Below are 41,660 nucleotides of genomic sequence, written 5' to 3' on the forward strand. Positions count from 1 at the left end.
TCGTCGTGTGGTGGCGCTTCGCTGGATGTGATCAAGGCTTACATACAGAATCAGCAGGGCTGATGCCCTGCGCCGCATTCACCCCACACCTCCTTCGGTGTGGGTGCCCTGCGGGAGAGCACGATGGCAGAGGAACGACTGCGAGTCATCCTTAATCAGTCCGGCGATAATGGCATCCAGCCTGCCACCCCGAAGATCGATGCCACCAGTCTTTCGGAATGGGCAGTTTGCGCACGGGCGCTTCAAGCGATAGAAGCTGCGGAATGGGTCAATGTCATTGCACATACGCGTGCCTCGAAAAATCAGCGGCTGCGTTTTTCCGCGCATGCGCGGAAAAACCAACAAGTGAGCCAGATGGTCGTCAGCTTACCTCAGTGAATGGTCACAAGCCCAAGAGGGCTTCCAGTAGCGCGCTCGACAACCTCAATGCCAATCCCATACGCCGAGGAATCAACCTCGACCAGGAAGACCTCGAACTCATGCAGGTGATCGGCAGCATACAGAGCAATGCCTTTCTTTAGCTCGCACTCATAGGACACTGTGGGCGCCAGAGGGTGGGTAAACGTGATCATTTGTCAGTCCAAAAATACCAGTGCAATAAGTGCAAATTTAACCCAGCGAGGGGGAGTGCCATTTTCCCAGCGAGAGAGAGTCGGTCTGGATATGCAAAGCTTCTCAGCCAGATCGTCTTGGTGAAAGCCGAGGCGGTTACGTGCATCGGCCAAGCATGGCCCGGTCATGTCAATGAATAGGTGCGGAAACACTTTAAAGGCCCTCAGCCCACGGCACATCAGAGGGCAAAATGAGGGGCCAGCTCCTGTCTCCCAGCTGCGAATCGTGTTTCGCGAAACGCTCAGCAGCTCACCCAGTTGCTCCTGCGAAAGGCCTAGCGATTTCCGAACCACTCGCAACTCACCGCCAGATGGGGCGCTCCTGCGAGCCATTAGCGCAGCCCATGAACTACGCGCATAAAGTGCGCTGCCAAAGACGTACACCCCTTTTCGAGCCGTGTATCGGCAGGGGCGCCGGCAGACTCCAGCACACGGCAAAGCTGGATTGCGATATGACCAGGGTCTGATTTGGCTTGGTCAGGAAAATTCAGCTGATCGACCATGACCGAGCCCCTGACAACCTCACCGCCAAGCTTGATCATTAGATCGCAGAGCCCGTTCTCCACAACGCACTTGTGCAGGAACTCGGGTCCCGCTTGAACCATACGCTCGTTCCGGCCAAATGCTGCTCCGCGCTGGGCTGCTATTACCAAGAGGCGTTGCTGTACGTATGTGCCCCCCCCTGCCGGTAGCCTTGGAATAGGCGCGTAGCGGTAGCCGTGCTTCTTTAGCCCAGACACACCGTCCTCAGCAGAGAAAAGCTCGTAATGGCCAGTCTGAATGGCGTGATCGATGACGTTCTTCCAGTTGGTAAAGCCAAGACCAAACACCCAGTCATCAACCGGGCGCTGAGACAGCGACAGCGCTGCCGAACCTTGGATTGCCATGCCAGCTGCTACCACGCCGTCATCAACCGCGTTCACATCAAACTCGGCAGGGGCGGTATCGAGAAAGGAAAGTTGAAGGTCGCTCATAGTCGCGGCTCCTGTAGTGATGGGAGCCATAGTCAACTATGAGCGAGCGTGTCAGCGCATAAGGCGGGGGAGGGTAGAAAAATCGTGGCCCCCCAAGCTGGGCGCCGAGGACAGCAGCGGGTCAGCCCTCCTTGTCAGTCAAGTAGTCCAGGAAATCGAAAGCCTTGAGCGAATCTTCGTGGGCGGAGCGGTTGGAGTAGGCCAACATGAAATTGATGATGAGCTTGTACAGCAGCTCAGCGGTCGGGTGGTTGTGCTCGACGGAAGCCAAGCAGAATGCAGCCAAAACTTCTCTGGGAAATTTGGCCAGAAAGTCATTTCCTAACTGGGCAGCGATTTCCTGGCTGCAAAACGAGAAAACCGCATCTGCATCACGGTCACATGAATCATTGGCGGACGAGTCTATCTCCAACTTCTTTTCATGCAGTTGGACGGGTTGAAGGATAGGTGTCTGAGGGGGATTGCCCATGTTGGGAACTCTTTAATCGAAAAATCTCGACAGCCGAGCCCAACATGAATACTGAAAGGTCAGTCAGGTAGTTGGGCTCGGTGCCAAGCGGAAATTGCCCGAAGCTGGTGGTCGTCCAAGCACTGTAGCGCATTGCGCGCTGACTTTCCCTGTAGAAGTTCGGGGCGGCACAGCGCCATACCAATCATACAGTCCAGTCGCTCATCGCCGGACCTGTAGCCTGCCGCCATTTCAGCGTCCTGGATTAGCTGCAAGCAGCCAACATAAGTCTTGGCGGAGCGCGCAGCTTCTGCGTCAACAGCCAGCGCTTCGAGCGTCCATAACCACTCGCCTGATGAAAGATTTGCTGGCGTCCTGATCGCAACACGGTGCATGTGAGTGATCACGCCACACACGATGAACATCAGGTACATGTGGGGTTCTTGCGAATACTTCGGAACGTTTGTGATCGTGAAACTGCCCGTGTAGTCGGGGGAAATCCACCTTGTACCTACAACTCGGTCCTTCTTGATCAGCAGTCCTCGGGCATCCACCTCGAAGGTGCAATTCGTATCTGCGATGACTTCGTAGGGTTCGAGTGGGGCACCAGCGGGCAAAAATGGCGGGGCCTGCACGAAGATGAGCGAGGTTGGCCTTGTGCTCATAGACCTCACCCAAGGTGCTTGGTGATCACAGCCGCAATGGCGTCCTTCACCGGGGGTTTGACGATGTAGTCGTTGGCGCCGGCTGCACTCGCCAAGGCCATATCGAACATCCCATCCTTGGAAGACAGCATGACGATAGGCGTAGACTTGAACTGCACATTTGCCCGGATCAAGCGTGCGGTTTCCAGGCCATTCATGCGAGGCATTTCAACGTCGATGAACAGAATCTCTGGCTGGAAGCTGATCATGTGGCTAATGCCATTGAAGCCGTCTGTGCAGCACATAACCTCATGACCAAGCTCTCGAAGGTAGCCCTCGGTAGTAGTTCGAATTGTCTTCGAGTCATCAATCACCATGACTCGATGCTGTTTTGAATCCATGACTATCTCCTGAATCTGCTTGAGAGCCTACTGAGTCGCACCAGAAAGCCCAGTGGAATCCTGCCCTGATACCTGATAGTGCAGGTCGGAGATGCACTGATCGAGGCGTCCAGGTGCCTTGGTATCGCTAATGGTCCGCACACCCCGGATGAGCGCTATCTCCTTCCTGGCCTCGTCGCTGCCAAGCATTTGAGCCACAGACAGCCAGCAGTAAGCAGTGAATTCAGGTTCCGGGCTTTGAATCGCACCGATCAGGACCTTCTGTGCGTACTGATACATCGCCGAGGCATCCCCGCGCATCGCGCTTGCTTTCAGTTGATCGTTACGGAGGGCGGGAGCGGGGCCTGTGGCCTGTATCGAATGAACGCTTGCTTCCAGGCCGACTTCATTCCCAAAGATTTTGCCGAGTGCGACGGTAGCCTCGCTGTCCCCTCGAACTGACGCATCCCTTAGATACTCCATTCCAAGTGAGGGATCGTTCAGATGAGGCCTCTGGAGGTTCATCAGCAAGAGCCCGTATTCGCGGGCTGCTCGGGGGCTGCTCTTGCTGGCCAACTCCAGCAGCTTTCGACCATAAGACTCATCTGCCGGGACGCCTTGGCCGCGCAAATAGAGCATGCCTAACACTCTGGTTGCTTCCGCGTACCCCGCGCTGTGCGAGAGATTGATGTAGTGAAGCGCCTGATCCATATCGTGCGGTAGGGTGCCATCGAGGTACATCCTCGCGAGGACATAGAAAGCTTCCGAACTCCCTGAGTATCCCGCCTGACTCAAAAGCTCTGCTTTACCCTGATAGTCACCCATGGTCCCGAGACGATTTGCCTCCGCGATCATGTCCTGTATGTGGGGGTTGGCCTGTACAGAGCCGCCCTGCGTCTCAATGGCTCGATCTTGGCCGGCAGGTATGGCAATAGCTACTGCTCCAACCATTTCGCCCTCTGACGAAGCGCTGGAGGGCTTCTGGATGGGGGGGGCGGTGGTGACTGCGGATGATCTGGGCGGAATGGCGATGCCGGCAGAAATGGGCTGCCGCTGCTCAGGTTCGTCGAAGGGGTTGGAGGCGTTATCGTAGTTGTTTGTCGCTGCGCAGCCACCGAGCAAAAATGACAGCGGCACAGCGAGCATTAAGGTGGGGGAGCGGGAAACCATTACAGAGCCCTTTGACAATTCATCCCCCAGAATTGCCGTCTCCCGCTCTCAGTTCAACCGAACTCCCATCACTTCCTACGGCGACTGCGCAGGAACTCGGAAACCTCCTTCTCAAGAGCATCCTCAAGCGTTGGTTCTGCGGTTGCCGGTGCTATTGAAGTAGAAGGTACTGGCGTAGTTATCTGACCTATTTTCAATCGCTCCAGCTCCAGGTCAAACGCATCCGGCTTACGCTTACGAGGCCTGGCCCTGCCTTTAGAAGGTAGCGGTTGACTCGCATAGAGGGTGTGTATCGAGTTATCCAGGAGTAATGCGTGCTCGCATTTCTCAGCGAGCAGTTTGCTCAATTCTTCTTTGGTCGGGTGTTTCGAAAACAAAGATCGGGCCTCCGATTGCAAATTTCGCAATATCCCCTAACGATGGGGCGTGGTCGTGAGCGCTCTCTAGCGCTCACTCACAAGCATCACCATTGTCTGATGCCAGCCTTCGAGCATTTCTACATACAGATCGACGCCGCCGAGCGTGTAGCGGGAGAGCATATAGCCCTTACTGTGGATCGATTGAAGATTGCGCAGCTTGTCGGCCCAGCAGACAGAGCCGTATTCGCCAGTGGAGTGACGATACAGTAGGTCTTGGAGCTGTTGCAGGCTGTATCGTCCCTCCTGCATCAGGGCGTTCGTTGCGCCGCTCATGACCGTGCGCCCCAGCTCGATGGGGAATACCCCTGCATGGGTCATCTTGCCATGCAGATTCGTGAAATCGTTCTTTGCTTTCAGTTCTTCCGCTTGCTCAGCGGCCTCATCGATCATGGCTTGCCTACTTTCCTTGAACTCCTGGATTGCCGCATCGCTAAGCTCACTCCGGGGCACAAGACACGCCTGCATGTGCTCATAGTTGAAAGTGACGAAGACCTGTTCGGTTTCCAGCTGACGAAGTAACTGCGCCTTGCGCTGCGTCACAGGCGTTGGATCATCGTCGGTTCCAACGCGAGTAACGAAGTCTGTGAGCAGTTCATCAAGCGTATCTGCTTCTAGAAGCGTATGGGGAATTAGCATGCTGCACCTCCTGTAAATGCTTCCCCAATCATCCGTCGAGCAGGGATGTGTCACAGCTTCGAGCAGTGGCTTGCGAACGAAAATACCAAGTCCCTATGTTGGGATGTGGGAATGTCGTAGCCGTAAAACACTGAGGAACCAACCGGCAGCCATGCAAAACCAATCGAGGTGGCGCTGCCGATAGCTCCAGCAGTACCGGCTGTCGCACTGAACCGCGTGGTCAAAAAACCATCCTCAATAGCTGTAGCGCCAACTAGGGTCTTGGGGTCTATGCCCACAAAGCCGGCGTCAAGCCGGAGAGCGATGTGCTTCGTCTCGGCCAGAATCTTGCTGGTATTCAGGTCCGCATCGTACTGAGCTGTAACTTGAAGACCACCCCCCCTGGAGCAGGCGATCAGCATTCGGCCAGTGCCGTTCCAGGTCTTTTGCTCACCCTGGAGGAACACTTCTCCGCCGCGTCCGACTATCACCCAGGTGGCAGGATGCGAGCCATTGTTTACGAGATTTAATGCGACCGCTTCCTCCACAGGAAGCTTCTGGAGTACAGCCCCAGCGCCGACCATGCGCTGAAACAGCTTGGGTGACACATCCATCTTGATCAGGTAGCCGGTAATCGCAGCTGAAAGAACCTGCCCGAGGGCAAGGTCTTGTGGCCCGGATTGCCGAGAGAAGAAACGGTGGATACCGAAATAAGCTGTGCTGTCGGCGAAGCGATACACGCCGCCAGCGAAAACCAAAAGACAAGCACTCTGGCAGGAGCCAGGGACTGGCTTGCCCTGAGCGTGACCTCGCTTGCCAATAGCTGTGTTAAAGCCCAGCTTGCGAATGAACTCGCCCAGCTCCAGGCCGGCTTGAAGATCGCCACCAACGCTGTTGATGTAGATCGTGGCTCGCTCTATCTGGTTGGCGCCCAATGCTGTGGCAAGTTGGCGCGGGAGCGCAGGGGTGATCTCTCCGTCGATGTAGATTTCGGCGGGAGCCGACCGACCATCTGGATGCTTGAAGGTCACGGCCTGGATCGAAGGCTCCGCCGCAGAAACGAATGACGTAAACGCCGTTGCGAATATGAAAGGAGAGAGAACGCGCTTTAGATTCAAGTCTTGGCCCCATGAATGTCATTGGCCAAGGGTATGAGTTGATGCTGCCGCTCTGCCACTCAACTCTGAGCAGTCTTACATTGGAGGGGAATATCCGAGCTATCGTGGCTTGGCTCGACGCTCAGGCAATTCGCTAATACCTCCTGACTGTAATCGGAGGTACTGCACATGGTTGGGCATGGGCACTGGGGGGGCTTGGGGGGCAGGGCAATCGAGAATTTCGCATATGCGGAGAACGAGAGCCCTGTAGGCTGAGGCATATCCAAGCTTCTTGCCGATGTACTTAGTCACGGTGGGGCGACCGGGAGAAGACCACCTCCAGCTTGCTCTGCAAGGACCAGAGCTTGAGACAACGAGACTGATACCCGGAACGAAGCGCGAAGCCGACTTCGAGCTTACTCGGCCTGAGAGTATTCCAAGCTCCGCCTCTTTCTTATCTCTCCAGCGCTGGGCCATAGCCATTGCCATCGCCTCATTCACCAATGGAGTGATTCTGAAAACCTCGGAGTGGGTCTGTCGGTTTACACCACGCCCCTGCTGGATCATCGCCCGGTAGCCAACCAGGCTCCCGTCATCCTTGATGGGGAAAATCCTTCGCTTGGCATAGGTGTCAGCGGTCTTCCAGCGACCAACCCCGAGAAAGGGGAGGTCAGGCGCAACGTCCACCTCCAGCTCTATGGTTGAAGAATCTGGATCAGGCACCGCCTGAACATCGCCTTGTGGGCCGAATTGGCGCGCCTTGAGTGGGTTGGACGCCATTTCATTCCGGCGTATCTGGGAGGTCATTCAGCGATAGTCCTTCAAAGCTTGGCCAGTCATCGTCCGGGGCGGGCAATTCAGACGGCCCGCTTGAACTCTGTTGGCGGGCCGAGGCCAGAACACTCCCTGAGTGGTGAGCCTCTGGGCTCAAAGCCGAATCTGGGGTAGGGCGCGTGCTAGATGACTGCTCCTGACCCGAGGGAGAGACGTTATCGTACACCGCGAAGACCCCATCAGGCCCAACAAAGACCTCTGTTCTGCGAAGGTTGCCAGATTTCCCAACCTGCTCGCGTGTTCGGAGTTTCCCTTCCACATAGCAGACAGCCCCCCTACGGACGACATTTTCGCGGGCCTCTGCCTTGGGGCCGGTCACAACAACGCTGTGCCAATCAGGAGCTTGTTGGCCGGGGCCACGCTTCACGCCAGTCTCTGTCGCAATACGAATTCGCAACACTGGAGTGCCGCTTGGGGTATAGCGCAGGTCCCCATCCGCACCGGCCCAGCCAATCAAAATTACCTTGCAAACACCGCGACTCATTTACCTTCCAAATACCTAGACGGCAAGCAGGTCATTCAACTGCTTCGCCGATTGAACCATAGCTGCCGGCTCTGAGAACGTTCCCAGGTCGATGGGCGCGGCGCACCGAGTTAGGCTGAGTCGGTAGCTGACCCCATGCACCTCGGCCAGAGCCGCAGCCTGAGAGGTTGAGACTGGAGCGATGACCAGCTCCCCATCAGGCGATTGGCACACCGGAATGGTCGCACCTCGCATCTGCTCCGCATCAGCCAAGTCACCACAGAAATCAATGCTCTCACTCAGCCCCGAAGCCATAGTCACGTTGAGATTGATTTTGCACTGGAAACGCTCGGGAAGTGCCAGCCCATGTTGCTCTCCCTTAGCGTCAGCTTTCAGCATCGCTTTGGCAGCATCGAGTAGAGCCATGGCCTCACCGTAGGGCAGGTGCTGAATGTCTCCGAAATGAGGCAGCAGCATTTCGAGTTGTTCCTCGAACCCATACTCTCGATAGTCATCGGCATGCGGGTTGCCTATCAGGAGCATTTCAACCGCTTCTGCATCGGTGATCGCCACGACAACACGGGCATCCAAGGCATTATTCTTTTCGATGAACGCGGCGGCATGAGGACTGAAAAGATCGATTTCAGAGTAGAAGCGGCCATGACACCAGTCGGTGCAAGAGTGCTTTGCGCCGAGAAGCGGCCTGGGGGCATTAAAAACTGCGCAGCCCTCAGATGCGTAGAGGCCTTGAATGCTACGGGCAAAAACTACTTTGCAGTCGCTTAGGATTAGATGCAGATCGTGTTGCATGACATGGCCTCAAGTTGGTGTGCTGTCATCATCAATCCCACTAGGCTGTGTCATCGAGCGGCTTGGAACATCGCCAGCCCCTAGTCCTGGCCGTGAGGCTTCGCCGCTGAGTCTTTCGCCCCAAAAACATGTATCACCACGGCACCGGCAAATAGGGGGATCAAGCTGAACAACAACCCATAGATGAGTCCCGTTTCTCGGATCGTCTCATGCAGCGAGAATGCGACAAGCACCCCTACGAGCAGTCGCAGGATTGCCTGCTGACAAACACGCGGAGAGCCTGGAAAACAAAGGATTGGCTTGGTGAAAGATAGTGCTAGCAGGGCGCACAGGATCACCGCAGCGCTGGTGAGTAGTTCGGTCATCGGTCACTCCGTAGTCTGGAAGCGAACCTACAGATCGGCAGATCGCCGAGCAACCGAACCTGGAGCACTTGCATGCCCTATAGCACAGGCAAAAAAAACCCCCCACGTTTCCGTGGAGGGCTTCTTCATTTCAGACCATCAAGCTGCCCAGAGGTCAGGGTCGTACTTGAGCTGGAGGTCGGCGTATAGACGGTCGGCTTCCTCCCAAGTGTACTTCCCTTCCTGTACAGCAGTCCGAAGCGCAAGCGCCTCGGTTGAGAACTTCCACTCTCGGGTAGCCGAGAGCTTGTCCAGGGTGTCCGGGCTCACCATTTCGGTGTACCCGTTATCGCACAGCTCCAGCAGGGCTTCTTCGGCGCTCGAAAATGTCGAGTGTCCAAAGAACCCCTTCCGGTCAAACATCTGGTAGCGATAAGCCCCTTGCTCGCTAGCATCATGCAGGACGAATCCGTACTGATTGAGCGAATTTTTGTAGATCGCCCCAAAGCCATGCTCATCAAACTGCTTGAACATGCCATCGAGGACAATCTGCTTTGCATCCAGCTCCTTGGCGGCATCCTCAACGAATGAACCAAGGCGCTCAGCGAGCGGTGTAGCGTCTGCAAAGTTTTGGCGCAGGTCAGCAGCACGAATGGCGAACTCCTGGCGCAGATTTTTCGTTTTCATGACTACCTCCTTATTCATTCGCGCCGAGAGCAGTGGGGGCATCGCCACCACGGAACTCCTGGCCATTGAAGAAATAACGCACGCCCTTAGCCGCAATCTGGCGCTCCTTGCAAACATCCAGCTCTTGCTGGGATTTGCAGGTGGCGCTGATGTGGGCTTCTTCTTTCAGGCTGTGCAGGTAGGTATCCACGGCACCCAAGCTGATCCCGGACAGGGCTACAGCCGTGCAGAGTACGATTTGATAACGCTTTTTCATGATGCATCTCCGACCTGTAGAGCGCAGGCGATTGAGGTGTGACGCCAAGTGCTCTAAGGCTTGGCGGGTGCTACAGGCGTCAGCCTGACCAGCTCAAGCCCTATGGGCCTGAATTGATCAGGCCTAGGCCGGGGGGGGTTAGAAGCGGAAGTGTTGCGGTTTGAAGCGGTACATGTGCCCCTCGAAAGCAGCACAGCGACCTTTGAAGTCCACCGAGTAGGCGATACGACCTCGAACCCAGGAGCGATGTAGGGAAGTCCCAGCCAGCAGCCTGCGAACGAATCGCGGAACCCCATTACCGATGAAGCCTCGCTCGAATACGAACTCATGCGCAGAAGCGAACATGAGCCAAACCGCACGGTATCGAACTGCAAGACCGAATAGCCGATCAGCCCAGCGCTTCTTCCAGAAGACCGCCTTCGCTTGAAGGTAAGTCTTCGGTTTATCGCTCGGGTTGAGGCGGCCCCATACCCACGCTCTGTGGTGACGGGTTCCAGCAAACAGACGCCGGAGGATTCTGGGGGTGTAACGCTTGTTTGCCCCATGATCCTGGGCGGCGATTTCCGAGTAGAACGACCAGAAGCTGATCGTGTTCTTCCACTTCGCAATGATTGATTTCATGTTGATGCTCCGACCTGTTGGGCGCAGGCGATTTGAGGCGGCGCCAAGTGCCCAAGGGCTTGGCGTGGAAAGCAGGAACAGGCCTGACCAGCACAAACCCTAGGGCCTGACACAAGTCAGGCCCGAGCCGAAAATGAAGCGTTAAGCGGGTAGCGAAAGCTTCATGAGCGCCTGATGGCACTCGCAATGGATTTTGTTGCGAGCATAGCTTGCAAGCCTCTCGATACGAGCGTTGAAGAACTGGTCGAAACTCAGTTCGATCAATGCCCCCTCCTGGATGGTCCATTGAGAGGGGCCGATTTCGGAGAAGCCGGCGCCGTCGCCATAGCGGACAATGTTGCATCCGCCAATTTCGTCGAACCATTCAAAGAACAGATCGGCAGGCCCATCGATCACATCGATCTGGAAATCGGTGCGGTCGGGGTTGCTGTCCATGTGCCCTCGATAGTCCTCATCGTAGGAAACCCCACGATCAACAGCTTGCTTGACGATGCCGCGAAGCACCGTTTGCCGGGAAAGCCCGTTCGCTTTTTGCATTTCATTCTTCCGACCTGTGGGCACAGGCAGTGATTGTGGCCGCCAAGTGCCCAAGGCTTGGTGGAGGTAGCAGGTGTTAGCCTGACCAGCCAAGCCTCTCGGCCTGGGTGAGCAGGCCTTCGCCGGGGTGAACCTAGACGCTACAGCGCCCCAACTAAGCAGTTGCCCGGATGGCAACCACAGGAGTGCTGGGAAGCAGTCCGAAGTGCTCCTTAGCCCCATAGCCGCTTTCAGTTTCCTGAGAGCTGCATTCGAGGATGGTGAGAGCCTGATTCGGTGCTTTGCCGTGGCGATCAAACAGGTTCGCTTCGACTGCATAGACGCTGCCGGCGAGGTAAACCTGCATGCCGGCTCGAACTGCGTGTGCAGCGAGGATTTGAGTTTTCATGGTGCTATCCGACCTGTCGGTACAGGCATGTAATGGATAACGCCAAGTCCCGAAGCTTGGCGTTGTGACCGCACTGGGTCTGCACGCCGAGCCTTTAGGCTGGAATGCAGCCCAAAGCGGGGTAGGGGAGGGGATTAAGCGGTCAGCGCAAACAGCGGCAGGGTTGCAGGGCATTCCTTGAGCTGTTTGTTATTCGCCGGCACCGGCTTTCTTGCAGATGCAGCCTTTTCCTCTCGATTCACAGGTTGAGGTTTCGTGAGCGATGACACCAAGCCAGTAACTGTCTTGGCCATCAGAACGCCCACCGCAACGAATGCGCAGTAGATAACCGACTGCCCGAGAACTTCATGGGCTCTGGTAGAGCCAAGTCCCTCGATCAGCTTCTCTGGAATCGTTTTTACGCGTGCATGCTCAGCTGGTGTCATCAGCCGGGAAAGCCGAGGATCATGCGGAGCAACAATGAACGGTTCGGTGCTGCGGGCCTTGGCGTAACCGCGACCTATCACACCACAACCATCTTCCCCACCTATAAGCAGCTGACGCGCAAAGCCCTTACCAGCAGCCTTGTCACGCAGCTCCTTGTCCGCCAAATAGTCGTAGGTTTTCCACATGCCAGAATCGGCAGGGATGACTTCGAGCACATCAGCGATTTTTTCTTCACGCTGGCGCACAGGCACCAACTGGTTGAAGTCCACTGGTTCGCAAACCCCTGGCGTGGTCGCAACCAAGCACAGACGCTTACGCTTCTCCAGAGAACCCAGGCTATGCCCGTCCAGGACCGTCTCACTCAGCTGGTAGCCAAGATGGCTGAGCACTGAGCGGATTACGATCATGGCTGCCGTCGAGGCGTACTCGACAACGTTCTCAAGAATTACCAGAGCTGGATTCAGGACTTTCACCCACTCCAGATAGTCGAAGAACAGCGCTCCAGCAGTAGAGTGTTCCTCTGCGCAACTGAGGTTATTTTTCGCGGCCCCAGACCGTGACGCTCCTGTGCAAGGAACTCCTCCCACCAAAATATCGGTTTGAGGTACGCCATTACCCAGGATGTTCACGTCACGAATGTCGCCGTTGATCACGATGCTGTCGTCACGCCACAACTCAGGGTTGTTCCGCAGAGAGGCATCGATGTAGTCGCCCTCAAGCTCCACTGCGATCTTCACGTAGCTTGCCAGTCCGGTTCGTTGAAAACCTTCATGGAGAGCCGAATCGAGAACACCGCCGCCATGGAACAGAGAAGCGACACTGAGCGGTTCGCCAGTTTTTAGCTTGTTCAGAAAGCGATTTACTCGCTCTTGAACTCGCATGGCGATGTGAGACATGGAAATCACGATGCGACCATTGTTAATGGCCACCCGCAGCTTCGTCCCAACCTCGAATAGAGCAGCGATGATCGAATCGCGAACCTCGATGAGCGGGTATACCCGTTCATTCCTGGTGCGCTTGCTCACGCTGACTGTTTTGCCCGAAAAACCTTGTGGCGCAGGACGCAACTCGATTCGACGGAGCTTTTCACAGACGTTCAGCATGTACTGAACGCCAATCTCTACACCAGCATGCGCCAAGTGCTGTCCTTCCAGCCAAATACGGGGGACAGAGCGGGACTCGGATACAAGGGTGTTGATTACGGTAGTAGACATTTTGAGTGCTCCCTACCCGCAGCGAAACGAAGTTCCTGTCAGGTATGTGGTGGTTGTGCGCGCATAGCGGGGACAAACACCAAGCCCAGGGCAAGATGTTGTCTTGCCACAGGCGAGCGATAGGGATGGTCTGACGATTTCTACCCGCGCCTTCACGATGACGTGAGGGTTGGGTCTGCAAAAAGGCTTGCGATGACGCAAGGCTAGATGCAGTGCAGGCACATTAGAGAGCTGCATAGAACAACGCATTTGTAACACCGGCTTATGGGCAAGTAAACCGCTCAGCCGTAGGGGCAGGGCTGGAACTACATCGAGTTCGGTTGAGTTGGGGCCTTCAATCCCGAGAATGTCCTCTAGATCAAACCGTTAGAGCCCGTCGCTTGTCAGAACCAAGAATTCCCTCTCGCCGCCGCTTCCTAGCCTTGGGGCTGGCAATCGCCGCTGCTGGCATTACCGGGTGCTACCTCCCGGACGCAGCGGCGACAGCACGGCAGAAAGATTGGCGACAGGTATTGCTCGACAGAGATAGATGGCTCAGCCTGGAACGAGCAGCCACTGGAGAAAAGGCTCAGTTCAGGTACTACCGATTAGGCTACGGGTTCGAACGTGAAGGCTACAACATAGCCTGCCATCTACTGCGTGACGTTGAGAGTGGCGTCACCCACCGCATGAATCCGAAGCTCATCGACCTACTGTTCTTGATCCAGGGATGGCTGCGGATCAATGGCCTGCCTTACCACATAGTCATTCTCAGCGGTTACAGAACACCAGAACATAATGCTCGCTTGGCCAAGGCAGCTAAGGACTCTGAGCATGTGAAGGGAAATGCAGCCGACATTCGGATACCCGGCCTGAAAGTCGATGCGCTAACCCGTCTGGCCAAAGCGGTCGGGGTGGGTGGCGTCGGTATCTATACCAGCGACGAGTTCGTCCACGTCGATGTTGGCCGGGTCAGAGAGTGGAAAGGCTAACCACGTTTCTTGCGCGGCGCCGGTCGTTCGGCGCCGAAGCTGTCCGCAAAGGCATCCAAACGCTCCTGAATAGCGTCGTCGTCGCCCCTGGCAATATCTTCTGGGGTGTCAAGTAAGACAGGAATTTCGAGTGCGGAGCGAATTCTCACCGCTTCCCCTGCCTTCAACCCGCTGACCACTTCCTCGCCCTCATTGTTTCGCTCGATCTTCCATCCGGGGACGATCCAACCCTTGCACTCCCAATCCTCAAAACGCTTCTTCTGCTCAGATTTGAAGCGGCGCTTCACGATCTTGTAGTCAGATTTCGACCCACTGAACTCATGGTATTTTTCAAGCTTGGTGGGGTACACCCCATCACGATGGGATGCGATTAAGGGCAATAGCTTTTTGCCGAAGCGGTCGAGAGTGTCCCAAATCTCGAAGGGGAGCAGGGTAGTGTTCACCCCGTCGAAGAAGATCGCGGAAATGGGGTCAAGATTCACAATCATCCGCTTTGTGATGTGGTTATGCGTCTGGTTCGTAATGAACTTCATGCTCACATCAACTGGCTGATCATTTTCAAGACCATCAGCGATCATCTTCAAATGCGAGCTGAACCTGTTCTTCACGTACTCTTGGAAGAACTTGCCGTCAGCCATTTCCGAAAGAGCAGGCGAGGTCAAAATGCTGAGAAGCCGGCGCAGCGCTGGCTTGCTGCTGATGCGCAGCTCAGCAGCAGCCAAGTCATCCAGGATGCGCCGGGCTTTCTTGTAATTCGCACCTGAGTTGAGGTCGAGGTTCAGCCAGCGAAGAATGTCAGCTTGGTTGCAGTAGATCGGCTGCGTAAGAGAGCGGCCCCGAGCGAGAACAAGAAGGCGAACTAGAACGACTTCATGGTCAACAGTGAGTAAGGGGCCTCGATAGTGGATGCTGCCACTGCCGAGACTGAAAATCTCAGTCCAGTCCAGATATTGGGATTTCGCCCGAACGTTCATCTTGCCGGCTGTGAAAAGTGCCGATCTGACAATCGGGTTGCTCTGCTCGAAGAAACGTTCGTTGGTGAAGGGGAGAATGCCTTGGGCGGACGCCAAGTCGAATTTCTCACGGAGCTTCGAGCGGCGCTCGTCGATGACGCCTTGGACGGATTCCTCCTGCGTCAGCACCAAGTCGTCACTCATGAGCCCCCCCTTTTTCTCCGAAACCACACCAAAACTATAAAGCACAGCATATATGTCTATTCGCCCAAATAAACCCCTCCTTAATATCATTTCAACATAAGCAGGGAGATTCTTGGCAGGAGTAGGCAGGAACACAGGAATCCTGTGTACGCCCGATTAGAGCGCTCAGGATAACGGCAGATGCCTGAAACTCCCCCCAGAGTGTAATCGCAACACCTGGAAGGCCAGGAAAGACGGAGCCGCACACCAAATTCCAGTCGAGGCTCTGCCCGCTCAGCTGATTCCAGTGCCAATACGCCAGCCAGTGGGCCTTGCTTGAGGTCGATTGGCTTCCTCGCCAAGCGTACACAGGATTCCTGTCCACAACACGAACCCCAAAACTGACGAGGCAGCGGGCGAGCCAGAAGCCCCGAATAGCAAGGCGCACACGAAAATCCTGTCACTTCGGTTGAAGCGAGCCTCGCAATACTGGTAAGCGCCCGCCAGATTCCAGTGCTCATCCTCCGAAAACGCTCGATTTCGTGAGAGCCGGAAAGGCCAACCCCCATGCACAACGCCGCCAAGCAATCTCAAGCCTGAATGAAGCCCACGCCGCACTAGGCGTACAGGAAATTCCTGTCAGTTCAGTTGCAACGACAGAGCAGACGCGATCTAGCCGCTCGGCAAATTCCAGTCCTTAGATCACCGAGCAGCCGTCAGGCGTTAGCTCGGAGCCTGTTAGGGCCAACAAGCCCGAGTGGTGGCCTCTACGGCACCAAACGTTGGCAGCCGTACATAGGATTCCGGTAGGTTGTGATTCCTGGCCAGAACACAATTTGCCCGACCAGCGCCTGATTCAAGACGGATGAGCCAGCACAACTCGGGCGAGCTGGGGCTCCAGCAAACATTACGTCCTGGCCGAACGCAAAACGCTTGGACCGCCGCCCTGCAAGATGACTGAGGGCAGGGCGCACGCCTGTTTCCTGTATGAGCTAGGGCTATCCCTGACCCAACAGGAAACAGGCGTGCGCCATAACCCGATAACCCCATGCTTCCGCACACAAGATTCCTGTACCAGGATTACCTCGATGCCACGGCGCTCAGCTGATTCCAGTCGGCATCGGGGCCGCGCAGACGGGATTCCAGTAGGGCAGGGGTTCCAAGGGTGATTGGTGAGCCTCGGCGCTCGGCTATTTCCGGTCGATACCAGGGGGGCCGCACACAGGATTCCGGTAGACGTGGGCTCCCGTGGGTGACTGGGTGAGCCTCGGCGCTCGGCTGTTTCCGGTCGGTGCCGAGGCATGCGTACACAGGATTCCGGTAGAAGTGGATTCCCAAGGGTCGCCGGGTGAAGCACGGCGCTCGGCTGATTCCGGTCGGTGCCGGGGCATGCGTACACAGGATTCCGGTAGAAGTGGATTCCCAAGGGTCGCCGGGTGAAGCACGGCGCTCGGCTGATTCCGGTCGGTGCCGGGGCATGCGCACACAGGATTCCGGTAGAAGTGGGCTCCCGTGGGTGGCCGGGTGAAACGCGGCGCTCGGCTGATTCCGGTCGGTGCCGGGGCATGCGTACACAGGGTTCCGGTAGAAGTGGATTCCCAATGGTCGCCGGGTGAAGCACGGCGCTCGGCTGATTCCGGTCGGTGCCGGGGCATGCGTACACAGGACTCCGGTAGAAGACGGGGCTCAACAGACCACAAGGAGGCTCCGTTACTCGACTCTCAGCCGGTCTTGAACCTGCCAAGAGACAGCTATGACGGGGCTTTCAGCCATGCGCACGCCTTTCCAGGGTGCGAAGGTGGCTACCTATAAAGGGTGAGGTAGAGGTTAAGTGCGGCGAGTTCAGTTGATTTTGTCGTTTGAGTTGTGGTCAAGCGCTCGGGAGATTCCAGTCAAGATAGGCCAAGACAAGCCGCGAGCGACCCTATGCAGAATTAAACCGATAAGCCAGCTGCCATGCGGCATTCAAGGCTTTGCGCCCGATTCCATAAACAGGTTGTGAACAGGCTATCTACAGGAAACGCACAGAAAACATGGTATTTATCCACAGAATCCGTTGCTTGGAGAGCCGTGACAGGAAGTTCATGTGCGCGAGCCGGAATCCTGTGTGCGCGACCCGGAATCCTGTGTGCGTAGACAGGAATCATGAGTACGCGACCCGGAAAGCTATGTACGTCAACCGTTCTTTCGTGTGCAGCCCTATAGAGCAGCAGGCAAAGCGGAGCGGGCCTTGCAGCGATGTATCAACACCCTATAACCCCAATCTTTATAACCCGCTTTAATAACCCCTTGCTATTACCCCTCTTGGTTCCAACCCAAGTTGGAACCCTAAAAAGATTGGGCGCTCTCGAAATCAGAAGCTCATGCGTTGAGCATTTGCGCTGATCAGTCGCTCAGAGGTTTCGCGATTAAGGACCGCCCCGGCGTATTCGCGGTGTGGGTTCCCGTAGACGTGATCCACTACATCCGCAGCTCGCATCGACGACAGCCATTCAGAAACCAAATCTGGCTCAGCACCGTACAAGCCGATCTTGATATGGCCAGTTGAAGTCTTGCGGGTTGTGAGGATTGGAATCTGTACCAGTGCAGCTGCGTCCCGAAGCTCTGGAGTTGAGTCAAAGCTTCCATCGACTACCTGAATCCCACCCAAATTCAACCTTGGAAGCTCAAGAACGCGCTCAGTCGCACGCTCGATACGCCGCCTCAGAACCCAAGGCTGGATTTTGGCCATTGCTGATCGCGCTGTGATTCTCCAGGCCATAAGCTCTTTCGGATCAACTCCAGGACACTCACCCCTCATCGCCGCAGAGAGACAATGGTCGCTGGCAGCTACAAGCTTGAAGTCAGAATGCTTCCCCCCTATGAGCTTCGCCACTTGGCCGATAGAAGAACCTTCCCAGTAGCTCACAGGAGGGGCAGCAAAACCGGGATCGCCCTCATTGTGGTGGTCAACAATAAGATCGCTCTCCGGGTCGTAATCAGGGCTTCGACACTCAACCCAGACAACCTGTTGTCCAGCGTCAACATGGCGCAAAAGCGCGTCCGCCTGATAGGCGTTGCTGCTGACGCAACGCTTTCCGTTACGGTATGCAAGCGCACACGAAAAGCCGGCCTTTCGTAGCATGTACTGAATCGAAACAAGCTCCGGGTCACTGGCGCCAAGGGCGAACACCGTGCTGGCTGGGTTAAGTAAGCCGGCCATCACTCGGAACGCTCAGCAGTCAGGATTGCGACGCGAACAGCTGTGCCCTCAAACTGATCCTCGAACACCTCAGACCAATTGTGACTGAACCCCTCAAGCGGGCTCGTATTGATCATGGACGCTGGGAGGATAGCTACCAGACGACCATCAGTTGCAAGCAGCGATGCAGCTGCCTCCAGGTGTGCAGCAGCACGCCCATGGCTGAACGGTGGGTTCATCAGAATCCGGTCGAATCGAGTCGAGCAGTTCTTCGAAGCCCACTCCAAAAAATCGGCTTTTACAACCCGATAGCCTTTCGACTCCAGAACCTTCACTCGCACCTGCGCCAGCTCAATGCAAGTGGTCGATTCCATTGGAAGATACTGAGCCAGATCGCCAGTTCCGGCCTGCGGTTCGCAGCAGTTATGGCCTGGGCGCACATCCAGCCGTGCAGCAGCTACCAAGCCAATCTCGCTCCGGGTTGGATACCACTGGTATGCGGCTTTCTCCGGCACGGCACCGCTGTAGATCAACTGATCAATGACAGCATCAGCATCAAAATCGAACTGCGCATACAGGTAGTTCTTATCGGCGCTCAATCTGACGACCGCGCCAATGTCACGAAGTACCTGGGCTGTTTGGTCAACTGCGTCCTGAGCCTTTGAATAGACGTATGCCGAGTAGCTATCTCCACGCCGGTCAAGAGCACTCAAAAGGTCAATTACAGCCATCGGGAGGCGCTGCATCTTGAGGTCGAATGAGGCGGGTTTTTTCCCGGCTTTCTGCGGGGTGCGGAATTTCGATGGAATGGCTGTGGGGTAGAGAGTCGCCAGGATGCTGTTCAGCTCTATTGCAACTTCTTCGGCTACCTCGAAGTGGACTGTTCCCTTCCGATATACGACCAGGGAAAAAGCTCCCCCATCGATCTGGATTTTCTTACCAAGCGCTTTCCGATAGATGTTGGCCAGCAGCTTTCGGGTGGCGTACTCGCTGGGCTCACCACGGCCTGTCAGCCGACCTACAACCCCGCGAAGATCGCTGATGATGCCGGCTTTGTGGGTGTTCACATAGCCATCGGCGTCGTACACGTTGGCAAGTATCATCTTCTTGGAGAATCCAGCTGGTGAATTGCTCACATGCTCTCGGCTCAAGCCAAAGAAGATTCCATCTACCCGCTCAGCAAAGTAGGTTTTGCGAGCAGCCAGCAAGTTTTCGAGGGTAGGCCTTACGGTGCTTTCATCGAACGGTGGACACTCTAGCCCGCTAAATTGTGCCCGTGCTTGCTCCCTTTTCGCGGTCGGCATCACCTCAAAAACCTGCGCATCATTCAGGAGCCGCGTCCAGAATTCGGCACGGAGTGAAGCTTTCGCGGCCTCGGTATCGCTCGGAATGGAGTAACGGTATTCCGGGCCGTATACAAGACGAGCGCCCTCAATGAAGTAGTTCATCACCCCTTGATTGAATGCCGAGTCGATGAACTGCTTTGTGTCCTCGATGGCTTGTTCACGCTGCCGATATTGACCAAGCAGCTGATCAATCATGTCGAAGTTGGTAAGGCCTGTTGGTGCGTCAGTAGAGCCCGCCACCAGGAACTCTGGGTTCGAATGTGGCAAGTGATCGGCTGCGAAAAGATTGGTTTGGAATGCGGTCATGGCTCTCGCCTCCTGAAATGATGAGGTCATAATCAGTTCAGAGCCGCTGTGTCACCGGAGCCCGAGAGGGTGTGGACGATTTTTGTCGGCGCCGATGTTGGGAATTCGGCTCCCGGCGAATTTCCGCGCATGCGCGGAAATTCGGGTCAACTGGTCAGGTAACGGAAGCCTGTCGTCAAGCGATATACCAAGTCGTTTGATGGTGCTTGACCAACTCGTAAGCGGCGCTGCTTGAGAGCACAACCCCCACTAACGCAGATGGGATTTGGCCCCTGATGCGTAAGGATTGCCGCCTATCAAAGGTGCATGCCTCGCAGAGGTAGGCTTGGGGCTCACTGCCGGTGTGCTTTTTCTGGGTTCGATCAATCGCCTCGGCGATCAGTGCTGAAACGCACCGCCCCAGTCTCGCCTTGCTTAGATTAAGTCCTGGCGCAGTTGGAGCCCCTTCCGGCAGGAACGTTGCCCGCTTAACTTCATGAACCAGTGCGCCACAATGCAGACATGGCGACCTCATGCTCTCGACATGAACGGCGATTCTCTGGCCAGCAGTAAATGTTTGAACACGAAGCCTCTGCTCTGCGGCAGCTTGAGCCAAATGGGCCAGGCTAACGCTTCTAGTGAGACTGGAATTTTGTGAGCGGGCGTTGACTATTCGAGCCTTCCACTCACCCTCATCCTTGGCAGCCGATACGCAAACCATATGCCGGGTTGAGGGTATGCAGCATTCCGAGAAAATCCAGACAACCTCTAGCCCCCTATCTCGCAGCTGCGAATTGAACGCTAATAGTGGTGCGGCACTACGAACGATCTGATCAACCAAGCAAAACACTAACGTTCTTTGACCATCCGTGGCGCACAGCAAAATCCGGGTCGTTTCAGGTGCTGTGAAGTGGGGGGCGAGTCGAGCCCAGCCATCAGGTAGGCCTAGCTCCAGCTGCTGTACAAGATCATCCATGGTGGAGGTCGCTCCATGCCTCGAATCAGTACCGTCTAACGTGACGATGACGCTCAGCACGATCAACCAATGTCGATGCAGTTGCTGACCATTGCCTTCGGCCCAGTTGAATTAGCGCTCTGGGCCGGATTTCAAGTCCATATACTATCGCCATGCAGATCGAACGTAGGTGGCAGCATGTACGGAAAGCTGTCTGCGATTGTTTCAGCCCGAGTCTTAGGTCGCCCAAGGACGATGGCCCTATCGCCACTCTCCTTGTAGATCAAACCTCCGGCGACAATGCAGTCGGGGGCAAGCTCTGAGGTATCCATCGGTTTGAGTGAGTCCGTATCAATGATGCTAGGACAATGCTCATGAATAACATCCAGCCCTACGCTTACCGGCTTGCGCTCGCTGTAGCAGTCGATGCCGAACCACTGGCCTTCATCTTTTTGGAGGATGAAGAAGGGCTCTCCGTACTCCCGTGTCTCGTATTTGATCGCCAGGAATAAGGTGACGTTGCCGGCCAGCCGCTCACTTGTCAGTTCCTTCGTGGCGGCAGCATATTTCGCAACGCAATCTCGCCAGAATGGGTTTGCAGGCTCCGATTTCAAGATCAGAGACGCTGGGCACTTGAGGTAGGTCCGACTAGCCGTGCTCAGTTGTTGTTCTGGAGTGACTACAAGCCGACTACCATCGAATTCGTAGTGGCACAGATACGTATTGAACAACGACTCCAGCACTATGAAACCACGCTGGAAATCAGCTGCAAGCGCCTCTGTCCGCTTGATCGCCTTGACCTCGACTCTCAGTCCGCATTCTTTTTCCCAAACATCCGCAATGCGTTGGCCTTGAGCTTTGATGGTTTTCAAGTCGGAGGGTTGAGCAGAGGCGAAAATGCGCATTTAGGAAGCTCCCGTTGTTGATATGTACATCATCAACCTAGAGCAGCGGTGTCATCGCACTGCGGAGTCGAATGCCCAATTCCCAACGTGCCAAGCCGGGGCCGCATCTTAACTGGCGGTTGAATAAGCTGAGAGGGGGAGGGCACAGGTGAAAGCAGAAGCCGCCCGAAGGCGGCTCTGTCGGACAATGCGGGGGAGTCTGTCCAGAATCTGAGCTACTGTCTGCAAGTCTCTCAGTCCCTAAACCATATCGCTTTGGCCGGGGTCGAGTTGAGCGTTTGGTTCAGTTTGAAAAAACCAGCTGCCTGCTCACTGGTCAGCTTACAAAACTAGGGACTGTAGGCGCGGATCACTCGCCAACTCTTTGTACCAGGGGGCTATGGTCTTGTTGGTCATCGGGCGATGTTTTGCTATCTCAACCAGTACGGCAAAGAAAAGCATTTCAAGGAAGGTTGGGCGACCTTCAAGCACCCTCCAAGAATCTCGGTTGCGCACAACGTCAGCAACCAGTTCCTCGATTTCATCGTAGTAGGCCAGCAGTGGCTTGGGGTCCGAGGTTTCTTGATACGCCGGCCACAAAGCGCTGAGGTTTCTGAGCACACGATGGATCAGCGTTCTTGCAAAGAGCCTTGTGGGTAGATCGGCTGGATACATGCCGTCCGGGCTGCGCTCGTTCAGGTACTCGATCATCGGGTACAGCTCATGGCTGTAGGCCTCGGTGGTGTAGATTGCCGGTATGATCGGAGTTGTTCCCGCGCCAGCACTCGACTTCAACTGGATCAGTTCTGACTGATATCTGGGGTCGGCAGCATCAGCTTCTCTGAGTTCCCAATCCATCATTCGAAGTGCAGATCGTAAGAAACGACTCTTAATGCAGCCTTTGTGGTAAAAAATCGTAAGCAGCATTGCAGCCTCTTTGCGTGAACCAAGCCAAAGCAGAATTATGACCTTGGCGGCAAGGAAAATCATGGGGCAAGTGCAAACTTGTCAAACCCCATGCCGGGAAACGAGAGACCCACCCTTCGTTCCGTTGATCAAGGCGTCGTGCAGCTTGATACAATTTCGTAGAGCTGTGCGTTGCTCTCTGGTAATTCGAGGACTCGACTGTATTCACCGGGACTACGCTCGAAACTCCAGCTGTATCCGACCTGCTTTGCTCCATGTAATGCAGAAACTGCCAGACTGCTTGGCACAGACCTGAACGAAAGATAGCCTGTCAGTTCGTCCTGACTTACCTGAACCTCATCTATGGAGAATTTCGTCCCATCGACCGAAAGGCTGTGCTGGTCGTAGTTGAGAAGGGCTATTCCGGGAAACCAGGGATTGGCCTGCACCTCCATGTTGAGCAGGCCCTGCTCGCACGAAAAGCTGATAGACAGCGTGCCAGTAGAGCTTTCTGTCCTGCCTAAAAGCGTGCCTTTGCTAACCGTTTTCCAGGTTGTTTTTGAGGTCCCAGAAGCCAGTGCCCAGTCATAGATTGCGGGCTTTCCTATTTGGATCAACCTGTCTGCTGGGGTTCTCATAATCAGATCAAAGAACTCTCTACTGATCCCCATTTCATCAATGTATCTGCTCAAGTCTCGCTCGGCTGTGAACAGGAGCTTGCTGTCAGAAGCCCATTTACCTTGATTGGCTAGATAAAAGCGGTGTACCGCTAACTTGCCTGTACCTGAGTCAAGTAACCTGAATTTGCCGCCAACAAAGGCGATGGGACATGCACTTTCACAAACACCAGTTCGTATGGTTTGGCCGTCAGAACTAAGCCGGCCAATTTGCGTCGCATATCCCTTAGCTCGAATTGCACGACCGAGTGCTTGCGCTGCTACAAGGTCGCCGCCAGCAGAGTTCAAGTAAACGATCCCGAACTCCTGGCCTCTGGGTATTACAGAGCGCCGGAACGTATCAACGGTTGGATTGTGGATGTATCCGTCGATGAAGACCTGGGTGAATCCGCCGTTATCAACGGCCAACACATTCGCTGGTTTCAGACGAGGGTCATCAGGAAGGATGCTGGCTGCAAAGGCGGCATGACTGAAAATGGCGTAGTAGAGCGTTGTGGTGGCGAGCCCTATGAGCCCCCTTTGAAGGCCGCGTTTCTGGCCCTGCCTTGCGCTATTGAGCATGGCGGCAATGTCCGAAGGTAGCGGCGGAAACCCCACCTCCCAGAATGGGAAGTGAGGATGCCGACTAATGGTTGTGGAGGGTCTGAGGCGGGACAAGCCGATCCGCGATCATCCGAGCGCCGCTCACCAGTCCTGCCGGAGGCAAGCCCAAGGCGGCGACCTTTTCGTTATCCAGGATAACGGCGACGATACCCTTGTCTTGCTCGGGCTTGAGTACCTGGATCGTGCCAATGAGGGCAGGCTGGTACTGAGGCTGTTCAGCAAGCTCTACGGCAAGAGCGCATCCAATACGCCCGTCCGCCCAGTTCAGCGCACTGTGCTCATAAGGGTTGTCTGGACTGCTATCGAAGTAGCGATCCCCGTGGAACAGGTGAATGCGGCCAGCAGGTTGGGCCTCATAAGGAAGCGGCTCGGGGTCAGAGGTCAGAGACTTCGCCCCGCTGTAAGCCATGTATAAAAGGGTGCCTAGCAAAGGCGTAATGACCCAAAAGATGAACAAAAAAACGAGGATGCCTACCATATCTTCCTCCAAACCCAGAACTCGAACTGGGAAAGCTAAATACCCTGTCAAAAGCTTCTTCTGCACGGATTATAACGACCGACACAAGCGGCTCCACAGACGGCTAATGCAGCTCTGTTACTGGCCGATACTGAGTTTGGAAGGAACTACTCCCTGTTGGAGTGAGCTGGAGCCGGCAATTCTGTAGGTTGAATCGCTGCGGAGGCAGAGCAGTTGATCTAGAGGTACAGATGCAGCTCCAAAAATATCCTGATGAACCACATGCAGTGAGCCCTCATGACGCTTACTCATCACTGGCATGCCTGTCACCAATGGGTGGCATAGAGTCTTCACTCGCAGTGGTGGCGGCAACCTTCTTCACCGCTGTATATGTCCTCGCCGGCACGCTACAGCCATTAGTCGGCGAGGCCGGCTCTCTCATCGTGATCCTGGTGGCTTCATGGCTTGTAGAGCGGGCGCTCAGACCGCTAGTGCTCTGGATGCTGGGGCGGCACGTTTACCGATCCATCTTGCTTATGGGCGGTAAGGAGGCTGCTGACGAGGTTGTTCGAATCTATTCCAATGGCGGCACTCTGAATCGCAGCCAGTTCGATACGCTACTTATTCGGGCAGGCAAGCCCAATTGTGGAGATTTTGACGGGTGAAGTTCGTGTGCTTGCAGCGGGGCATTCTGGTGCTCGCTTCGGCTCTGCTTAGTGGGTGTTTCGACAGTCCAGAACCGCTGGCCAAGCCTGCCATGGCAGTAGCGCCTGGATACATCAGGCTTGATTCTGGAAAGCAGATTCAGGTCATTGGCTACGAACGATGCCCTGGAAGCGGTTATTCGATGGTAGGGCGGGTGGAGGCAGACAACATGCGGAAGCACTGCACTCTCATCGGTGAGGGTGCGAGCCATTTCGATATTTCTGTTGGGACGAGCATCGGGGTCGTCGTCGAACGGTGGTCCGTGGTTGCTGATAGTCGCTCTGTTCGTCTTGTCAGACCTGACGGTGACGGCGCGACCGTATTTCGGATAGCGGATTGACGGCTCCCAGCTCTGCGGCTTGGTGGGGAGCCATCACGCTCACTGATCGGCTTTGCGTTTCAGTTGGTCTTTCAACTGGGTTGGGAGCTGCCTGATAGTCAGTGTGTCGCTCGCTTCGTTGTACTCGATTTTCGAGCCAAGCAAATGCGAATCGAAGCTGATGGAAAACCCCTCCGCTCGGCCAGTGAATCGCCGGAATTGGTTGAGGGTTTTCTTGTCCGCTGGGATTTCTTGTGACAGCCCGTAGTCCTTGTTGCGGATGTGCTCGTAGAACGCTTTCGGGCGATCTTCATCGATGATCTGCGACAGTTCTTCCAGGCTAACTGGAGCCCCGAGCTTGCACTGTGCCGAGGCATAACCGACTAGCGCCTCTGTCTTCTCACGGGCGCTTGGCTCTGGCATGTCTTCCAGCTCCACAAAGTCAGAGAATGCCTTGAGAAGGGTGCGCGTCTCGCTAGGCCCATCGACCCCTTCCATACAGCCGAGGAAATCACGGAAGTAGTGGCTTACTCGCTTCCCGCCTTTGCCTTTGATAAACGAAATGTACTGCTTGGAGTTGGGATTGTTCTGCCACTCGCTGAGATTGATGCGTGCGGCTAGGTGGAGCTGGGAGAGGTCGAGGTGGGCTGACGGGTTCAGAGATAGCTGCCCATCGACAGCAAAACCTTCGGAATGATGAAGTATGGCGATCATCAAATAATCAGTCATGCCCTGGACATAATGAGCCATGAAGACGTGACCGCCGACACTCAGATTCGACTCGTCCATCAGCTTGGCCAAATGCTCGCAGGCCATTCGGGACCACTCAATGAAGTCGAGCGTTGTGTCCAGATAGGACTTGAGCCAGCCGCAAAGAGGGTATGCTCCCGATTCTTCGTGAAACAGGCCCCAGGCTTTGCCTTGGCGTGCGTTGTAGCTCTCGTTCAAGTCCCCGAGCAGATTCTCAACGGCTTCGGATGGGGTCAGCAGCACATCGCTGGTTTGTAGTGCCAATGGACTTCCATCAGGCTTCTTTTCGATCAGATGAAGGATGGCGTTGCGTATCGGCATGGATTGCTCCTGTGTTTTTGGTCGCCAGCGCCTGACATGGAGTCAAGCATGACAGGTGATTGATCGCGCCCTCACAAGAAAGGGGCGCAGTGCGCCCCTTTCACGTTCTCAGCTTGCGTTCGCGAGTGGTACAACGGTCCCGCCTGTGCCCTCGTCGGACTTGATGAGGTCGAGAATTGCTGCCGGGTCTTTCTTGATTGCCGCTACCAGCTCGGTGCGTCGCTTGGAAAGGAAGATGCCGAGGGTTTCGGCATTTTCCTCACTCATCGAGGGAAGGACATGTCTGAAGACAGTGGCAAGGTTCTCGCCGACTTCCAGCATGCGGTCATGAGCCTCTGCGTCGGCTTTGTTAGTCATCAAACACTCCGGGTCGCGGCTACTGCGGTAAAGGACTTCTACAGCCATTCTGATGTTCTCCAGATTCGGACATGGCGGACTATAACGCCCGGTTCGTTGGGCTCTATCGTGGGAGTCTGTGCTTAGGCCTCCTTGATCGTGTTGCAATGCGGGCAATGCCAGTAGATGCGATTTTTTGCGTGTACCTTGGTGCTGTACTTCTGCTGGCAATCAGGGCATTGGCGAAGAACAGAGCAGCGCCCCCCAGTCAGGAACTGGGTGAACCCACGGCAAGCGATGGCAATCGCTGCCGGCGTGATAACCGGATCGGTTACAGCTCGACGGCCTGGATCGCGCTCGACGCGGCGTGCCAGTTCTTCCCTCGCCGATTCAATTTCACCGGGGCTGAGCTGGAGGGTGGTACGGCTATAGCTGGGTGGGTTCAATGCCGCATCAACCAACTGGCGCAGTTGATCATCGTTGTCGGCATAGAATTTGAGCGTGTCTTGGTTCTGCTCGACGTACTGCTCATTGTCAGAGTCGTCCTCGAAGCTGGTCAGAGCTTCCTTGACCAAAAGGACGGCCAAGCTGGCAGGCGCATGCTGGGCGATATACGCCAGCTGCAACTCCAGCTCTCGCATTTCATGCGCCAGCTCCAGCATTTCATCGCTTTCGCGATGTTCGCCTTTGATTGCCAGGGCGAAGGCGGCGTTAAAAAGCTTGTCGCTGCGGGTGGTCATGGTGTGTTGAAGGCTCATTGAATCGCTCCAGTCAGTTGATGAAGCAATGCTGAGCGATGAAGTCCTGTGTCACCGCGTCGTGAGCAGGGGAGTCCTCAAGTCTCCAACTCCTAGGCTTGGGAGTGGCGCTGGGAAGTAACTGTTCCGGGTTCGAATGAACCCTTGATAGCCCCCGTGATTGAATGTCCTCATTCGCAGTGAGGAACACACATAAATGGCCCTGCCACGGTCGAAAGCACAGGTTGAGCGTCAAATCGCAGAGAACGAGAGCTACCGGGATGACCTTGAGTACATCCAGGAAACGCTCGAACAGAACAAGGTGTTCATTGGCCAGTTGACCTCTGAGCAGTCAGGAAATACGGAAGCTACCTTCTGGGTGACAGTGGGTATGTTTCAGCGAGGGTTGCCCGAACTCGTTTTGTCAGGTGTCCCTGCGCCACTGATCAAGGGGATCGTCGAGGAACTTTTCGAGGGGCACGACTTTGATCGCGAGTTCTTGGCCGGGGGGCGGACCAAGGTCATTCACGACCTGACCGTCATCGCGCTTCCTGTCAGCCAGCCTGACTCGCACGATGTTCTTTCGATCTGTCATGACATGTACGCGCTGATCGAGCAGCCCCACCTACAAGTCGTGCAGTTGGTCTTCGCAGATGAGCAGGGGGCATTCCCCTGGAACTCGAATTACTCGGCGAGTGAGCGTCAGTTCCAGCCCGTGCTAGGGGCTCCAGTGGGCGCGATGACAGCAAATTGATCGGACAAAGAAAAAGGGGGCATAGCCCCCTTTTTATTGGTTCGCACTCAGCTAGATAAGGTCGCGAAAGGCTTCCTGCTGGCTTGGGCTGGCGGGAGCAAAGCCAGTGAAGATTCCATTCTCATGGCGAAGCTCATCGAAACGGTTCACTGAGTCCCGATAGAAGACGCGACGGCGACCCAGCCCACCAAGCTTGCCGTTGAGGTCTTCGATCACTCCGGCAGCACTGTTGGTTACGCTCGGCATGTCTTCATCCAAGTCGTCGGTAATGATGACATGGAGGTCGTTGACTGCATGGATGGTATATCGAGCAATGCGCATGTTCGCTTCTCACCTTTTGCGCTAGTCAGACAAGCGCAAGGTTGCCATAAACAGGGGGCCGGATGGCTGCCGTGGAACGGCTTGGCGGCATCATGCTGTTGTTAAAGTCACGGTGCAGAGCCTTTGCGCACTCCCTCATCTGGTAGCTGTACATGAGCCACCATGACACGACCAGCTTGAGGAATGAGTTGAGAGATACATGGCCGATTTGGCGCTTGTGGACTTCCCAAGCGGCCCGTAGGTCAGCCTCTACAGACTCCTTGAACCGCACGGTCGTCTTGCAGGTGTCACCTTCTTCATCAGCGACAGTCAGGTAGGAAGGCGTAGCCTTACGGATCACGTTGATTGACTCGACGCTAGCCGATGCCATCAGTCGATCCTTCATGAAAACCATCGTGTCGCGCTCGTAGAGCCAGGAATCTACGGCTGTACAGATTTCACCATTCACGCTCCTGTTTGCTTCATTCGCCTGCTGCGTAATGGCTGCGTAGAAGCTGGGACTAACGCGGAAAACGACGCGATCTTTTTTGGCGTCTTGAACTGACATTTGCGAATCCTTGATGCCTGGGTGTGCATGTGAGCACACTCTATTGAGCGCGGAGCAGGTGAGTCCACCTAACCTTGTGCAGTTGCCTATCCGCAGCTTCAAACAGGCTTTCCACCTACCCAGAATTGGACCCGAGAAAAGCGCCCAGCCTTGATAACTGTCTGACCCTGGATCGTCACCAGCTTCATCTTGTTTGTAATCCCGAGGCCAAAACGGTCTGGGCGTGCGTTTGAGACAAGCGGGTTTACAGCCATTTCGGTGTTCAACGCCGACTGGTAGGAAAACTTCGGGGCAGCAATAAAGGGGCAGGCCTGCATCGCGTACACGGCACAGCTTTCGTGCATTGGCAGATCGGCAAAAAGACGATTCTTGATAGAGATTGGGCCGCCGACAAAAGCCATCGCTTTTCCGAGTTTTTGCCCACACATACCGCAAAGCCCCTCGCGCAGGGCCAGATTGCATTTCACTGAGTCCTGAGCGCGGTAATTTGGCTTACCGCCCGGCTCCACCAGTGCAGTAAAAAATATCGGGTAGCCGCGCTCATCCTTCGGAAGTGCTGCAATGCGCGGCGGCGTCTGAATGACGGATAAATCAGTCCAAGCTTTCATAGGCATTCCAGGAATGGCCTGCCCTGTGTGAGGTACAGGGCAGTCAAAAAGTCAGTTTGGCACGGCGTGGTTAGATCAAACCAGCCAGGGAGCACTCCAATCGGATGTACCCAGCCGTCCTTTTTGAATTACTGCCGGCTTCGAGAATCATGTTGGTATCGAACAGCTCAATTCGCATGCTCAGGCTCGTAACCACAGCAGTGAAGAACTGCGCTTTGACGCGGACTGCCTCGCCTTCGCCGGATGTGAAGGTGATTTTGAAGTCTTCGTTATCCAGCGGGGCCGCGATCCCGGCAAAGCCATCGATACAGCTGGCGCTATAGGCGGCTTTGATTTTTGCTGCTGACTCGGGATCAGTAAGAACGGTCGCCCAGGCTGGCGTCAGTTCGTCCCACTGTTCCTCTGGCCAGCTGTGCATCAGGTTGGTAATGCTTACGGGTATCGAATATTGAGACATAGATAGCTCCTTCTTGGGTTGGAGCTATGATCCCCCGAGGCATGCGGTGTCATTGCTGTACGTGGCGTAGTCGGCGCTAATCGTCGAGCCCATTGCTGGGGTTTGACGTTGGTAATCAGTCGCCGACTTTGGAGTTGTGGCTGGCCTGTTCCAAGGCCCGCAGTTGCTCTGCGAGTTGTTGCTTTAGAAGGCGCACGCCGTCCAGTAGAGCTTGAAGCTCAGCGTGCCCATCAAGAAAGCTGTCGAGTCCCTGAACAATTGCAGTGTTCATCGACACATGCTTGACGTTGGAATAGTCGAGGAATCGCTCCCTCATGCCATCGGGCATGCGAACTACGAATTTGTCAGCCGTTCGAGAGACAGGTGTCGCTTTCATGATGTTTCCTCGGTGAGAACGCGCTGGAGAATAACGACCGCGACTTCTTTCTCACCCCGAGCACCCCTCATGCTGTGCCCCATCAGGCAGGCAGTCGGAAACGCTCAACGACCAGTGCAGGTTCACTGGTGGATTCCTGTCTTGGTAGGTCAGGGAGCCGCTATAAATCCCCTGCTCAATGAGCGTCCCGGCGGAGCCCTGGATGCGCCTGAGACAGTCACGGCGAAGCTCTGCAAGGGCAGCCGAGTCTTCTTGATCTCCCAGCGAAACTGCTTTGCAGGTGATGGTCAGGGTTCTTGTGTGCGTTACGGTCATGGGGTACTCGGAAATCTGGGCTTCGGTTTTTCCGCGCATGCGCGGGTTTTCATGTGAGCGGGTCAGAGCGACCCGCATCCTTCTTTGCCAAAGGCGCCAGCGGGAAGCCGCCACTCCTGGCCAGCAGGGGTGAAGATCGGCAGCGTGTACTCGCGCTGCTTTGCTTGGGCCAGGGCTTCGAGGTCCGTGATTTCGAAAGCCTCTGCCGTAGCCGAAAGGTCTAGAACGTTGATCCGCTGCCGGCTGATGGTGCTATCGAATTCATTCTCGTAGCTGGCAATAGGGCGCAGACGATGCGGGAAGTAGCGCCGGAGGGTGGCCCAGATCACTGGGCTATTGAACACGCACGTCATACAAGAGCTGCGACTCCATCCAAGCCGGTAAGGAACTGGCGCAACCACGCGGTGCTTCGCGATCAGCTCCCAAACCATTTCCTCGGTGAAGTGAAGGACGGGACGCCACGCATCAACATGGCGCCCCAGGCGTCCAAGGCGGCGGTCAACAGCGTGCGGCTCCAGCTGGTTGTACTTGGCCCGGTTCGAGCTTTCGGCACGGCGCTCCCCTGTGACAAAAAGGGTCTTCTTCCCGAGAAAGCGATCTTGGTTGGTGAGGGCTCGCCGGCCAACGTCGATCTTTGCTGCCGAGCTGCACCAGCGAGTGGCAAGGTTGGCGCTCTGCTGGGGGAACTGCCGCCGTGTCGCCGGCTGTGACCGCTTGGTGTCTCTCTCCAGTTCGAACACCCCGCTTGGGGTTTCGATGATGTGCGGCTGGGAGTAGGAGTTCTCCTTGAGCATTTCGCCCTCGATCCCGCCCTTGAGCCAAGAGAAATACACAGGGAGGCCGAATGCTTCGGCAAACTTCTCGATGTAGCTGTCGTTGAAGGCCCAGTCCATGAGGCTGCTGCCCTCCCTGCCATCCACGGCGTGGTGCCAGATTTCGACCCTGCTCATGTCGGCCCCCTGATCAATCAGGGCAAGCAGGCATGCTATCGAGTCCGACATGCAGACGATGATGTTGTCGTAGCTGCCCAGGTCGATGTTGGGCGCGTCGAAATAAGTGCCCGCAGCCAGTCGAGCCGGCTCAGGCTCGAAGCCTAGCAAGCTCATCTGCTGGCCGAGGGCAGGAATGATCACGGTGTCGTCGAAGCGATCCAGGAGGCTGGCTTTAGCGATGAACTCTCCCGCCACTAAACCGCTGAAGCGGTTGTAGTGGGGGTTTCGCGGGTCTTCGACCGGGGCTTACCTGCTTGCGCGGGCAGAGGCTTGAGTCTCGCCGCCACGCCCGTCCCAGGCGTGTCTTGCGGTGTCCAGGCGTCGAGCAATACGACCCTGGCGCTGTTCTGATCCCTCGGTAGCGAGCAACCGCAGTGCGGGCACAGGTGCCAGCGCTCCTTGAGCGCCTTGGGCACCAGCGCCCAGCAGCCAGAGCAGCGCTGCGAGGGTTTGAGTTGGCGGGTGTGGGCCAGATGCAGCACGGAACCAGCTTCCTGCGCTTTGTAGGTGAGCATCTGGTGCGCCATGCCAAGCCCGGCCGAGAGGATTTCCCGGTTGAGGCCAGCCTTCTGCCGCACGCGCCGGCCCGGTGCTTCGACCGTGCCTTTGGCGCTGCGGCTCATGTTCTGCGGAGCCAGTGCCTCGGTGGCGATCAGCGCGCAGCGCTGCACCAGGGCCGAGGTCTGTTTGTGGATGAAGTCCCGGCGACGATCAGCAATGCGCTGATGCAGCCGGGCAATCTGCTGGGACAGCTGACGGTAGCGGTGTGATCCGCGCTTCTTCCTCGCCCGCTGCCGTTGTAGGTCGGCCAGCCGTGGCAGCGCTTCGCGCAGCCAGCGCGCGTTTTCGATCACGCTGCCGTCATCGAAGTTAGCCCAGTGCGCAAGGCCGAAGTCGATGCCAACCGCTGCATCACCCGTGCGCTGCCGCGCACAAGCTGCCTCGGGCACCCGTAGAGTTATTGAGGCATACCACTGATCCTCGCCGGTCGCCGGGTTGCGACGCCGCAGCAGGGTCAGGTCGTTTGGAGTGAACTCGGCAAAGCGATGGCGTCCGCGCAAACGAATCTTCATCGCGCCCATGCCGCTGCCCAGGCGCAGGGTGCCACCACGGGCGCCCTGCTGGAGCAACTTCCAGCCTGCCGGGTCAGGATAGGTGAAACCCGAGAATCGAGAAGCAGTCTTGAAGCGCGGGAAGCCCGGTGATTGCCCCGCCTTCACCCGGCGAAAGAACGCCTGAAAGGCCCGGTCGAGGCGGCGTAGCGTTTCCTGCAACGCATGACTGCCAAGCTCAACCAGCTCAGGGCGGGACTGCTTGATGGCTGGCAGGGTGTTTTGCTGGTCGTAGTAGCTGATCGATTTACCAGCCTTGGAATAGGCCTCTATTCGCTCTTGCAGGGCCGCGTTGTACAGCTCGGCATGTAGGCGCACCCAGCCATCCAGTCGATTGAGCTGGTTGGCATTAGGGTAGAGTCTGAAAGTTACTTTGCGCCTTTGCATGAGGTGAGGATAACGTCGAATACAGACAGCTCCACTCCAAACAAAACCACAATAAAAATAAATCGAGCGTAAATCCCATGCCGTGAGCTGAAACCAGCATGTAACTCAGCTCAATTCGGAGGTCTGGAATTGGCCGTAGCGATAAGATGGCTCAATTGAGAACCCCACCGGACAGCCTGATGGATCACGAATTCTTCATTGAGCGTTTGCGCAACCTTGCGGGCAACCAGCCTGGGCGTCAGCTCAGCATGCAGCTGGATACGTTCCAGATCATGGGCCGCTTTGGTTTTGTCCTAGCCGCACGCCGGGCGCAGGCGGCAGCGCTGGCAGTGGCGATGGTGATCATCGGCATGTACGGCATGGGGACGCTCGGAGAGCCATCCCTGCTGAGTATGATCGCGCTCGCACTTGGCTATGCCCTGGTGATGCTCATTGTCCTTCGCCGATTCCCATACTGGTCGCCCAGGAAGCCCCTATCCGAAGGCCTGATGGCTCTGAGCGAATGTAGGCTCAACGACCCGGCCAACTTCTTGTCTGGCATCCGCAGTGATCTGCATGCAGTGAACAATGCGATGCTGAGCGAGCTTTGTATGCTGCTGGCACTGGATCGGCGCCGTTCAAATGCTGGTAGCAACCAATGACTGAGCGTGAAGGGGCGTTCGGCGTCGAGACGCTTAAACACCAGTATGCGAGCTGGTGCGCTGCTAGTGCATATGGCCGGGGGCTCGGGGGCGGGGGGAACGAGCTGGCATTCGCCCTGATCGAGGCTGCCGGCTTGGTTGATGTGACCAACCCAGATGACATTGGCGAGGACGTTGACCTGTGGCAGCTCGGCTTCATGAGGAAGATCATGGCCGAGGCGGAACGCAGACGCGTGCCCAACTTTGCGTTTGGTCACGCCCAGAAGCTGGTCAATATCTACCTGAAAACCACTTTGGTATGTGGTGGCCACCACGCTCACTACAAGGTGCAGAAGCTGCATCCCCCGCTTGATTACGAGCTGTTTAAGGGGCTTCGCTCTTATCTCTGGCGACAGAGGAAGGTCCTTGGCAGTGCCAGGGAGGCGTTCCGGGCTGCCCAGGCGACCAACCCGAGTTGGACCACATTCACCGAGGCGGACTACTTGGCTCACATTGCTGCAATCAAGCAGCTCATGGCTGGGCGACCGCTCTACTTGGTCGAGGAACACTGGCCGCTCGGAATTACTGGCGGCTCAGCCTGATTGCAATAGAGCCGCCTTGAAGCTTGCTAGTAGTTGCTGCTGAGCTTCGCAGTGAGCACGTAGCCGCCCACCACGATCAATGCGCAGACCGAGAGCATGAACCACAGCTCGGTGAACCAGGGCAGTTCGACATGGTACGCATAGGCTGTAGAGCTGCCGCCGAACTGATCCAGAGCAGTCTGCTCAGCCTTCATCTTGATCAGCTCATGAAGTCCGGCCCAGAACAGTGCAGCGATAAGCGGCCAGGTGTTCGAGACGCGCAAAGGGAAGGGTGCCCCAGTGGCTTGGATCACCATCACGATGGCCAGCGTTACTGGTGCCGACAGTAGGAGCCGGGCTTGATCGACTACGGCCCAGAACGGCAACCCGAGCTGGTTAGCGACCCAACTGATGCAGAACACGATTGCTCCGAACGCCATTGCAAGAACGATAACGAGCACGGCAAGGAAATCACTTGGCTTCATTGACTGATCCTAAGTTGTTTTGTGGGCTTGATGGGTTATGCGTTGGGTGCAATCTCACTCAGCGTAATCTCCACGCGCCGGTTCTGAGAGCGGCCCTGCGGAGTCGCATTGCTGCTTTTCGGCTCGCTTGCGCCTGCACCACGGACAAACAAGCGCTCATAGGGGACGCCGGCAGCGGTGAGGTACGCGGCAACGGAACGAGCGCGGTCATAGCTGAGGCGGTTGTTGCGGTCGGGCGTGCCAGTGTTGTCGGTATGCCCCGCAATACCCACCTTGTAGGTCTGGGTTTTCAACGACTCCGCCAGTTTGCTTAGTGCCGGATATGCTTCCGGGGCAATGTCAGACGAGCCGATACGAAAGAAAACGTCAGACGGAACTGTCACTACCAGGGATTGTTGACCATTGTCGGCAGGAGCCTGCTGCACCTGTAGATCGGTGTAGGCAAGCTCTGCCTGCATCGCTCTGTAGCGCTTCTCCCAGAGGTATCCAGCGCCACCACCAGCGGCAGCACCGAGTACGGCGCCTTTGATCGCCATCGAGCTATCGCCGAGCGCCGCGCCTACCAGAGCACCGCCAACCGCGCCCACGGTCAGGCCGACACCCGTCCGAGTGATTTCGAAGTTGCCGGTTTGGGGATTACTTGCGCAGCCGCTAATGGACAGGAGGATGGCAAGCGTGCCGGCGAGTTTGAGCATGTTCATTACTGCGAATCTCCGTTGAGTTGGTTCGCAACTAGCATCGCGGGCTCCAGGCCGTGTCAGCGCGAGAGCCATGAAATCGTCAGAGCAGATTCTGGGTGCCGAGCCTACAACAGCCCCAGCTGACATTCGTCCACGCATGCAGCCGATCCCTTCCAGGAATTGCTCAGCGCGACATTGCTATTGGTCAAGGGCAGGGAACGGTATGCCTTGCCGGCCACGTACCAGCGGAGGTGCGCCTCGGCACGCCGACCATTCAGTTGATGGCGAACAACGCGCACTTTGCGCTTGCCGGGCGGAGTGAAGTCGGCGTCCGACTGGATGATGATTTCGCGGCCCAGGACCTGCTTTGCCGCTGCTATGGCTCGCAGCTCCATTTCTTGCTCGGAAGATTGAATGACGCTCTTGGACATGGATTGTGTCTCCGTTGAGGTCCAAGAATGCTATTCGAAGCCGGCCTGTGTCATCGGAGGTAGCGTAGGTGAGCGTTGCAAATGTGGGATGCAAATAAAGTTTCATCCTAACGGGAACGATTTGCTGGGCTGGCTGGGAAGCTCACTGCCCGACCTGTACCTAAAGTCTCATCCTAATGCCTCGCAGCGGCCTTCAAATGGTCGGAAAACCCCGGAGCCATGCGAATAAAGTGTCATCCTTACCTGAAATCGTAAGTCGTTGATTTCTATTGTGACCTTGCTAATTTCCTCCCTGATTGCGGCCTTGCAGGCCGCAATCATTGGGGGTTCCAGGGGCGGACAAGGCCAGAACCCGATTGCTCGGGATGACACTTTATTTCTAAGGATGAAACTTTATTTGCATCCCACAGGAATCGGGGCCATTTCAGTAGCATTGGCACTACGGCAATCATGATGGTCACGAGCGCAATGCCTTGAGCCAAGAACAGGCCGGCATCGGGTCGTTTGGCTATCTGAAGCGTGGGCGCAAAGACTATCGGAGACGCCAGCAGCCATATGACGGCGGCTCGTTGATGAATAGACAAGTGCATCAGCGATCCTCTCGGGTGTGCCACAGACGAAGTAGGTAAATGGTGGAACCCACAATCTCGTAGCGCATCTCGTAGTGCCCGACCAGAATCCGTCTCACGTCACGCGGATCGAACTCTTCCAGCCGCTCCCCAATACGCGGGTTAGGAAGCAACGTGGTCGGTGCGGCGGCGAGTTGCTGCACTGTGCGCGCAGCAGCTGGCTGATTCACCGTCGCCAGGAACTCGTAGAGGCGGGCCAGATCAGACAGTGCCTTGCTCGTCCACTTCAACTCCATCAGCGCGGCACCGGCAGCGGCGTGTCGGTGCTCAGGCTCTCGGCCCAAGCTTGGACGGCCTGGTGGTCGATCACATGGCCAGCGTCTACATCAGCCAGTGCTTCACGGGTTAGACGACTGCGCTCTTCTTCCTGGTCGAGCCAGGCAGACAAGGCTTGCTTAACGATCCAGTTCTTGGAACGCTCCAGGCGTCCGGCGATTTCATCGACTCGCTCGGCCAGCTCGACAGGGACGTGAGCGGTGACGGATCGGGTTTTCGCGGTAGCGGCCATAATAATTGCTCCGGTGGGTCAGACTTGCAGTGCCGGTCGGAAGCCGGCCACAGCGTCAAATATTGAAATCAGTCGGCCAAAGGAAGTAAAACCCGCCAGGCCCTTTGCGGAACTCGCCACCTGCGGATTTACCCAGGTCTGTCAGGTAGTGCATGGTGTCTCGAAGCTCCAGGTATCCCCCCGCAGCAAGTCGATCCATCAGGTCTTTCGTCTTGATGCCAAGCTTGGCAGCAAGCTTTGCGGAGGTGAGCTTGGCCAGAGCCCCAGAACTACCGTCACCGTCATCAGTCGATACAGCAGAGGCACCTTGCGCAGCACCATCCTCGACTTTGCTGACCATTTCCATGGCGATACGAACCTCGTCGCTTACGCGGACGATGCGCTGGGCTTCATCGTAGGCATCACGGTAACACTCAGAGTCAGCCTCGCGAGTGAGCAGGATGCCCATTTCGTTGTTGTTGACCTGGGAGAAGTCGTAGAGGTTGAGACTGGTGATGATGGCCACCTCTTCGTTGAGATAGCACTTGGCGTGAAGGTTCTTACAAAAGCTGGTTCGCACAAACGTCAGGCTCTTGAGCCAGTTAATTTCTTGGGGGTGCAGCTCGCTTTTTCCATAGACGATCCGCACGTCAATCTTCATGCGGTTTTTGTCTTCCAGCAGCTCACGAATCCGGTCGTTGATCTTGAGAAACGGGCTGATCAGGATGAGCCGTTCCTTCGCGTTTTTGATCAACTCTTCCAGGTAATAGTTTGTCGCGCTGGTGTTGAGGAACTTGGGCATACCTTTTCCTTGGGTTCGTTATGGCCGGGCTTCGCGTTGCTGTTCAGACCAAGTTATGAATAATGATTAACTTTGAATAATACGCATCGAGACAGCGCAGTCAAGGGCATCGGCCCGGCCTATGCCGATGGTTGTGGCTCCATAGCCAGGAAGGCTATGGAGTTGGGGCGGTCAGATGGGGGAGATGATCTCGACTCTGCTCTTGTGCGTCGGCAGGCAGATCGTATCTGGCGGACTAGGCTCTGGAGGCACCGTGCCGTCCCACAGCGTCACCACCTTGCGAAGCAGGTTCGCCTGCGCACCCTCAATCGCCTGATCGGCAGTCTTGCCGGACAGGCGCAGATCGATGAAGTTAGGGAAGTCCACATCAACCCGATGGGTGTACTCAGTTACCACGGCAGGGTAGGCCCGAAGGTGATCGCGGAGAATCGGACGGTCTTTCTTGGCTCGTGGCTTTGGGTCTAGCTTGGCCACCAGCTTGTACGTCATGAGGTGGCTGTACCTCTTGAGCATGGCCATGCTTTTGTGTCCCGAGATGGACGCCACCTCAATGGTGTTCAGGCCGCGCTCAAGAAGCGAGCTGATTGCACAGTGGCGCAGATCATGAAAGTGGAGGTCGTCGATGCCAAGGCCCTTTACGAAAATCCGCCATGAGCTTTTGAGGCCGTTTGACGTGCACGAAAAGACACCCCCTTCGCTGAGCGGGGTCATGTGGTTGCGCAGAATGTCGTAGGCGGCTTTGCTCAGTGGCACTTCCCGTGGATCGCCGTTCTTGGTGAGTGGCAACAGGACTGTTCGCTTTTGCCAGCTGATGTTTTCCCAGCGCAAGGAAAGTATCTCCCCTTGGCGCATCGCCGTTTCCAGGGCGAGGACGATGATGGCGTACACCTCTTTGTTTGGGTGACGCCAGGCTGCGCGCAGTACCTTTTTCTCTTCAGCCGGCGACAGTCGCCGTGTGCGGCCTGGTGGGGGTTTCGGCTTCCTGATCTTCTCGACGGGATTGATCAGGTCTTCCATACCCCACTCAGTGATCGCTGTCGTGAAGAGGTGGGAGAGCAGCATGAGTTCCAGCTTTATCGTCGAAGTGGCAAGCGTCTTCGTGCTGTCTCGTGGGTGGGGTGTGGCCAGGCGCTTGTCGCGGTAGGCCACGACATGGATCGGTTTGATCTCATTGAACACCAGGTCGCCCAGCAGGCTGGACAGCGCCTTGATCCTGTACACCTCGGTTTTGTAGCTCCGTTTCCTGATCGAGACGGTCTCAACGTAGTATTCGAGGATGGGCTTTAGCTTTGATGTTGGCGTAGGAATGAACAGCATCAATCTCGCTCCGTAGCAGCAATGACTTGACCCTCGGTTGAGGGCGCACCATTTGCTGTCGGGGCGATGCCTTTACGCAACGCGCAAAGTGTCGCGTATTGTGGCTATGCCAGAACAGCAATGGCCTTGCGCTTTGAGCAACACAGAAAAGGCTGGGAGAACAGGTGAGTATCCACACCCCATGGGTCATCCTGGCGAATAGCGAACCGGGTCGGAGTATCAGTGTGGTGCTCGGCTTCTGCTGGCACAGAAACCATCTGTGGATTGGCCTTCTTTTCCTTGTCCCCGTAGTCGAAGACCAACTGGCTCTTGGCCAGGGTGAACTTGGGCAGGCCTTCCCAGTCACCCTCATACTTCTGGTTGCCGTTGGTTGATCCGTTGTCCGGTGGGGACTGGTACAGCGCTTTGGGTTGGGCTGAGCAGCCGGCGAGGATCGCAAGGGAAAGCAGGGTTGCTGCATGTGTTGTACGCATCGTTCTTCTTCCTTGTAGATGACAGGGCAATGTAGGCCAGACAGCAGCGCGTGTGGCAACGGGCCATCATAAAAACTATATCTACAAGTCGAAGCTGTCCAATCCAGCGCCGAGCGGGTCAACTCTGTTCTGCGAGTCTCTTGGGGTGCCTGAACGGGGGTTTTCCCAACACCTTCCTGCGGCTTCTCACCGTTGCTACTGCGACGTGAAACATGTCTGCCAGCTCCGTGTCTGGGCGCGTAGACAGAAGGTCATCTAGCTCGCTGGGGAGTGAGGCGTAGGCCTCAAGGCCAAGCTCTCGACGTTGGTTGTCTAGGTGGTATTCGCTGAGCCCTGTCAGCCTTGCCAACCTTCGGGCTGGCATCGTGCTGAGGTAATGCGCCAGCTCATCCGGTAGCCGGCGCTCACGAAGCAATCGTTTGCTGAGTTCGCTGTCCTGGAGGGCCAAAGAAAGGCGCTGGGCGGCGTAGTCAGCAGTAGGACCGCCATACTGCGAGGCCAGCTCGGCATCTGTCATCGCATTCAGCTCAGCCGCGCTCACCAGTTTCCAGTACGTGCGGCTTGCCGGGCCTGCAATTCGTAGTGACTTTCGCTTCTGCCGAACCGCGTCGATGGGGATGCCAGTTGCCCGAGCGATCTGAGCATTGGTGTGCTGAGGAAATAGCGAAATCCACTCTGCCTTCCAGCGCCCGCTCGCCGGAAGATCATCACCCGTGATTTGAAGCTCAACCTTGGCGAGTTTGCGGTATGCCTCAACCGCATTGGCATCTACGTCCCATCCCTTGGCGATGTTGGCTGAACCGTACTTCCCGACAAGCTCACGGACATGAGGCTCCAGCTTGGGTTTGCGCGAGCTGTAAGACGACAAACCCCGGTCAGCACGAATCAACGCTATCAGCTCAGGGGTAATGGTGATGGCGTAGAACCGACTGATCAGTTCAGCCAGAAGACCATCTTCGACTTGGCCCAGCAAGCATGGCCAATCAACGTCCATGGGGCCGTTCAACGGGTGCGGGAAGGATGGAAGCCCATATCGGGTTCTGAGAACGGCAACCCTCCTGGCCGTTGAATTACCTAGCAGCCCAGCAATGCGCTCATTACTGAGGGTCACGGCCACGATTGGCAGCCAGAAGGGCAGGCGTTCAGGTGCCATAAGGTGGTGCTCTCGTTGCAATGCCGGTCGGGAGGATGGTGCCCGGAAATAATACAGGCACGCATATCGCCGATCTATGAGAGCAGGGGCAACGCAGATTGCCGAGCAAGGGCGCCCGAGCAGGAGTTTTGCTCGGGGGAAGGATGGATCAGCGTCAGTCGGTCACGCTCAGGGAGGTGATCGCTCTGCGCGGCAGACCCCGTACTTCTAGTGCGGGGAAGGATAGCGCGGGCCGCGAAGCGGTCCTATACTCAAAACTGTACAGATAGACAGTATTTCTATGCTCCGACGCCAAGCCTACAAGTTCCGCATCGAGCCAACCGGCGAACAGCAGCGCAAGCTGCGACAGTTCGCCGGAGCCTGCCGCTGCGTGTTCAATGAGGCGCTGACGTTGCAGCAGAGAAACCGCGAAGACGGCGGCAAATATATCGGCTATGTGGCGATGGCCAAGCAACTCACAGCCTGGCGCAACGGTGCGCTGTTGCCCTCCGGGCGGCTGGCGCCCTGGCTGAAGGTTGCCCCGGTGCATCCCTTGCAGCACGCCCTCAAAGACCTCGACCGGGCCTACCAGAATTTCTTCGAGAAGCGTGCCGACTTCCCCCGCTTCAAGAAGCGCGGCCTGCACG

General features: G+C 56.3%; 51 protein-coding genes. 7 read left to right on the forward strand and 44 right to left on the reverse strand.

Going from position 1 to position 41,660, the window contains the following annotated elements:
• Positions 1-123 precede the first annotated feature (123 nt).
• Complete coding sequence (locus tag PSOLE_RS18945) at positions 124-378, forward strand: hypothetical protein (RefSeq protein ID WP_074861104.1); 255 nt, start codon at positions 124-126, stop codon at positions 376-378.
• On the opposite strand, the gene PSOLE_RS18950 is transcribed toward PSOLE_RS18945, so the two are convergent.
• The 18 genes from PSOLE_RS18950 to PSOLE_RS19040 all read right to left on the reverse strand — a co-directional run bounded on the left by PSOLE_RS18950 (position 372) and on the right by PSOLE_RS19040 (position 12,938).
• Positions 372-572, reverse strand: coding sequence for a hypothetical protein (locus PSOLE_RS18950; protein WP_058151576.1), 201 nt, complete (start codon positions 570-572; stop codon positions 372-374). The two genes, PSOLE_RS18945 and PSOLE_RS18950, sit on opposite strands and share 7 nt — an antisense overlap.
• Before the next feature lie 3 nt (positions 573-575).
• Positions 576-944, reverse strand: a complete 369-nt coding sequence (locus tag PSOLE_RS25065) for a helix-turn-helix transcriptional regulator (protein WP_074861106.1) — start codon at positions 942-944, stop codon at positions 576-578.
• Entirely contained in the window at positions 944-1,585 is a 642-nt protein-coding gene (locus PSOLE_RS18960; protein WP_074861110.1) for a hypothetical protein, read from the reverse strand. The genes PSOLE_RS25065 and PSOLE_RS18960 overlap by 1 nt, the downstream gene beginning before the upstream one ends.
• 121 nt (positions 1,586-1,706) lie before the next feature.
• Entirely contained in the window at positions 1,707-2,054 is a 348-nt protein-coding gene (locus PSOLE_RS18965; RefSeq protein ID WP_074861112.1) for a hypothetical protein, read from the reverse strand.
• Positions 2,055-2,113: 59 nt separating this feature from the next.
• The gene (locus tag PSOLE_RS18970; RefSeq protein ID WP_084344006.1) at positions 2,114-2,698 is read right to left on the reverse strand and encodes a hypothetical protein; all 585 of its coding nucleotides are present in this window, start codon (positions 2,696-2,698) and stop codon (positions 2,114-2,116) included.
• A gap of 5 nt (positions 2,699-2,703) precedes the next feature.
• Positions 2,704-3,078, reverse strand: coding sequence for a response regulator (locus PSOLE_RS18975; protein WP_020307502.1), 375 nt, complete (start codon positions 3,076-3,078; stop codon positions 2,704-2,706).
• Between the two features lie 27 nt (positions 3,079-3,105).
• The gene (locus PSOLE_RS18980; RefSeq protein ID WP_074861115.1) at positions 3,106-4,227 is read right to left on the reverse strand and encodes a tetratricopeptide repeat protein; all 1,122 of its coding nucleotides are present in this window, start codon (positions 4,225-4,227) and stop codon (positions 3,106-3,108) included.
• Between the two features lie 443 nt (positions 4,228-4,670).
• Entirely contained in the window at positions 4,671-5,282 is a 612-nt protein-coding gene (locus PSOLE_RS18985; RefSeq protein ID WP_074861117.1) for a YheU family protein, read from the reverse strand.
• A 50-nt stretch (positions 5,283-5,332) separates the two neighbouring features.
• Positions 5,333-6,292, reverse strand: a complete 960-nt coding sequence (locus PSOLE_RS18990; RefSeq protein WP_058151570.1) for a COG3904 family protein — start codon at positions 6,290-6,292, stop codon at positions 5,333-5,335.
• An 847-nt stretch (positions 6,293-7,139) separates the two neighbouring features.
• A complete protein-coding gene (locus tag PSOLE_RS25230) occupies positions 7,140-7,676 on the reverse strand; it encodes a single-stranded DNA-binding protein (protein WP_074861120.1) in 537 nt (178 codons plus the stop codon).
• Between the two features lie 15 nt (positions 7,677-7,691).
• Positions 7,692-8,465, reverse strand: coding sequence for a hypothetical protein (locus PSOLE_RS19005; RefSeq protein ID WP_074861122.1), 774 nt, complete (start codon positions 8,463-8,465; stop codon positions 7,692-7,694).
• An 80-nt stretch (positions 8,466-8,545) separates the two neighbouring features.
• Positions 8,546-8,830, reverse strand: coding sequence for a hypothetical protein (locus PSOLE_RS19010; protein ID WP_020307494.1), 285 nt, complete (start codon positions 8,828-8,830; stop codon positions 8,546-8,548).
• Between the two features lie 138 nt (positions 8,831-8,968).
• On the reverse strand, positions 8,969-9,496 hold the full coding sequence (locus PSOLE_RS19015) for a hypothetical protein (RefSeq protein WP_058151568.1): 528 nt from the start codon (positions 9,494-9,496) through the stop codon (positions 8,969-8,971).
• 10 nt (positions 9,497-9,506) lie between these two features.
• Entirely contained in the window at positions 9,507-9,752 is a 246-nt protein-coding gene (locus tag PSOLE_RS19020) for a hypothetical protein (RefSeq protein ID WP_074861124.1), read from the reverse strand.
• A 138-nt stretch (positions 9,753-9,890) separates the two neighbouring features.
• Entirely contained in the window at positions 9,891-10,373 is a 483-nt protein-coding gene (locus PSOLE_RS19025) for a hypothetical protein (protein ID WP_074861126.1), read from the reverse strand.
• Positions 10,374-10,514: 141 nt separating this feature from the next.
• Complete coding sequence (locus PSOLE_RS19030; protein ID WP_139205034.1) at positions 10,515-10,910, reverse strand: hypothetical protein; 396 nt, start codon at positions 10,908-10,910, stop codon at positions 10,515-10,517.
• A gap of 154 nt (positions 10,911-11,064) precedes the next feature.
• On the reverse strand, positions 11,065-11,298 hold the full coding sequence (locus PSOLE_RS23925; protein ID WP_096427151.1) for a hypothetical protein: 234 nt from the start codon (positions 11,296-11,298) through the stop codon (positions 11,065-11,067).
• Positions 11,299-11,432: 134 nt separating this feature from the next.
• The gene (locus PSOLE_RS19040; protein ID WP_074861128.1) at positions 11,433-12,938 is read right to left on the reverse strand and encodes a DNA cytosine methyltransferase; all 1,506 of its coding nucleotides are present in this window, start codon (positions 12,936-12,938) and stop codon (positions 11,433-11,435) included.
• 512 nt (positions 12,939-13,450) lie between these two features.
• On the opposite strand from PSOLE_RS19040, the gene PSOLE_RS19045 reads away from it, so the two are divergent.
• Entirely contained in the window at positions 13,451-13,909 is a 459-nt protein-coding gene (locus PSOLE_RS19045; protein ID WP_244597305.1) for a YcbK family protein, read from the forward strand.
• Here PSOLE_RS19045 and PSOLE_RS19050 read toward each other — a convergent pair.
• The 7 genes from PSOLE_RS19050 to PSOLE_RS19080 all read right to left on the reverse strand — a co-directional run bounded on the left by PSOLE_RS19050 (position 13,906) and on the right by PSOLE_RS19080 (position 24,360).
• Positions 13,906-15,066, reverse strand: a complete 1,161-nt coding sequence (locus PSOLE_RS19050; RefSeq protein WP_074861133.1) for a TrfA — start codon at positions 15,064-15,066, stop codon at positions 13,906-13,908. The two genes, PSOLE_RS19045 and PSOLE_RS19050, sit on opposite strands and share 4 nt — an antisense overlap.
• 2,332 nt (positions 15,067-17,398) lie before the next feature.
• Entirely contained in the window at positions 17,399-18,247 is an 849-nt protein-coding gene (locus tag PSOLE_RS19055) for a hypothetical protein (RefSeq protein ID WP_074860889.1), read from the reverse strand.
• Positions 18,247-19,878, reverse strand: a complete 1,632-nt coding sequence (locus PSOLE_RS19060) for a DUF4942 domain-containing protein (RefSeq protein ID WP_158212587.1) — start codon at positions 19,876-19,878, stop codon at positions 18,247-18,249. The genes PSOLE_RS19055 and PSOLE_RS19060 overlap by 1 nt, the downstream gene beginning before the upstream one ends.
• A gap of 1,086 nt (positions 19,879-20,964) precedes the next feature.
• Positions 20,965-21,717, reverse strand: coding sequence for a hypothetical protein (locus PSOLE_RS19065; protein WP_074860891.1), 753 nt, complete (start codon positions 21,715-21,717; stop codon positions 20,965-20,967).
• Between the two features lie 321 nt (positions 21,718-22,038).
• Positions 22,039-22,623 (reverse strand): hypothetical protein, encoded by a 585-nt coding sequence (locus PSOLE_RS19070; RefSeq protein WP_074860894.1) that lies wholly within the window; start codon positions 22,621-22,623, stop codon positions 22,039-22,041.
• Between the two features lie 128 nt (positions 22,624-22,751).
• Positions 22,752-23,840, reverse strand: a complete 1,089-nt coding sequence (locus tag PSOLE_RS19075) for a COG3904 family protein (RefSeq protein WP_074860897.1) — start codon at positions 23,838-23,840, stop codon at positions 22,752-22,754.
• Between the two features lie 64 nt (positions 23,841-23,904).
• Positions 23,905-24,360, reverse strand: a complete 456-nt coding sequence (locus PSOLE_RS19080) for a hypothetical protein (protein ID WP_074860900.1) — start codon at positions 24,358-24,360, stop codon at positions 23,905-23,907.
• A gap of 230 nt (positions 24,361-24,590) precedes the next feature.
• Here PSOLE_RS19080 and PSOLE_RS19085 point away from each other — a divergent pair, with 230 nt between their 5' ends.
• Positions 24,591-25,004 carry a hypothetical protein gene (locus PSOLE_RS19085; protein WP_139205027.1) on the forward strand — a complete coding sequence of 138 codons (414 nt, stop codon included), beginning with the start codon at positions 24,591-24,593 and terminating at the stop codon, positions 25,002-25,004.
• 419 nt (positions 25,005-25,423) lie between these two features.
• Here the strand turns inward: PSOLE_RS19085 and yejK are convergent, their stop codons facing one another.
• From yejK to PSOLE_RS19105, 3 genes are all read right to left on the reverse strand, one after another.
• Positions 25,424-26,434 (reverse strand): nucleoid-associated protein YejK, encoded by a 1,011-nt coding sequence (gene yejK, locus PSOLE_RS19095; protein ID WP_074860909.1) that lies wholly within the window; start codon positions 26,432-26,434, stop codon positions 25,424-25,426.
• A gap of 108 nt (positions 26,435-26,542) precedes the next feature.
• A complete protein-coding gene (locus PSOLE_RS19100; protein ID WP_074860912.1) occupies positions 26,543-26,839 on the reverse strand; it encodes a YebG family protein in 297 nt (98 codons plus the stop codon).
• A gap of 74 nt (positions 26,840-26,913) precedes the next feature.
• On the reverse strand, positions 26,914-27,528 hold the full coding sequence (locus PSOLE_RS19105) for a hypothetical protein (protein ID WP_074860914.1): 615 nt from the start codon (positions 27,526-27,528) through the stop codon (positions 26,914-26,916).
• A gap of 196 nt (positions 27,529-27,724) precedes the next feature.
• On the opposite strand from PSOLE_RS19105, the gene PSOLE_RS19110 reads away from it, so the two are divergent.
• Positions 27,725-28,261 carry a DUF4262 domain-containing protein gene (locus tag PSOLE_RS19110; protein ID WP_074860917.1) on the forward strand — a complete coding sequence of 179 codons (537 nt, stop codon included), beginning with the start codon at positions 27,725-27,727 and terminating at the stop codon, positions 28,259-28,261.
• Positions 28,262-28,312: 51 nt separating this feature from the next.
• Here the strand turns inward: PSOLE_RS19110 and PSOLE_RS19115 are convergent, their stop codons facing one another.
• The 7 genes from PSOLE_RS19115 to PSOLE_RS19150 form a co-directional block, all read right to left on the reverse strand.
• A complete protein-coding gene (locus PSOLE_RS19115; protein WP_074860920.1) occupies positions 28,313-28,582 on the reverse strand; it encodes a hypothetical protein in 270 nt (89 codons plus the stop codon).
• A 25-nt stretch (positions 28,583-28,607) separates the two neighbouring features.
• A complete protein-coding gene (locus PSOLE_RS19120; protein ID WP_074860925.1) occupies positions 28,608-29,129 on the reverse strand; it encodes a hypothetical protein in 522 nt (173 codons plus the stop codon).
• Between the two features lie 98 nt (positions 29,130-29,227).
• Positions 29,228-29,737 (reverse strand): hypothetical protein, encoded by a 510-nt coding sequence (locus PSOLE_RS19125; RefSeq protein ID WP_058151555.1) that lies wholly within the window; start codon positions 29,735-29,737, stop codon positions 29,228-29,230.
• A gap of 70 nt (positions 29,738-29,807) precedes the next feature.
• Positions 29,808-30,194 carry a hypothetical protein gene (locus tag PSOLE_RS19130; RefSeq protein WP_042919667.1) on the reverse strand — a complete coding sequence of 129 codons (387 nt, stop codon included), beginning with the start codon at positions 30,192-30,194 and terminating at the stop codon, positions 29,808-29,810.
• 115 nt (positions 30,195-30,309) lie between these two features.
• Positions 30,310-30,570, reverse strand: coding sequence for an Arc family DNA-binding protein (locus PSOLE_RS19135; RefSeq protein WP_073937603.1), 261 nt, complete (start codon positions 30,568-30,570; stop codon positions 30,310-30,312).
• Positions 30,571-30,947: 377 nt separating this feature from the next.
• Complete coding sequence (locus PSOLE_RS19145) at positions 30,948-32,072, reverse strand: phosphoadenosine phosphosulfate reductase domain-containing protein (protein ID WP_244597307.1); 1,125 nt, start codon at positions 32,070-32,072, stop codon at positions 30,948-30,950.
• The gene (locus PSOLE_RS19150; protein ID WP_074860928.1) at positions 32,072-33,376 is read right to left on the reverse strand and encodes an RNA-guided endonuclease InsQ/TnpB family protein; all 1,305 of its coding nucleotides are present in this window, start codon (positions 33,374-33,376) and stop codon (positions 32,072-32,074) included. Before PSOLE_RS19150 ends, PSOLE_RS19145 begins: the two co-directional genes overlap by 1 nt.
• Positions 33,377-33,555: 179 nt before the next feature.
• On the opposite strand from PSOLE_RS19150, the gene PSOLE_RS19155 reads away from it, so the two are divergent.
• Positions 33,556-34,017, forward strand: a complete 462-nt coding sequence (locus tag PSOLE_RS19155; RefSeq protein ID WP_115288513.1) for a hypothetical protein — start codon at positions 33,556-33,558, stop codon at positions 34,015-34,017.
• Entirely contained in the window at positions 34,014-34,598 is a 585-nt protein-coding gene (locus PSOLE_RS19160) for a hypothetical protein (RefSeq protein WP_074860934.1), read from the forward strand. Before PSOLE_RS19155 ends, PSOLE_RS19160 begins: the two co-directional genes overlap by 4 nt.
• A gap of 26 nt (positions 34,599-34,624) precedes the next feature.
• Here the strand turns inward: PSOLE_RS19160 and PSOLE_RS19165 are convergent, their stop codons facing one another.
• From PSOLE_RS19165 to PSOLE_RS19210, 9 genes are all read right to left on the reverse strand, one after another.
• Entirely contained in the window at positions 34,625-35,062 is a 438-nt protein-coding gene (locus PSOLE_RS19165) for a hypothetical protein (RefSeq protein ID WP_074860937.1), read from the reverse strand.
• A 35-nt stretch (positions 35,063-35,097) separates the two neighbouring features.
• Positions 35,098-35,763: an OmpA family protein gene (locus tag PSOLE_RS19170; RefSeq protein ID WP_042919681.1), complete on the reverse strand. Its 666-nt coding sequence runs from the start codon at positions 35,761-35,763 to the stop codon at positions 35,098-35,100.
• Positions 35,764-35,867: 104 nt separating this feature from the next.
• Positions 35,868-36,173: a hypothetical protein gene (locus PSOLE_RS19175; RefSeq protein ID WP_074860940.1), complete on the reverse strand. Its 306-nt coding sequence runs from the start codon at positions 36,171-36,173 to the stop codon at positions 35,868-35,870.
• A 589-nt stretch (positions 36,174-36,762) separates the two neighbouring features.
• Positions 36,763-37,038, reverse strand: a complete 276-nt coding sequence (locus tag PSOLE_RS19185) for a type II toxin-antitoxin system RelE/ParE family toxin (RefSeq protein ID WP_074861376.1) — start codon at positions 37,036-37,038, stop codon at positions 36,763-36,765.
• A complete protein-coding gene (locus PSOLE_RS19190; RefSeq protein WP_074861374.1) occupies positions 37,038-37,310 on the reverse strand; it encodes a CopG family ribbon-helix-helix protein in 273 nt (90 codons plus the stop codon). Before PSOLE_RS19190 ends, PSOLE_RS19185 begins: the two co-directional genes overlap by 1 nt.
• A 55-nt stretch (positions 37,311-37,365) precedes the next feature.
• Positions 37,366-38,091, reverse strand: coding sequence for a phospholipase D family protein (locus PSOLE_RS19195; protein WP_074861372.1), 726 nt, complete (start codon positions 38,089-38,091; stop codon positions 37,366-37,368).
• 171 nt (positions 38,092-38,262) lie between these two features.
• A complete protein-coding gene (locus PSOLE_RS19200; RefSeq protein ID WP_074861370.1) occupies positions 38,263-39,408 on the reverse strand; it encodes a site-specific integrase in 1,146 nt (381 codons plus the stop codon).
• Positions 39,409-39,512: 104 nt separating this feature from the next.
• Positions 39,513-39,881: a hypothetical protein gene (locus PSOLE_RS19205; RefSeq protein ID WP_074861368.1), complete on the reverse strand. Its 369-nt coding sequence runs from the start codon at positions 39,879-39,881 to the stop codon at positions 39,513-39,515.
• A 118-nt stretch (positions 39,882-39,999) separates the two neighbouring features.
• Complete coding sequence (locus PSOLE_RS19210) at positions 40,000-41,034, reverse strand: hypothetical protein (RefSeq protein WP_084344005.1); 1,035 nt, start codon at positions 41,032-41,034, stop codon at positions 40,000-40,002.
• A 280-nt stretch (positions 41,035-41,314) separates the two neighbouring features.
• On the opposite strand from PSOLE_RS19210, the gene PSOLE_RS19215 reads away from it, so the two are divergent.
• The coding region (locus tag PSOLE_RS19215; protein ID WP_140418995.1) for a helix-turn-helix domain-containing protein at positions 41,315-41,660 on the forward strand (346 nt) is incomplete at its 3' end.

It is taken from the genome of Pseudomonas oleovorans subsp. oleovorans, assembly GCF_002197815.1.
Classification (GTDB): domain Bacteria; phylum Pseudomonadota; class Gammaproteobacteria; order Pseudomonadales; family Pseudomonadaceae; genus Aquipseudomonas; species Aquipseudomonas oleovorans.

Excerpts from the sequence above, each read along its gene's own strand:
- yejK (WP_074860909.1), bottom strand. The coding sequence starts at position 26,434 with ATGCCGATACGCAACGCCATCCTTCATCTGATCGAAAAGAAGCCTGAT.
- PSOLE_RS19050 (WP_074861133.1), bottom strand. The coding sequence starts at position 15,066 with ATGAGTGACGACTTGGTGCTGACGCAGGAGGAATCCGTCCAAGGCGTC.
- PSOLE_RS19030 (WP_139205034.1), bottom strand. The coding sequence starts at position 10,910 with ATGCAAAAAGCGAACGGGCTTTCCCGGCAAACGGTGCTTCGCGGCATC.
- PSOLE_RS19025 (WP_074861126.1), bottom strand. The coding sequence starts at position 10,373 with ATGAAATCAATCATTGCGAAGTGGAAGAACACGATCAGCTTCTGGTCG.
- PSOLE_RS19040 (WP_074861128.1), bottom strand. The coding sequence starts at position 12,938 with ATGTCTACTACCGTAATCAACACCCTTGTATCCGAGTCCCGCTCTGTC.
- PSOLE_RS19130 (WP_042919667.1), bottom strand. The coding sequence starts at position 30,194 with ATGTCTCAATATTCGATACCCGTAAGCATTACCAACCTGATGCACAGC.
- PSOLE_RS19010 (WP_020307494.1), bottom strand. The coding sequence starts at position 8,830 with ATGACCGAACTACTCACCAGCGCTGCGGTGATCCTGTGCGCCCTGCTA.
- PSOLE_RS19060 (WP_158212587.1), bottom strand. The coding sequence starts at position 19,878 with ATGACCGCATTCCAAACCAATCTTTTCGCAGCCGATCACTTGCCACAT.
- PSOLE_RS19150 (WP_074860928.1), bottom strand. The coding sequence starts at position 33,376 with ATGCAAAGGCGCAAAGTAACTTTCAGACTCTACCCTAATGCCAACCAG.
- PSOLE_RS19020 (WP_074861124.1), bottom strand. The coding sequence starts at position 9,752 with ATGAAAAAGCGTTATCAAATCGTACTCTGCACGGCTGTAGCCCTGTCC.
- PSOLE_RS25230 (WP_074861120.1), bottom strand. The coding sequence starts at position 7,676 with ATGAGTCGCGGTGTTTGCAAGGTAATTTTGATTGGCTGGGCCGGTGCG.
- PSOLE_RS19185 (WP_074861376.1), bottom strand. The coding sequence starts at position 37,038 with ATGGAGTTGAAGTGGACGAGCAAGGCACTGTCTGATCTGGCCCGCCTC.
- PSOLE_RS25065 (WP_074861106.1), bottom strand. The coding sequence starts at position 944 with ATGGCTCGCAGGAGCGCCCCATCTGGCGGTGAGTTGCGAGTGGTTCGG.
- PSOLE_RS18960 (WP_074861110.1), bottom strand. The coding sequence starts at position 1,585 with ATGAGCGACCTTCAACTTTCCTTTCTCGATACCGCCCCTGCCGAGTTT.
- PSOLE_RS19100 (WP_074860912.1), bottom strand. The coding sequence starts at position 26,839 with ATGGCTGTAGAAGTCCTTTACCGCAGTAGCCGCGACCCGGAGTGTTTG.
- PSOLE_RS19190 (WP_074861374.1), bottom strand. The coding sequence starts at position 37,310 with ATGGCCGCTACCGCGAAAACCCGATCCGTCACCGCTCACGTCCCTGTC.
- PSOLE_RS19200 (WP_074861370.1), bottom strand. The coding sequence starts at position 39,408 with ATGCTGTTCATTCCTACGCCAACATCAAAGCTAAAGCCCATCCTCGAA.
- PSOLE_RS18965 (WP_074861112.1), bottom strand. The coding sequence starts at position 2,054 with ATGGGCAATCCCCCTCAGACACCTATCCTTCAACCCGTCCAACTGCAT.
- PSOLE_RS19015 (WP_058151568.1), bottom strand. The coding sequence starts at position 9,496 with ATGAAAACGAAAAATCTGCGCCAGGAGTTCGCCATTCGTGCTGCTGAC.
- PSOLE_RS19195 (WP_074861372.1), bottom strand. The coding sequence starts at position 38,091 with ATGCCCAAGTTCCTCAACACCAGCGCGACAAACTATTACCTGGAAGAG.
- PSOLE_RS19055 (WP_074860889.1), bottom strand. The coding sequence starts at position 18,247 with ATGGCCGGCTTACTTAACCCAGCCAGCACGGTGTTCGCCCTTGGCGCC.
- PSOLE_RS19125 (WP_058151555.1), bottom strand. The coding sequence starts at position 29,737 with ATGAAAGCTTGGACTGATTTATCCGTCATTCAGACGCCGCCGCGCATT.
- PSOLE_RS18950 (WP_058151576.1), bottom strand. The coding sequence starts at position 572 with ATGATCACGTTTACCCACCCTCTGGCGCCCACAGTGTCCTATGAGTGC.
- PSOLE_RS19070 (WP_074860894.1), bottom strand. The coding sequence starts at position 22,623 with ATGCTGCTTACGATTTTTTACCACAAAGGCTGCATTAAGAGTCGTTTC.
- PSOLE_RS19120 (WP_074860925.1), bottom strand. The coding sequence starts at position 29,129 with ATGTCAGTTCAAGACGCCAAAAAAGATCGCGTCGTTTTCCGCGTTAGT.
- PSOLE_RS23925 (WP_096427151.1), bottom strand. The coding sequence starts at position 11,298 with ATGAAAACTCAAATCCTCGCTGCACACGCAGTTCGAGCCGGCATGCAG.
- PSOLE_RS18980 (WP_074861115.1), bottom strand. The coding sequence starts at position 4,227 with ATGGTTTCCCGCTCCCCCACCTTAATGCTCGCTGTGCCGCTGTCATTT.
- PSOLE_RS19115 (WP_074860920.1), bottom strand. The coding sequence starts at position 28,582 with ATGCGCATTGCTCGATATACCATCCATGCAGTCAACGACCTCCATGTC.
- PSOLE_RS19155 (WP_115288513.1), top strand. The coding sequence starts at position 33,556 with ATGGATCACGAATTCTTCATTGAGCGTTTGCGCAACCTTGCGGGCAAC.
- PSOLE_RS19085 (WP_139205027.1), top strand. The coding sequence starts at position 24,591 with ATGCAGCTCCAAAAATATCCTGATGAACCACATGCAGTGAGCCCTCAT.
- PSOLE_RS19110 (WP_074860917.1), top strand. The coding sequence starts at position 27,725 with ATGGCCCTGCCACGGTCGAAAGCACAGGTTGAGCGTCAAATCGCAGAG.
- PSOLE_RS19105 (WP_074860914.1), bottom strand. The coding sequence starts at position 27,528 with ATGAGCCTTCAACACACCATGACCACCCGCAGCGACAAGCTTTTTAAC.
- PSOLE_RS19065 (WP_074860891.1), bottom strand. The coding sequence starts at position 21,717 with ATGCGCATTTTCGCCTCTGCTCAACCCTCCGACTTGAAAACCATCAAA.
- PSOLE_RS19160 (WP_074860934.1), top strand. The coding sequence starts at position 34,014 with ATGACTGAGCGTGAAGGGGCGTTCGGCGTCGAGACGCTTAAACACCAG.
- PSOLE_RS19205 (WP_074861368.1), bottom strand. The coding sequence starts at position 39,881 with ATGCGTACAACACATGCAGCAACCCTGCTTTCCCTTGCGATCCTCGCC.
- PSOLE_RS19210 (WP_084344005.1), bottom strand. The coding sequence starts at position 41,034 with ATGGCACCTGAACGCCTGCCCTTCTGGCTGCCAATCGTGGCCGTGACC.
- PSOLE_RS18945 (WP_074861104.1), top strand. The coding sequence starts at position 124 with ATGGCAGAGGAACGACTGCGAGTCATCCTTAATCAGTCCGGCGATAAT.
- PSOLE_RS19075 (WP_074860897.1), bottom strand. The coding sequence starts at position 23,840 with ATGCTCAATAGCGCAAGGCAGGGCCAGAAACGCGGCCTTCAAAGGGGG.
- PSOLE_RS18975 (WP_020307502.1), bottom strand. The coding sequence starts at position 3,078 with ATGGATTCAAAACAGCATCGAGTCATGGTGATTGATGACTCGAAGACA.
- PSOLE_RS19165 (WP_074860937.1), bottom strand. The coding sequence starts at position 35,062 with ATGAAGCCAAGTGATTTCCTTGCCGTGCTCGTTATCGTTCTTGCAATG.
- PSOLE_RS18970 (WP_084344006.1), bottom strand. The coding sequence starts at position 2,698 with ATGAGCACAAGGCCAACCTCGCTCATCTTCGTGCAGGCCCCGCCATTT.
- PSOLE_RS19170 (WP_042919681.1), bottom strand. The coding sequence starts at position 35,763 with ATGAACATGCTCAAACTCGCCGGCACGCTTGCCATCCTCCTGTCCATT.
- PSOLE_RS19080 (WP_074860900.1), bottom strand. The coding sequence starts at position 24,360 with ATGGTAGGCATCCTCGTTTTTTTGTTCATCTTTTGGGTCATTACGCCT.
- PSOLE_RS19135 (WP_073937603.1), bottom strand. The coding sequence starts at position 30,570 with ATGAAAGCGACACCTGTCTCTCGAACGGCTGACAAATTCGTAGTTCGC.
- PSOLE_RS18985 (WP_074861117.1), bottom strand. The coding sequence starts at position 5,282 with ATGCTAATTCCCCATACGCTTCTAGAAGCAGATACGCTTGATGAACTG.
- PSOLE_RS19005 (WP_074861122.1), bottom strand. The coding sequence starts at position 8,465 with ATGCAACACGATCTGCATCTAATCCTAAGCGACTGCAAAGTAGTTTTT.
- PSOLE_RS19175 (WP_074860940.1), bottom strand. The coding sequence starts at position 36,173 with ATGTCCAAGAGCGTCATTCAATCTTCCGAGCAAGAAATGGAGCTGCGA.